46 protein-coding genes (2 of these 46 running past the window's edge) are annotated in these 57,671 nt (G+C 66.1%); 20 read left to right on the top strand and 26 right to left on the bottom strand.

What is annotated here, in order from left to right; translation table 11 throughout:
- The 4 genes from CH281_RS22545 to CH281_RS22560 all read right to left on the bottom strand — a co-directional run.
- A protein-coding gene (locus CH281_RS22545; RefSeq protein WP_094695773.1) for an FBP domain-containing protein crosses the window boundary here: on the bottom strand, positions 1-205 show its 5' portion. The gene continues 284 nt to the left of window position 1, outside the view; only the first 205 of its 489 coding nucleotides appear in the window; the start codon lies at positions 203-205; its stop codon lies off the left edge, out of view.
- Complete coding sequence (locus CH281_RS22550; protein ID WP_094651188.1) at positions 202-774, bottom strand: TetR/AcrR family transcriptional regulator; 573 nt, start codon at positions 772-774, stop codon at positions 202-204. Before CH281_RS22550 ends, CH281_RS22545 begins: the two co-directional genes overlap by 4 nt.
- A gap of 69 nt (positions 775-843) precedes the next feature.
- The gene (locus CH281_RS22555; RefSeq protein WP_094695553.1) at positions 844-2,592 is read right to left on the bottom strand and encodes an ABC transporter ATP-binding protein; all 1,749 of its coding nucleotides are present in this window, start codon (positions 2,590-2,592) and stop codon (positions 844-846) included.
- On the bottom strand, positions 2,589-4,337 hold the full coding sequence (locus tag CH281_RS22560; protein ID WP_179274258.1) for an ABC transporter ATP-binding protein: 1,749 nt from the start codon (positions 4,335-4,337) through the stop codon (positions 2,589-2,591). The genes CH281_RS22555 and CH281_RS22560 overlap by 4 nt, the downstream gene beginning before the upstream one ends.
- Before the next feature lie 105 nt (positions 4,338-4,442).
- Between CH281_RS22560 and CH281_RS26995 the strand changes: the two genes are divergently transcribed.
- The 3 genes from CH281_RS26995 to rsgA all read left to right on the top strand — a co-directional run bounded on the left by CH281_RS26995 (position 4,443) and on the right by rsgA (position 7,308).
- Complete coding sequence (locus CH281_RS26995; RefSeq protein WP_008710019.1) at positions 4,443-4,616, top strand: hypothetical protein; 174 nt, start codon at positions 4,443-4,445, stop codon at positions 4,614-4,616.
- 52 nt (positions 4,617-4,668) lie between these two features.
- Positions 4,669-6,117 carry an alpha,alpha-trehalose-phosphate synthase (UDP-forming) gene (locus tag CH281_RS22565; protein ID WP_027495664.1) on the top strand — a complete coding sequence of 483 codons (1,449 nt, stop codon included), beginning with the start codon at positions 4,669-4,671 and terminating at the stop codon, positions 6,115-6,117.
- A gap of 141 nt (positions 6,118-6,258) precedes the next feature.
- Positions 6,259-7,308: a ribosome small subunit-dependent GTPase A gene (gene rsgA, locus CH281_RS22570; RefSeq protein WP_094695554.1), complete on the top strand. Its 1,050-nt coding sequence runs from the start codon at positions 6,259-6,261 to the stop codon at positions 7,306-7,308.
- A 1-nt stretch (position 7,309) separates the two neighbouring features.
- Here rsgA and CH281_RS22575 read toward each other — a convergent pair whose 3' ends face one another.
- Positions 7,310-7,540 (bottom strand): hypothetical protein, encoded by a 231-nt coding sequence (locus tag CH281_RS22575; protein WP_027495662.1) that lies wholly within the window; start codon positions 7,538-7,540, stop codon positions 7,310-7,312.
- Positions 7,541-7,698: 158 nt separating this feature from the next.
- Between CH281_RS22575 and CH281_RS22580 the strand changes: the two genes are divergently transcribed.
- Both CH281_RS22580 and CH281_RS22585 read left to right on the top strand, forming a co-directional pair.
- Entirely contained in the window at positions 7,699-9,114 is a 1,416-nt protein-coding gene (locus CH281_RS22580; protein ID WP_094695775.1) for an MFS transporter, read from the top strand.
- Positions 9,111-9,512 (top strand): MarR family winged helix-turn-helix transcriptional regulator, encoded by a 402-nt coding sequence (locus tag CH281_RS22585; protein WP_032399228.1) that lies wholly within the window; start codon positions 9,111-9,113, stop codon positions 9,510-9,512. The genes CH281_RS22580 and CH281_RS22585 overlap by 4 nt, the downstream gene beginning before the upstream one ends.
- A gap of 41 nt (positions 9,513-9,553) precedes the next feature.
- Here the strand turns inward: CH281_RS22585 and CH281_RS22590 are convergent, their stop codons facing one another.
- The 6 genes from CH281_RS22590 to CH281_RS22615 all read right to left on the bottom strand — a co-directional run bounded on the left by CH281_RS22590 (position 9,554) and on the right by CH281_RS22615 (position 15,392).
- Entirely contained in the window at positions 9,554-10,300 is a 747-nt protein-coding gene (locus tag CH281_RS22590) for an FAD-binding oxidoreductase (protein WP_094695555.1), read from the bottom strand.
- Positions 10,301-10,475: 175 nt separating this feature from the next.
- Complete coding sequence (locus CH281_RS22595; RefSeq protein ID WP_045841157.1) at positions 10,476-10,892, bottom strand: heat shock protein transcriptional repressor HspR; 417 nt, start codon at positions 10,890-10,892, stop codon at positions 10,476-10,478.
- Positions 10,892-12,067, bottom strand: coding sequence for a molecular chaperone DnaJ (gene dnaJ, locus CH281_RS22600; RefSeq protein WP_027495657.1), 1,176 nt, complete (start codon positions 12,065-12,067; stop codon positions 10,892-10,894). The genes CH281_RS22595 and dnaJ overlap by 1 nt, the downstream gene beginning before the upstream one ends.
- A gap of 31 nt (positions 12,068-12,098) precedes the next feature.
- Positions 12,099-12,758 carry a nucleotide exchange factor GrpE gene (gene grpE / locus CH281_RS22605; RefSeq protein ID WP_027495656.1) on the bottom strand — a complete coding sequence of 220 codons (660 nt, stop codon included), beginning with the start codon at positions 12,756-12,758 and terminating at the stop codon, positions 12,099-12,101.
- Positions 12,755-14,599 (bottom strand): molecular chaperone DnaK, encoded by a 1,845-nt coding sequence (gene dnaK, locus CH281_RS22610; RefSeq protein ID WP_027495655.1) that lies wholly within the window; start codon positions 14,597-14,599, stop codon positions 12,755-12,757. The genes grpE and dnaK overlap by 4 nt, the downstream gene beginning before the upstream one ends.
- Positions 14,600-14,891: 292 nt before the next feature.
- On the bottom strand, positions 14,892-15,392 hold the full coding sequence (locus CH281_RS22615) for a hypothetical protein (RefSeq protein ID WP_032366878.1): 501 nt from the start codon (positions 15,390-15,392) through the stop codon (positions 14,892-14,894).
- A 316-nt stretch (positions 15,393-15,708) separates the two neighbouring features.
- Here CH281_RS22615 and treS point away from each other — a divergent pair, with 316 nt between their 5' ends.
- Entirely contained in the window at positions 15,709-17,889 is a 2,181-nt protein-coding gene (treS, locus tag CH281_RS22620; RefSeq protein WP_027495653.1) for a maltose alpha-D-glucosyltransferase, read from the top strand.
- Between the two features lie 16 nt (positions 17,890-17,905).
- On the opposite strand, the gene CH281_RS22625 is transcribed toward treS, so the two are convergent.
- A complete protein-coding gene (locus tag CH281_RS22625; RefSeq protein ID WP_094695556.1) occupies positions 17,906-18,298 on the bottom strand; it encodes a bleomycin resistance protein in 393 nt (130 codons plus the stop codon).
- 83 nt (positions 18,299-18,381) lie between these two features.
- Here CH281_RS22625 and CH281_RS22630 point away from each other — a divergent pair, with 83 nt between their 5' ends.
- Positions 18,382-18,945, top strand: coding sequence for a hypothetical protein (locus tag CH281_RS22630; RefSeq protein WP_094695557.1), 564 nt, complete (start codon positions 18,382-18,384; stop codon positions 18,943-18,945).
- On the opposite strand, the gene CH281_RS22635 is transcribed toward CH281_RS22630, so the two are convergent.
- The 3 genes from CH281_RS22635 to CH281_RS22645 form a co-directional block, all read right to left on the bottom strand.
- Complete coding sequence (locus tag CH281_RS22635) at positions 18,934-20,394, bottom strand: dynamin family protein (protein WP_094695558.1); 1,461 nt, start codon at positions 20,392-20,394, stop codon at positions 18,934-18,936. The genes CH281_RS22630 and CH281_RS22635 overlap by 12 nt on opposite strands.
- Positions 20,391-22,199, bottom strand: a complete 1,809-nt coding sequence (locus CH281_RS22640; RefSeq protein WP_027495650.1) for a dynamin family protein — start codon at positions 22,197-22,199, stop codon at positions 20,391-20,393. The genes CH281_RS22635 and CH281_RS22640 overlap by 4 nt, the downstream gene beginning before the upstream one ends.
- 152 nt (positions 22,200-22,351) lie before the next feature.
- Positions 22,352-25,006, bottom strand: a complete 2,655-nt coding sequence (locus tag CH281_RS22645; RefSeq protein ID WP_094695776.1) for an IniB N-terminal domain-containing protein — start codon at positions 25,004-25,006, stop codon at positions 22,352-22,354.
- A gap of 256 nt (positions 25,007-25,262) precedes the next feature.
- On the opposite strand from CH281_RS22645, the gene CH281_RS22650 reads away from it, so the two are divergent.
- The 6 genes from CH281_RS22650 (at position 25,263) to CH281_RS22675 (ending at position 34,983) form a co-directional block, all read left to right on the top strand.
- Entirely contained in the window at positions 25,263-27,008 is a 1,746-nt protein-coding gene (locus CH281_RS22650; protein WP_094695559.1) for an Hsp70 family protein, read from the top strand.
- A 6-nt stretch (positions 27,009-27,014) separates the two neighbouring features.
- Positions 27,015-29,486, top strand: a complete 2,472-nt coding sequence (locus tag CH281_RS22655) for a helix-turn-helix transcriptional regulator (RefSeq protein WP_094695560.1) — start codon at positions 27,015-27,017, stop codon at positions 29,484-29,486.
- A 121-nt stretch (positions 29,487-29,607) separates the two neighbouring features.
- The gene (locus tag CH281_RS22660) at positions 29,608-30,771 is read left to right on the top strand and encodes a hypothetical protein (RefSeq protein ID WP_094695561.1); all 1,164 of its coding nucleotides are present in this window, start codon (positions 29,608-29,610) and stop codon (positions 30,769-30,771) included.
- The gene (locus CH281_RS22665; protein ID WP_094695562.1) at positions 30,768-32,417 is read left to right on the top strand and encodes an Hsp70 family protein; all 1,650 of its coding nucleotides are present in this window, start codon (positions 30,768-30,770) and stop codon (positions 32,415-32,417) included. The genes CH281_RS22660 and CH281_RS22665 overlap by 4 nt, the downstream gene beginning before the upstream one ends.
- Before the next feature lie 75 nt (positions 32,418-32,492).
- Complete coding sequence (locus CH281_RS22670; protein WP_179274259.1) at positions 32,493-33,791, top strand: S1 family peptidase; 1,299 nt, start codon at positions 32,493-32,495, stop codon at positions 33,789-33,791.
- Between the two features lie 139 nt (positions 33,792-33,930).
- Complete coding sequence (locus tag CH281_RS22675; RefSeq protein WP_143544849.1) at positions 33,931-34,983, top strand: S1 family peptidase; 1,053 nt, start codon at positions 33,931-33,933, stop codon at positions 34,981-34,983.
- A gap of 12 nt (positions 34,984-34,995) precedes the next feature.
- Here the strand turns inward: CH281_RS22675 and CH281_RS22680 are convergent, their stop codons facing one another.
- The 5 genes from CH281_RS22680 to CH281_RS22695 form a co-directional block, all read right to left on the bottom strand.
- On the bottom strand, positions 34,996-35,889 hold the full coding sequence (locus tag CH281_RS22680; RefSeq protein WP_179274260.1) for a glycoside hydrolase family 16 protein: 894 nt from the start codon (positions 35,887-35,889) through the stop codon (positions 34,996-34,998).
- On the bottom strand, positions 35,886-36,113 hold the full coding sequence (locus CH281_RS27000) for a hypothetical protein (protein ID WP_027495644.1): 228 nt from the start codon (positions 36,111-36,113) through the stop codon (positions 35,886-35,888). The genes CH281_RS22680 and CH281_RS27000 overlap by 4 nt, the downstream gene beginning before the upstream one ends.
- Complete coding sequence (locus CH281_RS22685) at positions 36,110-38,335, bottom strand: serine/threonine protein kinase (RefSeq protein WP_094695565.1); 2,226 nt, start codon at positions 38,333-38,335, stop codon at positions 36,110-36,112. The genes CH281_RS27000 and CH281_RS22685 overlap by 4 nt, the downstream gene beginning before the upstream one ends.
- The gene (locus CH281_RS22690) at positions 38,332-39,486 is read right to left on the bottom strand and encodes a glycosyltransferase family 2 protein (RefSeq protein ID WP_179274261.1); all 1,155 of its coding nucleotides are present in this window, start codon (positions 39,484-39,486) and stop codon (positions 38,332-38,334) included. The genes CH281_RS22685 and CH281_RS22690 overlap by 4 nt, the downstream gene beginning before the upstream one ends.
- A gap of 99 nt (positions 39,487-39,585) precedes the next feature.
- On the bottom strand, positions 39,586-40,770 hold the full coding sequence (locus CH281_RS22695; protein ID WP_094695567.1) for a glycosyltransferase family 4 protein: 1,185 nt from the start codon (positions 40,768-40,770) through the stop codon (positions 39,586-39,588).
- A 141-nt stretch (positions 40,771-40,911) separates the two neighbouring features.
- Here CH281_RS22695 and CH281_RS22700 point away from each other — a divergent pair, with 141 nt between their 5' ends.
- Positions 40,912-42,270: a hypothetical protein gene (locus CH281_RS22700; RefSeq protein WP_094695568.1), complete on the top strand. Its 1,359-nt coding sequence runs from the start codon at positions 40,912-40,914 to the stop codon at positions 42,268-42,270.
- A gap of 61 nt (positions 42,271-42,331) precedes the next feature.
- Here CH281_RS22700 and CH281_RS22705 read toward each other — a convergent pair whose 3' ends face one another.
- A complete protein-coding gene (locus tag CH281_RS22705; protein ID WP_057473924.1) occupies positions 42,332-42,985 on the bottom strand; it encodes a hypothetical protein in 654 nt (217 codons plus the stop codon).
- A 540-nt stretch (positions 42,986-43,525) separates the two neighbouring features.
- Here CH281_RS22705 and CH281_RS22710 point away from each other — a divergent pair.
- Positions 43,526-46,918 carry a (Fe-S)-binding protein gene (locus CH281_RS22710; RefSeq protein ID WP_094695569.1) on the top strand — a complete coding sequence of 1,131 codons (3,393 nt, stop codon included), beginning with the start codon at positions 43,526-43,528 and terminating at the stop codon, positions 46,916-46,918.
- A gap of 168 nt (positions 46,919-47,086) precedes the next feature.
- Positions 47,087-47,356, top strand: coding sequence for a hypothetical protein (locus CH281_RS22715; RefSeq protein WP_027495639.1), 270 nt, complete (start codon positions 47,087-47,089; stop codon positions 47,354-47,356).
- Here the strand turns inward: CH281_RS22715 and CH281_RS22720 are convergent.
- Positions 47,349-49,262, bottom strand: a complete 1,914-nt coding sequence (locus tag CH281_RS22720) for a dipeptidyl-peptidase 5 (RefSeq protein WP_094695778.1) — start codon at positions 49,260-49,262, stop codon at positions 47,349-47,351. The two genes, CH281_RS22715 and CH281_RS22720, sit on opposite strands and share 8 nt — an antisense overlap.
- A 100-nt stretch (positions 49,263-49,362) precedes the next feature.
- Between CH281_RS22720 and CH281_RS22725 the strand changes: the two genes are divergently transcribed.
- Positions 49,363-49,599 (top strand): DUF3263 domain-containing protein, encoded by a 237-nt coding sequence (locus CH281_RS22725; protein WP_032392269.1) that lies wholly within the window; start codon positions 49,363-49,365, stop codon positions 49,597-49,599.
- Here CH281_RS22725 and CH281_RS22730 read toward each other — a convergent pair.
- Positions 49,596-50,300 carry an SOS response-associated peptidase gene (locus CH281_RS22730; protein ID WP_094695570.1) on the bottom strand — a complete coding sequence of 235 codons (705 nt, stop codon included), beginning with the start codon at positions 50,298-50,300 and terminating at the stop codon, positions 49,596-49,598. The two genes, CH281_RS22725 and CH281_RS22730, sit on opposite strands and share 4 nt — an antisense overlap.
- 105 nt (positions 50,301-50,405) lie before the next feature.
- Here CH281_RS22730 and CH281_RS22735 point away from each other — a divergent pair, with 105 nt between their 5' ends.
- Positions 50,406-51,656: a pyridoxal phosphate-dependent aminotransferase gene (locus CH281_RS22735; protein WP_027495635.1), complete on the top strand. Its 1,251-nt coding sequence runs from the start codon at positions 50,406-50,408 to the stop codon at positions 51,654-51,656.
- A gap of 245 nt (positions 51,657-51,901) precedes the next feature.
- Positions 51,902-53,248, top strand: a complete 1,347-nt coding sequence (locus tag CH281_RS22740) for a YibE/F family protein (protein ID WP_179274262.1) — start codon at positions 51,902-51,904, stop codon at positions 53,246-53,248.
- Positions 53,249-53,323: 75 nt separating this feature from the next.
- Here CH281_RS22740 and ald read toward each other — a convergent pair whose 3' ends face one another.
- Positions 53,324-54,406 (bottom strand): alanine dehydrogenase, encoded by a 1,083-nt coding sequence (ald, locus tag CH281_RS22745; protein WP_094695572.1) that lies wholly within the window; start codon positions 54,404-54,406, stop codon positions 53,324-53,326.
- Positions 54,407-54,518: 112 nt separating this feature from the next.
- Between ald and CH281_RS22750 the strand changes: the two genes are divergently transcribed.
- Complete coding sequence (locus CH281_RS22750) at positions 54,519-55,043, top strand: Lrp/AsnC family transcriptional regulator (RefSeq protein ID WP_027495632.1); 525 nt, start codon at positions 54,519-54,521, stop codon at positions 55,041-55,043.
- Between the two features lie 6 nt (positions 55,044-55,049).
- Here the strand turns inward: CH281_RS22750 and CH281_RS22755 are convergent, their stop codons facing one another.
- Positions 55,050-56,915 carry an Hsp70 family protein gene (locus CH281_RS22755; protein ID WP_094695779.1) on the bottom strand — a complete coding sequence of 622 codons (1,866 nt, stop codon included), beginning with the start codon at positions 56,913-56,915 and terminating at the stop codon, positions 55,050-55,052.
- Positions 56,916-57,014: 99 nt separating this feature from the next.
- Positions 57,015-57,671: the 3' portion of a hypothetical protein gene (locus tag CH281_RS22760; RefSeq protein WP_143544850.1), read on the bottom strand. Its footprint extends 699 nt past the window's final position; only the last 657 of its 1,356 coding nucleotides appear in the window; its start codon lies off the right edge, out of view — the gene reads right to left on this strand; its stop codon occupies positions 57,015-57,017.

A 57,671-nucleotide genomic window follows, 5' to 3' on the forward strand; every position in this document is an offset into this window, starting at 1 on the left:
ATCGCAACGTAATTCCACGAAGTCGATCCTCCTGCGGTACGACGATGTAGCTTCGTCCCGCCAGCTTCGGGTCGCCCCAGCCGAGGAAATCGAGATCCTCCCACGGCACTTCGTCGTACATATCGGGGAGGGAAAGCCGAGTGGCGTCACCCTTGGACGAGTTGACGAACGACGATCTGATGTCGCGTTCGGAGATCGGCTTCATGGTTCCTGCCTCCATTGCCGTAGGAGTGTGTCGATTCCGTCGAGGATTCGGGCCCACGACTCTTGTGAGTCGGGTGCACTGTGAGCGAACGAGCCGGCCGCTTCGAGGCTGGCGAAACCGTGAAAGACACTGCCCAACAATCGAACAGCGTGCACCTGATCGGCCTCGTTCAGGTGATACCCACGAAGAATTGCCTTCATCATCGCCGAGTGCCGCACCCCGGCACTGTTGATCGCCGTCTCGTGGTCGAGAGGAAATTGAGTGGCCGCGTACCGGCCGGGATGTTCGCGCGAATAGACCAGGTACGCGTCGGCCACTGCTACCAACGCGTCCTTGCCTGCCCTGCCCGCCAACGCTTCTGCCACCCGGTCGGCCAATTCCTCCAACGCCAGCAGAGCGATGCCGACATTGAGCTGATGCGCGCTCTTCAGATGCGAATACAGACTCGCCACTTTGACGTCGAAGCGTCGCGCCAACTCACTGGCAGTCACGCGATCGAAGCCGACCTCGTCGGCCAGATCCGCTCCTGCTGCCACGATGCGCTGCGCGGTCAATCCTGCGCGTGCCATGTCGGCCTCCTCCATCTTCCGAGGACACCGTAGCCAAAACTAATAGCTATAGGCAAATTGCTATAGCTATCAGCGACCCTGCCACGCCTCCCACAGCTCTGCGTAACGCCCACCGGCAGCGACCAACTCGTCGTGCGGACCTTGCTCCACGATTTTCCCGTGCTCGAGCACCACGACGCGGTCCGCTGCAGCGGCCTGGGTGAGGCGATGCGCCACGACCAATGTGCTGCGGCCTCTCGTCGCCGCCTCCGCAGCCAGTTCGAGCTCACGGGCACCGGAGCTGCCGGCCTCGGCGGTGGCCTCGTCCAACACCGCGACAGCCGGATCGGCGAGAACCAGCCGCGCCAGAGCCAATTGCTGCGATTGCGCCGCGGTCAACTGGTGACCGCCCTCGCCGACGGCGGTGTCGAGGCCGTTCTCGAGCGCCTCGACCCATCCCCAGGCCCCGACGGTCCGCAGTGCGGCTTCCACGTCGTCGCGGCCGGCGTCCGGTGCCGCGAGCAACACGTCGTCGATCAGTGGGCCGGCGAAGACGTGCACTTCCTGGCTGACGATCGCGACATGCCGGCGTAAACCCTGGTGGCCCAACGAGTCCAGCGACGCGCCGCCGACACGAACCGTGCCCGACGTCGACGCCATGGACCCGGCCGCAATGGCCGCGATCGTCGACTTCCCGGCACCGGTGGATCCCACGAGCGCGACCGTCTCACCTGCGTCCACACGCAGGTCGACCCCGTGCAGTACTTCGTGACCCCCGTCGTACGAGTGGCGCAGGTCGACGACATCGAGGGTGGCGTCGGCAGGCACGGAACCGTCGCCCACCGGCCGCTCGTCGGCAATGTCGACGACACCGACCAGTCGGGCCAGAGAAGCTCCGGCAGACTGGATGTCGTCGAACGTGAAGAGCAGGGTGCCGATCGGATTGAACAGGCGATGGAACAGCAGCGCCGCGGCCGTGGTCTCGCCGACGGTCACGTAATCGCCTCGTACCAGCAGGAATCCGGCCAGCAGGATCACCGACAGGCCGACACATTCGGCGCGGTTGCTGCGTGAGCCGAAGCGCGTGAACAGGCGGAAGACGTCGACGCCGATGTCGCGGGCTTTCGCCGACGCTCGATCCACCTCACCAAGGTGCTCCGCTTCGAGTCCGTAGGCGCGCACCGTCTTTGCGCCCTGCATGCTGCTGACGAAGGACTGGGCTCGCTCGCCCATAGCGACTCGTTCGGCCGCATACAGCGGAGCCGATCGGGGCAGATACCAGCGCAGTGCGAGGACATACATCGGCAATGCCACCAGACCGGCAAGCCCCAGACGCCAGTCGATTCCGAGCATCGTGATCATGCTCAGGCATACGAGCAGGAATGCTCCGACGAGCTGTGGAATCACTTCGCCGATCGACTTGGCCATCACTGCGACGTCGTCGCCGACGCGGGAGAGCAAGTCACCCTTGCCCACTCGCTCCAGCGTGGCCACCGGCAGACGGAGAGCGCGTCGAACGACCGCCTCACGCAGGGACGCCAGGATGCCCTCACCGAGGGTACTGATCAAGTAGCCGCTGAACCCGGTGACGACACCGCCGATGACCGCTGCCACCGCGATCACGACGACGACCCCGACGATGGTCGACGAGTCGGCCCCGTCGCGGACGCGGTCGACCAGGACGCCGAGCACGTAGACGGGCACCAGCGACATCCCCGCGGCAATTGCGCCGAGGAGCAGCGTCACTGCCGTTCGTGCCCGTCGTAGTTTCAGCTGTTCGAGCAGCCACTTCCCCGACCGGGCACCGGTGGCGATGGGAAGAAGTTCGGGGGCGGTCATCGCAGCACCGTCTCTTTGTACTGCGCGTCCGAGGACGCGAGATCGTGGTGGGTTCCTTCGGCGACGACGCGGCCGTCGTCGACCACGAGTACGCGATGCGTCACCGACAGCAGCGCAGGGCTGGTGGTGATCAGGATCGTGGTCTGCGCAGCGCTGCCGGTGTGTCGCAGCTCGGCGATACCGCGCGCGATCGTGTGCTCGGTGACGGCGTCGACCGCGGTGGTGGGGTCGTGCAGCACCAGCACCGGGGCGTCGACCGACAGGGCCCGCGCCAACGCGACTCGTTGACGTTGGCCACCGGAGAGGCTGGCACCGCGGTCGGTGACGGCGTGGTCGAGCCCGGCTTCGTGCAGTTCGACGACGTCGGTGGCCGCGGATGCCTCGAGCACGCGGGCGAGTTCGGCGTCGGGCTGCGCGCGACCTGCGGTGACGTTGCTGCGAACGGTGCCGGCGAACAGGTCGGTGATGTGCGGCTCGACGAGCACGGTCTCGCGGGCGCGTCGGAGATCGATGTCCCCTGTTGCGATGCCGCCGATCCTTACCGTTCCGGTGTAGTCGGACTCGGAGATCTGACCGGAGAGCACCTGGGCGAGTGCCTCCCCGTCCTGCGGCCGGTAAGCGACGATTCCGAGCATCTCGCCGGGTGCGGCCGAGAAGGTGAGGCCGTCGAGCGAACGGAACCCGACCTCGTCGACGGCGAGTTCGGTACCCGAGGGCACAGCGGAATCGGATTGCGGCAGAACGTGGTCGGCACCGAGTACGAGTGCGAGCCGATCGGCAGAGCCACGCACCATCGCCACCACGCCGGGGACCTTGGACAACCCGGTCAGCGGTTCGATGACGAATTGCGAGAGCCCGATGACGGTGATCAGTTCGCCGACCGAGATGCGACCCTGCAACGCGAACCAGCCTGCGGTACCGGCGATTCCGACGGCGAGCAACGCGTTGACCGCCGCCGCCAGGCCCTGATAGACGTTGTTGGCGCGGGCCAACCTCAGCGTGGCCGCCAGTGCCGTTCGGCTCGACGTCACGAACCGCTGGGTCGCGGCGTCCTCGGCTCCGATTCCGCGCAGCGGACGCACTCCACTGACCAGATCGGTGGCCATTCCCGAGACCCCGGCGATCTCGGCCTGCTGTGCGGTGGCCGCGCGGGTGAGCAACGGGGCGAGACGCTGGAGCGCGATCAGAATCACCGGAGTACCGATCACGACGGCCAGGCCGAGAGGAATGTCGATGATCAGCAATGCCACCGCGGACGCGACCACCGCCACTGCGGACGCGAAGACTCGCGCGATCAGGTCGAGAATCCACGATTCCTTCTCGGCATCGGACGTCGAGACCGTCAGCAATTCCCCGGCCGACAGATCGGTGCGCAGTCCGCGTGGGTCGAGAACGCGGCCGGCGACCTCCACCCGCACATCGTGGGCCTCACGCTCGATGGCGACGACGATGATGCGGGCACCGATGCGCCAGGCGTAGGACAGTGTGACGAACAGAGCCGCGAGACCGACCAACGAGACGATCATCGCCGTTACGTCGCCGGTGTCGATCGCCCGCGACACGATCAGACCGATCGCGACCGGAACCATCGTTTCGCATAGTTGATGCACCCCGAACAGCAGGGACGAGACGATCAAGCGGGTGCGACGACGTCGTACGGTGCGGCGCAGAATCGCGCCACCGGTGGCCGGGAAAGGTGCCTCCACCACGTTTCGAGCATGGTGAAGCGAGACAGAATCGGTCATTCGCTGCAGCCTATGGCATCGGGAAGTGGCGATGGGGTGTCACATTTACATAGAGTTGGCACCAGCGAACACCGAGTAAGTCCAGCAGAGAGTACGGAGATCACCATGCCTGCCAAGACATCGACCGACAACGACATCGCCGACGAAGACATCGTCCCACTCGAGTACGAGACCGCCAGTCAGGCCCAGCGCGTCGTCGCCGCCTATGCGACCGATGCAGACGAGTGCCGCATGTTGTTGTCGATGCTGGGTATAGACCCCGTAGCGAAGACCGACTGACAGGTTTTCGCAGGGCTGATTACCCAGGGATCAACAAGCGGATTGGACAGTTGTGGCTGACGCCTCGCAGGGTTCGGATTTCGTCGTCGTAGCCAACAGGTTGCCGGTCGATCTGGAGACACTTCCCGACGGAAGCACGCGATGGAAGCGCAGCCCCGGCGGGCTGGTCACTGCGCTCGAGCCCATCCTGCGCGCCAACAAGGGTGCCTGGGTGGGATGGGTCGGCGTATCCGACGTCGACGTGGAGCCGTTCGTCGAGGACGACCTGCACCTGCGTCCGGTGCCGATCAGCGAGAAGGAATACACCCAGTACTACGAGGGCTTCTCCAACGCCACGCTGTGGCCGCTGTACCACGACGTCATCGTCAAGCCCGAGTACGACCGCGACTGGTGGAACGCCTACGTCGAAGTCAACCGCCGCTTCGCGGAGAAGACGTCCGAGGCAGCCGCGCAGGGTGCGACGGTGTGGATTCAGGACTATCAGCTCCAGCTGGTGCCCAAGATGCTGCGGATGCTGCGGCCAGATCTGACCATCGGCTTCTTTCTGCACATCCCGTTCCCACCGATCGAGCTGTTCATGCAGATGCCGTGGCGCACCGAGATCGTCGAAGGACTGCTCGGAGCCGACCTGATCGGTTTCCATCTGTCCGGCGGTGCACAGAACTTCCTCTACCTTGCCCGACGCCTCGCCGGGGGAACCACCTCACGCGGAACCGTCGGTGTGCGATCCAAGCTCGGTGTCGTCCAGGTGGGGTTCCGGACCGTACGCGTCGGAGCGTTCCCGATCTCCATCGACTCCGGTGACCTCGACACCAAGTCGCGCACGAAGGCCGTCCGAGACCGCGCCAAGCAGCTGCGCAAAGACCTCGGCAATCCGAAACGGATCATGCTCGGCGTCGACCGACTGGATTACACCAAGGGAATCGACGTTAGGCTCAACGCATTTCGAGAGTTGCTCGAAGAAGGCCGAGTCGATCCGGCCGAGAACGTCATCGTGCAATTGGCGACGCCCAGCCGTGAACGCGTCGAGAGCTATGTCGCCATGCGCGGCGAGATCGAGCAGCAGGTGGGACGCATCAACGGCGAGTACGGCCAGGTGGGCCACCCGGTGGTCCACTACCTGCACCGTCCAATTCCCCGCGAGGACCTGCTCGCCTACTTCGTCGCTGCCGACGTCATGCTGGTCACTCCCCTACGCGACGGCATGAACCTCGTCGCCAAGGAGTACGTGGCCTGCCGCAGCGACCTCGGTGGCGCGCTGGTTCTCAGCGAATTCACCGGTGCTGCTGCAGAATTGCGCCAGGCGTACCTGTGCAACCCCCATGATCTGGACAGCGTGAAGGACGCCATCACCGGAGCGCTCGAACAGGAACCCGAGGCAGGTAAGCGTCACATGCGAGCCATGCGCCGGCAGGTTCTCGCCCATGACGTCGACCGTTGGGCTCGATCGTTCCTGTCCGCTCTGGCACAACCGGCCGAGGGCACCAACCTCGTCAGATAAATCGCTTTACCCCCACCGTCGACGGCTGCTAGTTTGCCGTCGACGGTTTTGTGCATGCGAGAAGTGAGGAGGTGGGCATCGTGGCCACCTGGACGAGAACACAGCCGAGCCCTCACACCTCCTCCACGAAGGACTTCTCGCATGTCTTCTCTACTCGAATACGGACTCGACCAACACTGGCGTGACGAGTTCGAACAGCATTCTCACAGCGCAATTCTCGCTCGCGTGGTTCGCGTCGACCGTGGTGAATTCGACGCCGTCACCGAGCACGGAATCGCGCGCGGCACCGGCAGTGTCAGCGGTCGTTCCGCAGGCTCCACTCCTGGCGGCCTCTGCACCGGGGACTGGGTGGCACTGGACGCGGAATCGTTCCGGCTGATCGACATCCTGCCCCGCCGGACGGCCATAGTTCGAGCCAGTGCCGGATCGACCTCGGCCGCACAGGTTCTCGGTGCCAACGTCGATACCGTCGTGGTCACCGTCGCGTCGGACACGGCCCTCGATCTCGGTCGCGTCGAGCGCTACCTCACGCTGGCGTGGGGCAGCGGCGGCGTACCCGTCGTCGCGATCACGAAGACCGACAGCGGACGCGTCACCGAAGAGTCGGTACTGGCCGCCGCGCCGGGTGTCACCGTCTGCAGCACCAGTGCGGTGTCGGCCGATGGAATCGACTCGCTGACAGCGCATCTGCACGGTACGGTCGCGCTGATCGGGCCGTCGGGATCGGGTAAATCGACTCTCGGCAACGCTCTGATCGGGAGCACCGCGTTCGCCACCGGCACCACTCGCGAGGCGGACGCCAAGGGCCGACACACGACGGTGCGTCGGGAATTGATTCCGGTACCACGGCTGGGACTGACCCTGCTCGATACTCCCGGATTGAGATCGGTGGGCGTACAAGGATCGGAAGACGCAGTGGCGAACGCTTTTTCGGATATCGACGAGCTGGCCGCACTGTGCCGTTTCGGCGACTGCGCGCACGCACACGAGCCCGGTTGCGCCGTTCTCGCCGCCGTCGAGGCAGGCGGACTCACCGAACGCCGGCTGGGTAACTACCGAAAGCTGTTGCGGGAGAACGCCTGGACCACGTCGCGCCACGATGCGCGAGCGCGCAGCGAGAAGTTGAGGGAATACAAGCAGATGACCAAGTCGCTACGGCAGAAGTACGCAGCCGACGGTGGGCGGCGCTAGGTCAGCTCTCGTCGAACAGCGAGGGGCTCTCGGACTCCGCCTCTTCCAGCGGAGCCGAGCCCTCGCGCGGCGACGCCTTGCGCACCACCTCGACCGTCGTCGTACGGACCGACAGCCGATGCCCGTCGTGATGCTCGAGCAACGCCAACCCCTGACGAATCTCGAGCACCTTCCACGGGCCTGCATGCCCGGACGCCTGAACCAGGTCGCCTGGTGCGATCTCGGAAGCCACTGTTGTTCTCCATTCACCGAGCAGGTATCGGGGGTCGAGCAAGCCTGTGACACACACCCTATCGGGCGCCGACCAGCCCGACGCCACTTGCTCGTCGAACAAGTTAGGAGTACTCATGTAATAGTTGTAGATGTACAAGCAAATATGCGGAGGTGCACGTGGCCGAGCTGACTCGACGACACCGATATCTCGTGCTCGGGATCTGCTGCCTCAGCCTGTTTCTCGTCAGCACCGACAACACGATCGTCAACGTCGCGCTGCCGTCGATGCGCGCAGATCTGAATGCATCGGTATCGGGTCTGCAATGGATCATCGATGCATACACGCTGGTCGTGGCATCTCTGCTGATGCTCGGCGGATCGATGGCCGACAAGTACGGCCGCAAACGCTTCTTCCTGATCGGCACCGGAACGTTCGTGCTCGGCTCGCTGCTGTGCAGCGTCGCACCGTCGCTGGGCTGGCTCATCGCCTTCCGGATGCTGCAGGCCATCGGCGGCTCGATGATGAATCCCGTCGCGATGTCGATCATCACCAACACCTTCACCGACCCCAAAGAACGCGCCGGCGCGATCGGCATGTGGGGTGCCGTCGTCGGAATCTCGATGTCCGCGGGACCGGCACTCGGCGGCGTGCTCGTCACCAGCGCCGGCTGGCAGTCCATCTTCTGGATCAACGTCCCCGTCGGGATCTTCGCTTTGGCGATGACACTGAAGTTCGTCCCGGAATCCAAGGCCGAGCACGCAAGGAAGTTCGATCCGGTAGGTCAGGTCCTCATCTTCGCGTTCCTCGCGTCCCTGGTCTTCACCATCATCGAAGGTCCCGCGAAGGGCTGGGGATCACCGCTGATCGTGTTCACGGGTGCCGTCGCGATCGGCTCTCTCCTCGGGCTGCTGGTGGTCGAATCGCGGATCGAGGAACCGCTGATCCAGCTGAAGTTCTTCCGCAGTGCACCGTTCAGTGGCGCTACGGTGATCGCCGTGTGCGCGTTCGCGTCCCTCGGCGGGTTCCTGTTCCTCAACACGCTGTACCTGCAGGACGTTCGCGGCTACTCACCTCTGCACGCCGGTCTCTACACTCTGCCGATGGCACTGATGACGCTGATTTTCGCGCCGATATCGGGACGCATCGTCGGCAGCCTCGGGGCTCGCATCCCCCTGCTCGTGGCCGGCCTCGGCTTCGTGATCTCGGCGCTGATGCTCACCAGAACGACGCCGACGACGTCCTTCACATGGCTGGCGACGGCATACGTGATCTTTGGAATCTCCTTCGGCATGGTCAACGCCCCGATCACCAACACCGCCGTCTCCGGGATGCCGCGGAGCCAAGCCGGCGTGGCCTCGGCCATCGCGTCGACCAGCAGGCAGGTGGGTCAGTCGCTCGGTGTGGCCGTCATGGGATCGATCGTCACCGCAAGCATCGTCGGAGAAATCTCCGACGGCTTCACCGCCGCCGCCGTGCCCGCCTGGTTCGTCATCGCCGGTGCCGGCGTGGTTGTCACCGTGCTCGCGCTGGTCACCACCGGCCGATGGGCACGATCGACCGCCGAACGTATCGACCAGCCGGTGCTCGTATGACGAGCGAAGCAGCGCAGACTTGGCGCGAGATGCGAGCGCTGATGCTCGAGGTACACGACACTCGACGGGCCGTCGCCGAGGCCACCGGGATGAGCTTCCTGCGGGCGAAACTGCTGATCAAGCTGTTGAGCGGCGATCGGTCGGTCACCGAACTCGCCGATCTGCTCGCCTCCGACGTGCCCTACGTATCTCTGAACGTGCGCGAACTCGAACAGCGAGACCTGGTGGTGCGCACCGAGGACCCCCACGATCGTCGACGACGCATCATCGGACTCACCGACACCGGACGCCGCCTCGCCGAGAAAGCCCGCACGATCGCCGACGCCCCTCCGCCGGAATTCACGGCACTACCGCCGGAGGACCTGGCACATCTGCGTCGAATACTGCGACTGCCCTGATGTGGTGGGGCGGCGGTTCTGCTTCGGCTTCTGCTTCGGCTTCAGCGGCGAATGTCTGGGAGCGGAGTTCCGATCTCGACGAGGGCGCGCACGGTCGCGGCCTCCATGCCGGGTGAACCACACACCAGGATCTGACTGTCGGGGAACGGCCCCTGCACCGCGACGACGTCGGCGATAGCACCCTCCCAGCAGTGCTCCGGCTCGAAAAATGATGTGCTGGAACCAATTTCCTCGTGAATGCGATCGTTCCAGCGGTCCGAGGCCCACGGCTCGTGCAGCTGATCGACGACGGGAACAACGGTCAGCCACGGCAACTCGGCCGCCATCAACCACAGCATGTCGCTTGCATAGAGATCGCGCGGCGACTTGCCGCCGAAGAACAGCGTCACATTCGGCGGCCGCTCCCAGCGTGTGAGATCGAGCAGAATCGCGCGCAACGGAGCGAGACCGGTACCGCCCGCGATCATGACGACGTCACGCCCGGAATCGTCGACGTGCAGACCGCCCTGCGGATCACTGATCTGCCAGACATGACCGGGCCGGGTCTCGTTGACGATCGACCCGCTCACCCACCCCGCGGGTACCGCGCGCACATGGAATTCGAGCTTGCCGTCCAGCGACGGCGGCAGGGCGGGCGAATATCGCCGCGTCAGAGCAGTGTTCTGAGGAACTGTCACAGACACCGACTGCCCGGCTCTGAAGGGAATGGCGTCGCCCTCGAGCCTGATCACCGCGAGGTCGTTCCGAAGGCGATGGTACTGAACGACTGTCGAATTCCACGCCTGCATGCGGACCAGGATAGGGGTCGATGCCGGGTGTCTCGCAAACGCGCGCGGGGTTCGCCACTGCCGATGCCGCAAACGCGCGCGCGTTTGCTGAACGCGCGCGGAATAGTGACCGAATCACTGGCAAATCTGCGCGCACCTGACAAACGCGCGCGCGTTTGCGGGGAAGGCGGTGAACCTAACGCTGGTGCTTCGGCTTCCAGACCACCAGGGCGTTGCGTTGGATCGGCACCAGGTCACGGCGATAGCTCGCGTGCACGTTCGCTACCTCCTGCGCCAGTTCCGAGACCCGGGCCTGCAGGGCCTCGACCTGGTTGGTGAGCTCGATGATGCGCTTGATGCCGGCGAGGTTGACGCCCTCGTCCTGCGAGAGTCGCTGCACCTCGCGGAGCAGTGCGACATCCCGCGGTGTGTAGCGTCGCCCACCGCCGGTGGTGCGGTGCGGGATGACCAGGCCCAGTCGGTCGTAGGTGCGCAGCGTCTGCGCATGCATGCCGGCCAGCTGAGCCGCGACGGAGATCACGAAGATCTGCGCGTCGGGATCACCTTGTGCCCCACCGGCTTTCGCGGAACCGCCCTCGGGAGGGACCGACATCACACACCTGCCCACCCGGCCCGCGGGTCGAATCCGCTGGCCTTCTCGGCTTCCAGATAGGTCTTCAGAGCGTCGGTAGCAGCATCGTCGAGTTTCTGCGGGACGGCAACTTTGACGGTCACCATCAGGTCGCCTGCGCCGGACTTCTTCGGGATGCCGCGTCCGCGCACCCGTAGCACTCGGCCGTCGACGGTGCCCGGTGGCACCTTGACGCCGACACGTCCTTCGAGGGTGGGCACCGACAGTGTGGTGCCGAGGACCAATTCGCCGTAGCTGACCGGCACGGTCACCGTGAGGTCGTCGCCGGTGCGGCCGAAGACCTTGTCGGGCTTGACTCGAACGGTGACGAACAGGTCGCCGGACGGTGCTCCGCGAAGCCCGGCCTCGCCTTGGCCTGCGAGTCGTACTTTCTGGCCGTCGCTGATGCCTGCGGGTACTCGCACGGTGATGGTGCGGGTGCGGTTCTGCACTCCGGTGCCGCGGCAATCGACGCACGGGTCGTCGATGATGGATCCGGTACCGCGGCAGTCGTCACAGGGCTCACTGAAGCCGAACGCGCCCTGGTTTCGATTGACGACGCCCTGGCCGTTGCACTTGGGGCAGACCCGCGGGCTCGTTCCGGGCTTCGCACCGCTGCCGTGACACGTGGTGCACGAGGACGGACTGGTCAACCGCAACGGGACCGTCACACCCTGCGCTGCTTCACGGAATTGCAGCGAGGTCTCGGTCTCGACATCGCTGCCGCGTCGGGGACGGTTGCTCTGCGGGCGCTGGGCTGCGCCGCGATTGAACAGACCTCCGAACAGATCGCCGATGCCGCCGTCGCCGCCACCGCCCTGGCCGAAGATGTCGCCCACGTCGAAGGTCTGGCCACCGCCACCGAATCCGCCTGCACCGGGCGAGAATCCGCCTCCACCGCGGCTACCGAAGCCACCGGACGCGAACAGCCGCCTGGCCTCGTCGTATTCCTTGCGTTTGGCCGGGTCGGCGAGTACGGCATGCGCCTCGCTGACCGCCTTGAACTTGTTCTCGGCCGCGGCGTTGCCGGGATTGGCGTCGGGATGGTTGTCCCGCGCCAACTTTCGGTACGCCTTCTTGATCTCTTCTGCAGTAGCGCTGGAGGAAACGCCCAGCTCCTTGTAGAAGTCCTTCTCGATCCACTCCCGCTGGCTCACCGGGCGTTTCCTCCTCTCGCGCTATTTCTTTTTACTGCTCGTCGGACGCGGGTGCGTCCGATTCTTCTGTTGCCGTGCCCTCGGAAGCACTGTCGACCACACCGACCATCGCGGTACGCAGCACGCGCTCGCCGAGCTTGTAGCCCGGACGCATCAGCGTGCCAACGACCGGATTGCTGCCGTCGCCCTCATGGGAGACGGCCTCGTGGATGGCCGGGTCGAAGGCGTCGCCCTCGGCCCCGAAGGTGCTCAGACCGATGTTCGAGAACACCCCCGCCAACTTGTCCGCCACGGACTTGAGCGGTCCGGTTTCGAGATCGCCGTGCTGGCGAGCTCGCTCCAGATCGTCGAGGACGGGGAGCAGCTGGGACACGACGGACGCTTTCGCGTTCTCCGCTCCCGTCTGCTTCTCCCGATCCGTGCGGCGACGGTAGTTGGCGTACTCGGCCGACACGCGCTGCAAATCGGCAGTGAGTTCGGCGACCTGAGTGTCGCGCGGATCTTCTGTGTCCTCCGCCTCGACCACGATCTCGCCTGTCCCTTCGTCCACCGAGCCGGGCTGGGGCGCAGTACCGGTGCCCGCGAGGGGCTCCGGAACTGCGTCACCTTCCCGTACTTCACCGGTCTCGGGATCGATCTTCCGCTTGTCCACGAAAGTGACCGGTTCTTGCTCGGAGTTACCCGACGTCACTTCTTGTCCGTGTCGTCGGCGGGCTCGTCGACAACCTCTGCGTCGACTACACCGTCGTCAGCGGCCTGCGCGCCACCCTCTGCGCCGCCCTGCTCCTTGGCCTGAGCCTCGTAGATGGCGGTGCCGAGAGCCTGCGACTCGCTCGACAGCTTCTCCACGGCGGTCTTCACTGCCGAGATGTCGCTGCCCGCGAGTGCCGTCTTGGCGTCGGCGATGGCGGTTTCGACGCGGCCCTTGAGCTCGGCGTCGACCTTGTCCTCGTTGTCCTTGACGAACTTCTCCGTCTGGTGGACGAGGGACTCGGCCTGGTTGCGGACCTCGGCCTCTTCGCGACGAGCCTTGTCCTCGTCTGCGTGAGCTTCGGCGTCGGCGACCATGCGGTCGATCTCTTCCTTGGACAGACCGGAGCCGTCCTGGATCTTGATCGTGTTCTCCTTGCCGGTGCCCTTGTCCTTGGCCGTGACGTGCACGATGCCGTTGGCGTCGATGTCGAAGGTGACCTCGATCTGGGGGACGCCGCGCGGAGCCGGGGGCAGATCCGTCAACTCGAACGAGCCGAGGAGCTTGTTGTGCGAGGCGATCTCGCGCTCACCCTGGAAGACCTGGATCTGCACCGAGGGCTGATTGTCGTCAGCGGTGGTGAAGGTCTCGGATCGCTTCGTCGGGATGGTGGTGTTGCGCTCGATGAGCTTGGTCATGACACCACCCTTGGTTTCGATACCGAGGGATAGCGGCGTGACGTCGAGGAGCAGAACGTCCTTGACCTCACCCTTGAGCACACCGGCCTGCAGTGCAGCACCGACGGCCACGACCTCGTCCGGGTTGACGCCCTTGTTGGGCTCGCGTCCACCGGAGAGTTCCTTGACCAGCTCGGAGACTGCGGGCATACGCGTCGATCCACCGACGAGCACGACGTGGTCGATGTCCTTGACGGCGATGCCGGAGTCCTTGACCACTGCCTGGAACGGCGCACGGGTGCGGTCGAGCAGGTCGGAGGTGATCTTCTGGAACTCCGAGCGGCTGAGCTGCTCGTCGAGGAAGAGCGGGTTCTTGTCCGCGTCGACCGTGATGTACGGGAGGTTGATCGAGGTGCTCTGCCCGGAGGACAGTTCGATCTTCGCCTTCTCGGCAGCCTCACGCAGACGCTGCAGGGCCATCTTGTCCTTGGTCAGATCGATGCCGTTCTGAGCCTTGAACTTGTCGACGAGCCAGGTCACGATGCGCTCGTCCCAGTCGTCGCCACCGAGGTGGTTGTCGCCGGACGTCGCGCGGACCTCGACGACGCCGTCGCCGATTTCGAGCAGCGAGACGTCGAACGTGCCGCCACCGAGGTCGAACACGAGAATGGTCTGCTCGCTGTCGCCCTTGTCCAGGCCGTATGCGAGAGCCGCCGCGGTGGGCTCGTTGACGATGCGCAGGACGTTGAGGCCGGCGATCTGGCCGGCTTCCTTCGTGGCCTGACGCTGTGCGTCCTCGAAGTACGCGGGAACGGTGATGACCGCGTCGGTGATTTCCTCACCCAGGTAGGCCTCGGCGTCGCGCTTGAGCTTCTGCAGCGTGCGCGCGGAGATTTCCTGAGGGGTGTATTTCTTACCGTCGATCTCCACGGTCCAGTCCGTGCCGACGTGGCGCTTCACGGAACGAATCGTGCGGTCGACGTTGGTGACCGCCTGGTTCTTCGCGGGCTGGCCGACCAGCACTTCACCGTTCTTGGCGAAAGCGACGATCGACGGGGTGGTGCGTGATCCCTCGGAGTTGGCGACGACAACCGGTTCGCCGCCCTCGAGGACGGACACGACCGAGTTGGTGGTCCCGAGGTCGATACCGACCGCACGAGCCATAATGTTTCCTCCTGTTGTTGCGTGGGTTCCAGTCCCTGGGTGAGCGAACTCCGCTCAAGTTTGCACAACGCGATCTATCGCGTCAACTTCCAACTTGAGCCTCATCCACTCAAGGCTGCTGACCTGCACAACGGAGGGTGTGGCGAATTTGTTCCCGAGGGAGCGGCTGCGCCGCATGTGAGTGAAAACTCGGTCCCTGCTACGAAGTTCCACGCACATGGGGACAGCAGTACGCCGCGACGATCAGCGGGGATCGTCGCGGCGCAGCGGGAGAGAAAGTACAGAACGAAAATTACTCGGCAGGCTCGGTGGCGGGTGCGGGGATGCAGCTGTAGCTGAGCAGTCCGCCGGTGATGTTGTTCATGAAGTCGGCATCGAGTGCGCTGGCGAAGGCTGCTGCGCCGGCGGGGCGAGCGACCCATTCGCGATCGGCCGACGGCACGGTGTAGGTCATTGCCTCGCCTGCCTTGATGGTCTTCTCGGTGTTCTGACCCTGCAGACCCGGCAGTGCGCCGTAGTTGACGTTGACGTTCGACGCGTCGTCGGCACCCTTGTTCTCGACCTTGACCTGCAGTGCGACGACGCCGCCCTCGGGGGCCTTCTCGACTGCGGTGTCGCAGACAGTGGCCATCGAGACCACCAGGTCGGGGCTTTCGAGAACTGCGGAGCCGAGTGGCATCGCTGGCTCGGTCTCGGGCTCGGCCGAGGCCATGGGTACGAGGACGACCGCACCGATGCCGGCGGCCAGGGCGGCCGTCGAGGCCAGGATCGATGTGCGGGCAAGACGTCGCATGGACAACTCCTGTGGCTGAGGGGATGTGACCCGTGAGTCTGATGTGACTGAAGGGACAGTTGGTACTTCCTCACTATGGCCTATCCGATTCAGACATTCCACACCAGGCGGTCTCGATTCGATGACGTTCGCATATCGAACAAAACCGGTCGGGCCGAATGACATTCGTGTGATTCGGCCGACGCTCACCGATCGACGGGCCGGGCCCGGCGCGCCCACTCGCTAGGTTTCGCTGGTCGAAGAAGAGGGGAACCACAACCCTGCGGATCGGCCGCGCCCTACGTAGGGTTGAGGAAAAGCGAGGCTACGGAGGCACATGGATCCCGAAGTGCAGCACGAACCGAGCGAGATCACCTACGACGAGAAGTTCTACCCGGCTCGGCCGAAACCGCTTCGTCCGTCCGTGCGTCGTGCGAACCGAAGTAGTGGTCCCACACCGGACAGCGAGCCGGTCGCGTCCAATCCCGAGTACGTGGACTGGCTCACCGAACAGTCGATGCTGCGAGATGCCAAGCTCATTGCCGAACAGCTGTCGGGCAAGGGCAGCATGTGGCAGAACCCGTATGCCGATCCCGACCCGCGTGCTGCCGTCGAGCGAGCACCCGTCTGGTTCACCGCCTACCCCATCTCGGTGATCAACGCTCCGCAGACCAGCTTCCTGAGCACCCTCGGTGACGAGAAGTTGTGGCAGGCGTTCTCCGAGATCGGCGTCACCGCCGTGCACACCGGACCGGTGAAAGTGGCGGGCGGCATCCACGGGTGGCGTCCCACCCCGTCCGTCGACGGCCACTTCGACCGCATCGGTATGCAGATCGACCCCGCCTTCGGATCGGAAGAAGAGTTCCGACGCCTGTGCGTCGTGGCCTCCGCGTACGACGGCATCGTCATCGACGACATCGTTCCCGGCCACACCGGTAAGGGTGCGGACTTTCGGCTGGCCGAGATGGCCGTCGCTGACTACCCCGGCATCTACCACATGGTGGAGATCGAGCCGCAGGACTGGCACCTGCTCCCCCGCGTGCGCGCCGGTGCGGACTCGCAGAACATCGACGCCGAGGCCGAGGCCAATCTCGCTCGCGCCGGCTACATCATCGGCCAGCTGCAGCGAGTGATCTTCTACGAGCTCGGCGTCAAGGAAACCAACTGGAGCGCAACACCTCCCGTCGTCGGCATCGACGGCGTCGAGCGGCGTTGGGTGTACCTGCACTACTTCAAGGCCGGTCAGCCGTCCATCAACTGGCTCGATCCATCGTTCGCAGGAATGCGTCTCGTCATCGGCGACGCCTGCCATTCGATCGCCGATCTCGGTGCCGGTGCCCTGCGCCTGGACGCCAACGGTTTCCTCGGCGTCGAACGTCGCGCGGAGGGTCCGGGTTGGTCCGAGGGACACCCACTCTCGGAGGCCGCGAATCACCTGATCGCCAGTGTGGTGCGCAAGATGGGCGGGTTCACCTTCCAGGAGTTGAACCTGACGATCGACGACATCAAGGCGATGGGCACCAACGGCGCCGATCTGTCGTACGACTTCATCAACCGCCCGGCCTACCAGCATGCGTTGGTCATGGGGAACACCGAATTCCTCAGGCTCACCATGACTCTGGCTCGCGATCACGGTGTGGACACCGCGTCGCTGGTGCACGCGCTGCAGAACCACGACGAGATGACGTTCGAGCTCATCCACTTCGCGACACTGCACGCAGAGGACGAGTTCGCCTACGGCGGCGAGTCGGTCAAGGGCTGCGATCTGGGCGATCGCATTCGCGGCGAACTCACCGATCGACTCACCGGCCGCTGGGCACCGTACAACCGAACGTTCACCACCAACGGAATCGCCTGCACCACAGCAAGTGTGATCACCGCGTCGCTCGGCATCCGCGATCTCGATCGGATGGACGAGCAGGACATCGAGACCGTGAAGCGGGCGCACCTGCTGCTCGCCATGTACAACGCACTGCAGCCCGGCGTGTTCGCACTGTCCGGCTGGGACTTGCTGGGCATTCTTCCGATCGCCGCCGACGAGGTCGAGGATCTCATCAAGGAGGGCGACACTCGCTGGCTCAACCGCGGCGCACACGACCTGATGGGGTATTTCCCCGACGCCGTGCGTTCGGAGTCGGGCATTCCCCGTGGACGCAGCCTGTACGGGTCGCTACCGGAGCAGTTGGCCGACCCCCAGTCGTTCGCTCGGCAGCTGGCTCGAATCATCGAGCTGCGCAACAAGTACGGAATTGCCACGGCGCAGCAGATCGACATTCCGACGGTCTCGCACAAGAGCCTGCTGGTGATGGTGCACGAACTCGGCCAGGGCACCATCCAGGCCACGGTGCTGAACTTCTCGTCCGACGAGATCAGCGCAACCATTCAGTCCAAGCACCTGGTGCCCGGCACCTGCGCCATCGATGTGTTCGACGACAACGAGATCGCGACGGTCGACGAACTGCACAGTTTCCCGATGAACCTCGGTCCGTACGAGGGCGTCGCGGTGGTGCTGCGGTGAGAGAACCTGCGAGCGGCTAGCCGGAGTCGGTCGCCGTGGGCGGCGCGTCGAGGTTCTCGATCAGATTCAGCTGGGTCCCATCGGGATCCACGAGAAATCCGACGCGCTGCCCCCAAGGCCGGCGCAGCACAGGATGCAGTCGAGGGCGACCGACGGGCTTCTCCACGACGCCTGCATTCGCGATCTGTCGATACAGTTCGTCGACATCGTCCACACGGACGCTGCACATGCACGAACTGTCGTCGGGCACCAGATCGGGAAACCGGAAGAACTCCAACCGAAGCGCTCCGCGCTCGATGATCAGCCAACCATCGTCACGGTAGGCCGACACGAACCCGAATCCGCCGTAGAAGGCGAGCGTGGCATCGAAGTCACGAGACGGCAGGTTCGGTACAGCGTGATCGGCCACAGCGTCCCACCGTACGACCTTTCGATGAACTTCGCAGCCGCACTGCCGGTGACTGGGCAGCTCCCCCGATAGACTCCTGCACCGTGGCCGAAGAACCGAACGATCCGACAGCGCACAGGCCTCGGCCTGCCCGACCGCAACCACCGCGGCCGGAGCTGTCCGTCGAACCTCTTCGGCCACGACAGGAATCCACCGCAGACTCCCGTCTGCCGAAGATCGCGACCGGACTGTGGGCGGCGACCGCCGCATTGATCCTGGCGCTGGCCGCCGTCATTGCGCTGAACTGGAACGTCGTTCTGTCGGGCGTCGAAAGCGCCGTGGCTCAGCAGGATTCGACGGCAAGCGCCGCAGACGTCCGGAACACGGCGTCGGCAACCCTCGTCTCGAGCGGTGCTGCCGCCGCCGTGCTGGTACTACTCGGGTTCGTCTCGTTGAACCTGCTCCGCGGTGCGGCCACGTCGTCCAAGGTCCTGATGGGCGCGGTGGGAATTCTGACCGTCGGGGCGGCCGTCACGTTCTCGACCTTCGTCTCCGACGCCTCGGCCCTGCTCGGCGGCGTGCTGCAATGGGGTCCGTTCGTCGTGGCAGGCGCTGCCGCAGCCGCCACGGTCGTCGCGCTGCTACCTCGACGCCCCTCACGTCAGTGAGGCGAGAATCCCTTCGGCACTGCGCGCGGCGAGGGCACACGAATTCGACGTGAACCGGTCCAGGAGCGGATGCTCCGAGAGGGATCGCCACTTGCGAACCGCAGCCAATGCCGTGTCGCGCTGCTGAGTGTGCCCCGCATCGGGCGGCAGATCGAGGCGCTCGGTGGCGGCGATACCGAAGCCGCCGATGATGCGCTGCAGATCGATCAGTCCGCCGTCGGGCAATGTCGGTGTGACCGAACGCAATCGGCCGAGCAATCGTAGTTCGGCAAACCCGTGCACGTCGGCGAGCATCCGGCCGGCTTCGGTACGCAGCGCATGCGACTCCGGCCGGAACTCCAGAATTCGTTGTAGCGCAACCAGAGCCGAGTGCAGCTTCAGCTGATCCGCACGCTGGCCGAATTGCACGTCGATCACCGAGCGAAGTTCGGACAGTCCACTGCGCTCGACCAGGTCGGCCGCCAGTGTCGGCGAATCACGCACACCGAGCCGAATCAGCGTCACGGCCATCCGAATCCCGAACAGGCCGAAGCGGTCGACGATGCTGGCGCGCAGGGCGGCATCGACGGGCAGAGTGCTCTCCGCCCGCACGAACCGATCGGCCGAGAGCATCGCCAATTGCAGATCCTCGGTCGGTACCGTCGCGAGCATCTGGAATGCGGCGAACTCGCTCTGCCGCAACGTCTCTGCTCCCAACGCCAACAGCCCTGCCACCGGGACGACGGCCTGGCACAGTCCGGTGGCTTCGAGCTCGGACGCGAACCGGGCCGCGACCTCCTTGGCCGACATCATCGCGTCCATGCGGCCCGAGCCGACCTCGTCCGCCCGGGAGACCACCCCGATTACCCCCAGTGGCCCGGAATCACCTCCGACGTGTGCCCCGATCTGCCCGAGAAACGAGACGTCCGTGGCATTGAGGGTGCGCAGCAGGTAGACCACCGCGTCGGCCCCCGACGACGAATTCTCGGGGGTCAGCATCGCCAACGTGCGCGCCGAGACATCGCGAGAGAGCGACGAGGTGCCGGGTGTGTCGATGATCGTCGTCTGCGCCAAAGTACTTGCCGGCCATTCGACGTCGAGGCGATCGACCTGCGCCGCCGTCAACGCACCGAGATCGAACGTCAGCCGCCCGTCGCGTCGTTGCACCGGAACGTTCGCCGCCCGATCGCCGTCGTACCAGGCCGTCACACTGGGTGAGACGCCATTGCGATACCACGTGACGACCTTGGTGCATTCGGTGGCGTCGGTCGGCGCAATATCTTGCCCGACAAGCGAATTGAGCAGAGTGGACTTGCCGGCCTTGAGCGATCCCGCGAGCGCGACGCGAAGCGGCTCGTCCAAACGGTAGAGACATTCGTCGAGCATCCAGGACGCCTCGGCGTCGCCGGCGTACGTCGACCGCGCTGCCGAGATCAGATCGCGCGCTCGGGCCAGTGCCGTCACGCTCATACCGCGACGTCCTTCACCAGACGCGTTGCGCGAGCATTCAATTCCGAGACAAGCCGCATGTCGTTCTCCAGCCGCGCGATCCGGGCGGTGCGGTCGGTGTTGTCGGCGGCAGCGGCTTCCTGCGCTGAGCGCAACGACTCGTTGAGCGAACGCAATGTCTGCTCGGCGATCGAGGTGAAGTGATCTCGCAGCACCCGCTGGATCTGACGCAGCCGATCCTTCGACTCCTTGCCCACCTGGAAGCTGACGTCGTCGGTGAAGCGGCGAATCGCCATCTTGGCCTCGGAACGACGAGCCTTGACGCGATTCTCCTTGTCTTCTTTGTACGCCTTGGTGCCGAGCAGTACGCCTGCTCCGATCGAGATCGGATTGAGCAGACTCAGCCCGACGAACGTGGTGATCAGACCGAACATCAGTACGCCGCCGTAGGATCCACGCATTCCGACGAGCACTTTCTGCGTGATACCCACCCGACCCGACTCCAGATCGGCCAGTGACGTCACGGGCTCGAGCACATTGTCGAGATCGCCGAGATCGAGATCGGGCAGGGCCGCCGCGCCGGACGACGCGAAGTGCTCGGCCACCAACTCCGACAACCACAGAGCCCGCTCGTGCGCCCACACGAAATTGTCGCCCACCGACGCAGCGATCTGCTCTTCGAGCCATTCGCCCAGTTGCGGCCAGTCCTTCCCCGGATCCCCCTCGTCGACGGTTTCCTCGGCCTCCCGGGTGACGCGTCGCAGTCGGTCGCGCAGGTCGTGATCGATGTCCGACGCGAGATCTGCGATTCCGTCACCGAGCGTCTGTTGCCACTGCGAGGACCTCTTGTGCAGTTCCTCGGCGGCGGACTTGGCACGCTGGAGCCCGGCGACCGCGGCGGCCGCGCGCTCCGGATCCTTCAGCGCCGCAAGCTCACTGCCGAACGACAGTGTCAGGTGCTCGGTCACCGAGCGGACATCGAGGGATACCGATGCGCGAGCCAGCACGTCGGCTCGTGCCACCACGTCGTCGCGCAGAAACGCGTACAGCTGCTGGAAGCCGGATTCGGCATTGAGTTCCTCGTCGTTCAAACGCACTGCGTGCGAACGCAACAACGACGACACCGGCAGCATCTGCACGGTGATGCCTGCACGGTCCAGATGTCCACGGTTGGCCTCGACGATCTGTCGCCAATGGGGATACAGATCGATCTTGGTGATCAGCACCGCCACCGCCGGGCACAGACCCTGCACCTGCCGCAGGAACGCCAATTCCGGCTCGGTGAATTCACGAGAGGCATCGGACACGACGAGCACGGCATCGGCCGACGGAATCAGACCCAATGTCCCTGCCGCATGGGGGTTTCCGTGGCCACCGACTCCCGGCGTGTCGACCAGCACCAGGCCGTCGGCGAGCAGTGGGCTCGGTACCGCGATGTCCAGCCGCAGCACCTCCCGGCCCTGAGCCCGGGGACTCGCCGGAGTGACCGTGGTGATCTCTTCGAGCGGTACGTCGACCCGAATCGGTTCGTCACCGGGATTCGCAAGCACCAGCTGCGCGGAGAAGCTGTCCGCGTTGGACACCACCGTCGGAATCGCGGTGGTCTCGTCGTCGCCCACCGAGCACACCGTCAGATTCAGCAGCGAATTCACGAACTGGCTCTTGCCCTGTTTGAGGGGTCCGACCACGATGATGCGACGGCGAGGGTCGAGCACACGCGACTTCGCTGCCTCGACTCGATCGACCAGATCGGATCGTCCCGCCGATGTCGCTACCTCCGCGGTGCGATCGAGCAGCTCGGCCAGTTCCGTAGATTGCCCGTCCATACCTGTGTCTCCACAACCCATCTCGTCGACTCCCGCGAACCCAACTCGTCCCGCAGGCCGCATTCCCAAACTCTAGCGACGACTCGGCCCCGAGTGTCGTTGAACACTCGGGGCCGACTCGTCACTTCGTCACCTGATCACAGGCAACTCGATCAGGGGTTCAGCGGGTCGATGTCGTGGTCGACGGTCAGCGAGTGGCCCAGTGAATCTGCTGCCGAATCGACCGATCCGTGCAGGTTGCCGCCGGTCTCGCCGAACAGGTCCGTGCTGCTCTCGCTCTGTCCGAAGACGTCGGAGTCGACGCTCGACCAGCCCGTGCCCGATGCGTTCGCGCTGGAATCGAAGGAGCTCGCAGACTCGAAAGATCCCTCGGCTCCGGACTGCACTGCACCGGTGACCTGGCCACCGAGCTGCGCGGCGGAGTCAAACCCGCCGGCCACGGAACCCGCAGCGTCCGCACCAGCATCCAAACCCCCGGTCACCGTGGAGGCCAGTCCGCCGCCGATCGAGCCGCCGGCATCCAGTCCGCCGCCGATGTTCGACGCGATCTCGCCGCCCACCGAGGTTCCCGCGTCGACGACGCCGCCCACGGTGCCCTCGAGTCCTCCGGTGACGTTTCCGGCCAGGTCACCCGCGGCGGAACCGGCGAGGTCACCTGCCGATTCGAGTCCTGCACCGACCTGGGTACCGGCGTCGATTCCGCCGTTCACAGCGCCGGTCAGAGTGCCTTCCAGACCCGCACCGACCTGCGTACCGGCGTCGATTCCGCCGTTCACAGCGCCGGTCAAAGTGCCTTCCAGTCCTGCGCCGGCCTGCGCTGCCGCGTCGATTCCGCCGTCGACGGCACCGGTCAGGGTGCCTTCCAGACCCGCACCGGCCTGCGCTGCCGCGTCGATACCGGTCGAGACACCGCCTTCGACTCCACCTGCAACACCGCCTGCGATTCCGCCGCCGAGGCTGCCGAGTCCGGCCAGTCCGCCGGTCAGGCTCGTGCCCGCGTCGACGAGCCCGTTCAGTCCACCGGCCACGTCGCCGCCGACGTTGCCGACCGCCGCCAGGCCGCCGGTCACATCTGCTCCTGCGCTGCCGACGGCCGCGAGGCCACCGGTGATGCCTGCGCCGACGCTGCCGACTCCGGCGAGGCCGCCTGTCAGGCCGCCGCCGAGGCCACCGAGTCCGGCCAGACCGCCGGTGAGGTCTCCGCCGACGTTGCCGAGTCCGGCGAGACCGCCGGTCAGGCCGCCGCCGAGGCCACCGAGTCCGGAGAGGGTGCCTTCCACGGTGCCGGTGAGATCGGCACCTGCGGACACGGCCGTGTCGACCGCACCGGCCAGCTGAGCGCTGAGATCTGCACTCGCGCCGAGTGCTGCTCCGAGGTCGAGTGTGGCTCCGGCGTCGACGATCGCTTCGACGGCCGTGCCGAGCTGTGCGCCTGCAGCGCCGCCCACACCGAACGCGGTTCCGAGAATTCCTTCGAGGCTGCCCGTCACTCCGCCGGTCAGCGCGCCGGTGATTCCGCCGGTCAGCTCACCCGTCAGCTCACCCGCCAGTTCGCCGGTGATGCTGCCACCGATGCCCAGACCGGCACCGAGGGTTCCCTCGATGGCGGTGTCGATGGCCGTGGCCAGGTTTCCGACGACTCCGGCGTCGAGATCGAGGACGCCGCCCAGGGCGCCGCTGACGACCGTGCCGATGTTGCCGCCGGCGGCGAGGAGTGCGTCGACGTCGATGTCAGCGAGGGCACCGGCGTCGAGTACTGCACCGAGTGCGGTTCCGATGGATCCTGCGATGGCACCGTCGACGGCGAAGAGTCCGCCGAGGCTGCCACCGATGCCACCGGCGATGTCGCCGACGAGCGCGGCTCCGGCTTCGGCGGATCCGCTCAGGGCTGCCGAGATGTCTGCGGTGAGGTCGGCACCGACCGTTCCGAGTCCGGCGAGAGCGCCGCCGATGCCTGCGGTCAGCGCGGTGCCGAGGCCGCCGACGATGTCCAGTCCGGCTCCGGCGTCGAGCACGGATTCGAAGACGCCACCGACGGCAGCGCCCAGTTCGGCTCCGACGGTTCCGCCGACTGCGAAGAGGGCACCGAGCGCGCCGGACAGTCCGCCCTGGATGTCGGCCAGCGCGGCGAGGTCGACTGCGCCGGTGGCACCGATCGCGGCGTCGAGGGCTGCCTGCAGCTGCGCTGCCAGGTCGGCGCTGATCTCGCCGCCGATGCCTGCGCCTGCTCCGATGAGTCCGGTGAGCGCAGCGCCGAGTCCGACCGTGCCGCCGAGAAGGCCGTCGAGGTCCAGATCGATTCCGCCACCGAGTCCGCCGCCGATGCCCGCACCGGCACCGATGAGTGCGTCGAGAGCGCCACCGAATGCGGTGCCGAGTTCGAGGCCGATCTGGCCACCGACGGCCAGAGCTGCAGCGAGAGCTGCCTGGAGCGACGCTTCGATCTCGCCCGCCACGTCGATTCCACCTGTCAGCGCGCCACCTGCGGCGAGCCCGCCGCCGGCTACCGCTCCTGCGGCAATACCGAGTCCGGCCGACAGTCCGCCGCCGAGGCTCGCGCCTCCGGCGAGTGCGCCGTCGAGGCCTGCGGATCCGCCTGCACCCAGGATGGCGGAGAGCTGGCTGCCTGCACCGGCGAACAGTCCCGACTCGGCGACCAACGGGGCCACCGCGACGATGTCCGCGTGGGTGACGCCGCCGAGGCCGGCAGCGGCCAACGTCGTCTCGGGGTTGGCGCAGTAGGCAGCAGCGGCGTTGTCGTCGCGCAGCAGGCCGAGAATGAAATCGAGTACGGCGTTGGTAGCCATGTGAGTCTCCTTGACGAGTGATGCTTCGTGGTTGATCACAAAGCTATGGTCCGCAGAGCCCCCGCCCAACGGGGACGATCCCCCTACTCCCCCGGGGGCCGCCAGGGGACTTGCATTAGGGGATCTGAGCGCTTTAGGGGATTTACCTCGTTGCACGCTCTAACCTGCTGTGAGACGTAACGAATCGGGGCACCGAGCCGACAGTGCGGGTAACGGCGGTGGGAACCAGGGCAGTGCGACAAGAAGGTGGCGGCAGATGAACGCAGGGCTCGGCTTACGGATCGGAACTGTGACGGCTGTCGCCGCCCTGGATACCGACCCGGTGACCTCGGTGGTCAAGCGTTCGGCCCTCGATCTTCGTCCCGGTGCGGCCCCGAGTCTCGCCGACCTGTGGGACCGCTCGACGCGCCATCTCATCAGTGGATTCGCCGATCGCGTCGGTGACCCCGTCGAACTGATCGACGACGACGGCCGCAGTCACCGCGCCGAAGACCTGTACGCCACCGCCACTCGTGCCCTCGTCGCCGACGTCTCCGCCGGTGTCGACTCCTCCCCCTCCGTGGTGGTCACCCACCCCACACGCTGGACCGCCTACACCGTCGAGGTGCTCGGCGACGCGCTCGATCGCGCAGGCCTGACCGACGTCACGCTCGTTCCCGAGTCGGTCGCCACGATGCGCTGGCTCGAAGTCACCCGTGGAACCCAGTCCGACGGTCTCGCGGTCGTCTACGACCTCGGCGCGACGGCTCTCGACGTCACGCTGATGCGGACCGGGTCCGACGCAGGCATCGTCGGAACAGGCGTTCATTCGCAGGAGTTCGGCGGCGCTCAGTTCGACCACGAGATCATGCAGTACGTACTCGACACCGTCTCGGGCAGTCAGTCGTTCGAGTTCGATCCCTTCGATCCCGACACCGTCGGTGCTTTGGTCGAATTGCGCGCCCGCTGCGGCGAGGCCAAGGAACAGCTGTCCTACGACACCTCCACATCGCTGACTGTCGACCTGCCGGGGCTGCACACCGAAGTACGACTGGTCCGCTCGGAGATCGAAGACCTCGTTCGCGCATCGCTGCTGGCCTCCATCGGCGTCGTGCGTGACGCGGTCGCGGCCGCAGGCCTCGAGGTCACCGACATCGATCAGGTGGTGCTGACCGGCGGCAGCTCGGCCATCCCGCTCGTCGCCGAACTCGTCTCGACCGAACTGCGAGTACCGGTCGTGGCCGGGCCGCGCCCCGAACTGACCGTCGCGATCGGAGCCGCGATCCTCGGCAGCGACATCGCCGACGCCACCGCCGCGGACGACGCAGCAGCATTGGCTGCGGTTCCCGCCGCGACCGCCGTTGCCGCGCCGATGCCCCGTCCTACCCCGCGTCCCGCCCCGACCCCGACGGCAGTGGCGTCGGAATCGGGAATGTCCGGACGGAAGAAGGCCGGCCTGGTCGCCGGATCCGTCGTCGTGCTGGCCCTTCTCGCCGGCGGCGGACTGTCGGTCGGAACGGCCCTCACCTCGGACAACACCACTCCGGCCGAATCCAACGCCGAGATCTCGAGCACCGAGACTCCCGGCAGCACGGCCGCTGTGGCAGAAGTCGGGTCCACGACCGGGCCGACCGGTTCTGCAGCAGTCGGCTCCACGGGTGCACCCACCACGGTGGTCAACGCCGACGGCAGTGTCACCCAGATCGATCCGGCCACCGGGGCTCCTGTTGCCGGGGCACCCGTCGCCGGAGCGCCGGCCGCGGTCCCCGGCCGGAACGGGGCCGCCACCGTGCCGACCATCCCGTCGATCGCCGCACCGACGGTGCCCAACTACCAGCCCCCGGCCGTGCAGGTCCCGCAGGCACCGCAGTTCACGCCACAACCGCTACCGACGTACCAGGGCCCGACCCTCGGCGACGTCGGGCAGGGCGTCGGGCAGGGCCTCGGCGGTGTCGTCGGAGGTGTGGGTCAGGGCTTGGGTGACGGACTCGGTGGGGTCGTCGGCGGCTTGACGGGTCAGTAGGCCGCCGTGGCCAACAGCCCATCCGCTCTCGTCGGCGTCGAGCGCGCCGATCGATTCGTTCGTGACGCGTCGTCGAGCACCGGTGTGCATGTTGTCGTCGGGGTGAACGGCTCCGGTCGATCCGCGGTGCTCGGTGCGGTCGCGGCCGCCGCGACGACGGTGCATGCGGGCAGTGTCACCGACGCGCCGTCGGGTGCGACGGTTCTGGTCGACGACGCCCATCTGTTGCCGGATCACCGCGTGGACGAGATCGCCGCTGCGGCAACCCGTTCGGACATCACGCTGGTTCTTGCCACAGCCCCGCGCCGATACGATTCCCGGATCGAGAAGCTCGTCGCATCCGCCGGTGCCGCTCGCCTGACGCTGGTACCGTTGGACAAGACGTCGATCGCAACGCGGGCAGCCGCAGTCGCTCGGCCGATCTCCGCGTCGCTGGCGAGCGCGATCGCGAAGTCCACCGGAGGGCTTCTCGTCGCCGTCGACGCGGCACTGGCCGCGCTCGGGGGCGAACGGTCCGACCCCACTCCGCTGCGTGCGGTCACCGAATCCGTTGCCGAGCAGCATCGCCGACTGCTCGTCGATACCACCGACGACACCCGCGCCGTGCTGCTCGCGGCTCGCTTCGGCGTCGTCCCGGACCCGGTCACGGCGGCGCAGCTCGTAACACGGGCGGCCGACGCGGAGACGGTCGTTGATATCGCCTGCAGCTCCGGTCTTCTCGACGCCACGGGCGCGTTGGTCCCGTCCGCCGAAGGTCCCCTGACCGAGATGATCGGGGAGCGTCGATGCCGGGTGCTGCTCGACCGCATTGCCGACGTTGCCGCGCAATCCGGTCTGCTCGACGCCTCGGCCGCGCGAGCGTTGGCGACGCACGGGGTCGTACGCGCCGACCTTGCTGACTTCCTTGCTGGACAAGGCGATTCGACTTCCGTAGAGTCCGCTGGCCAGCTGTACGACGCGGCAGCAGCGGCGGGATTCGACCCGTCGGCGCTCGCGGCCCGCCGGGCGGAGGTGGCCGCCGCGACCGGACACCTCGACGAGGCAGGCCGTCGTGCCGACGAGATCCTCGATGCGGCCACCGATCACACGCAGGCCGATCTACGCACTGCGGTCAGGGTCTCGGCGTCGATCGCCGCGCAGCGCGGAATGGTCTCGCGCAGTGCGCAATTGTTCGCCTGGCTCGGGACGGATCGACTCGGGACCGATGCGGTGTGGGCTGCCTTGTCGGCCGCTGCCGCCGGCGACCGCCCTGCTGCCGACCGCGCACTGAGTGTCGTGGCATCGCTGGCACCGACGTCGAGTACGGCGTCGGGTGCGTTGCTCGTCGACGGGGTCCTCGGTTCGATCGACTCACGCAGCGCTGCGGCGTCGAGTGCGGCGGCGAACTCGCTGATGCGCGCGGTCACGTTGACGGCCGCGCCGTCCGATCGTTGGTGCGCTCCGGATTCGGCGGCCGCGGTGGCCGCTCTGCACGCGGTGCACTGCGGTGATCTCGCCCGCGTCGACTCCGTCATCGCTCGTGCCCTACCCGAGCTGCGGCCGGGATCCGAGGCCCACACGCGGCTCGTTCTCATCGGCGGCTGGGCGGCCATGCTGCGAGGAGACGCCGCGCAGGCCTGCCACCTGGTCGACCCGCTCGAGATCCCCGACTCGCACGTGCGCAATCACCTGTTCCTGCACGGCATTCGAGTGGGGTTGGCCCGCAGGTCCGGGGACGCCGGATCTCTCGTCACGGCGTGGACCCAGGCGCAGAACGTCGTCGCCGCGTACTCGATCGACCTGTTCTCGCTCTTGCCCCTCGGCGAATTGGTGCTGGCCGCAACACGAGTGGGCCAGTTCGATCGCGTCGAGCACCTCGTGTCGCAGGCCACGACGCTGCTCGCCGCGTTGGGCGATCCGCCGGTCTGGGCCTCGGCGCTGCATTGGTATCAGGTGCAGGCCGCCATCGTGGCGCAGACGCCCGAAGCCCTGGTGCCGCACGCGAAGGCCCTCGCGTCCGCCGCTCCGACGCACCCGTACAGCTCCGCACTCGCTGCGGCGGGGCGGGCGTGGCTCGGTGTTCTACAGGGCAGGCCCGACGCCGCCGAGGTGGAACTCTCGGCGCGCACCCTCACCGCGTTCGGCCTGCCGTGGGACGGTGCCCGGTTGGCGAGCGAAGCCGCACTGACCGTCGCCGACACCGCTACGGCCACCTCGTTACTGCACATCGCCCGGTCGTTGCGTCAGCCCAGCTCGCATCAGCGGGAGACCGACGGGACGACGCCGCAGCCGTCGGGATCTCTGAGCGAACGCGAGGCCGAGGTGGCCGAACTACTGGTTCTCGGCGTCACGTACCGCGAGGTGGGCAGCCGGCTCTACATCTCCCCGAAAACCGTCGAACATCATGTGGCTCGCATTCGCCGCAGGCTCGGAGCCGGGTCGCGCTCGGAATTGATCTCGATGCTGCGGGCGATGGGCTACGGAACATCGACCACCTGACCTCGGCACGCTGATGCCCCCTACTGCGGGTGTAACTGTGTGAGGATCCGAAGCGACATAACGACCGAACATCGACTCCGAGCCCAGGACAGGTAGATATCCCCATGACCGAGCAGCCCGCATGACCGAGCAGCCCGGCGGGGCGAGTATCGGCGCACCGGACGTCGGCCTCTATCTGGACGACGAGCAGGCCGTCGCGGCCGTGTCGCACCCCATCGCGCCCGGCCCCTCCCTGCATCTGGCGTCCCTGCACTCGACCGTGCTCAACACTCACCCCGACGGCACCGTCTCACTCGGTGACGCCACCGCCAATGACTCCGAGGCGTACACGCGCTTCCTCGACGCGCTCGGTGGCGGTGTCACCGGTAGCCGGGGCACCGTCTTCCCCGCCGAACAGCTGACGTCGATGGCACTGCTGTGCCTGCTCACCGAGGTGGCGTCGTCGATCGATCTGCGCCCCGGCGATCTCGCTGCGGCCGCCACCTACCCGGCCCGCTGGACCGCCGAGCAGGTGTTCGCCCTGCGTGCGGCCATGAACGGGCACGGGTTGGCGCACGTTGCGCTCGTATCGGAAGAGGAGGCGCTGGACGCCTGGAACTCGTCGATGCGAGCAACCATGGAGAAGAAGGACACTGCCGTCGCCGCGGCTCGTGGTGCAGCGCTTCTGGCTGCCCGGTACCCGGTCGACGCCGTCACCGAACGCCTCGCCGTCGTCGGCGCACCGACCCGCGCCGACCGTCGCCCCCTGTTCACCGCCCCACTGTTCGCCGCGGCGTTCGCAGCGGCGCTGACGGTCGGTGCCGGTGTGATCGCATTGCAGCTCGGCACATCCGCCGACACCCCGGTGCCCACCATCGAGAACGCTCAGGTGGCACCCCCGACGACGACGTCGGGAATCCGGCCGGGTGGGCCGATCGACTTCCCCACTGCCGTCGTCGAACCGGCAGCCGAACTCGTGCCCGCCGTCTCGCCTGCACCGATCATCACGCCGGAGACCACCACCACGGCTACGGATCCGACCCGAGAGCGACGCTCCGAACGCGACGCGGCCGACGTCGACACGCGACCCGCCGTCGACCTTCCGGAGGCCACCGAGACCGAGGACCCCACCACGACGCCGCCGACCGACGACGAACCAGTCGGACCCGAGCTGCCCGACGACGAACCCGCCGAGGACCCGCCGAAGCCCACCCCCGACGAGAACGCCGACGACAACACCCAGGCCGGACGTCTCGCTCCGCAGGACCGAGCTCCGGCCGGAGCCACGACGGGCGGCACTCCATGAGCGGTGCCGGGCATCTCGGAATCACAATCGGCAACACCAGGTCCGTTGCGGTGTATCGCGACTCGACCGCGTTCGAACCCACCGTCGTCGTACTGCCGACGACACTGAGGTTCGACGACGACGGCCGCGCCCATCTCGGAGAGTCCGTCGACACCGCGCCGTTCACTCGCTTCGTCGATCTGGTCGGCAAGCAAGAAGATCTCGAACCCGATGCCGACGCGTATCGCGCCGAGGATCTGATGGCCAACGCCGCCAACTGCCTCGTGAGCATGTTCTCCGAGACGTCCGAATCAGCGTCCACGCCCGTCACGACGATGACGTACCCGACGCGATGGCCCCGCGAGAACATCGCTCTGCTGCGCGACGCCCTCGATCACACCGGTCTCACCGACGTCGCACTGGTTCCCGAGTCCAAGGCCGCGAGCGCGTTCGCTCAGCCGAGCCCGGGGGCTGCCGTCACGGTCATCGACATCGGGGCCACCGGCACCGACATCTCGACGTATCCGGGCGGCGGCACCGAGCGAACCACCGCGGTCAGCGGTGACGTGTTCACCGATGCCCTGTTCGATCACGTGGTGACCGATCGCGAACACCTCGACCTGTCCGACGCCGCAGTTCTGGCTTCTCTCACCGGTGTCGTCGCGTCCTGCGAGCAGGCGAAACACACGTTGAGCAACGCGGACGTGGCCACGATCGCGGTGGAGCTGCCCGGCGTCTCGGATACGACGACGGTCACCCGCGCCGAGTTCGCAGACCTGATCGCGCCGACGTTGGGCTTGCTCGACGTGCCGTCGACCGGCACGGTCGTGCTCACCGGCGGCAGTGCCGCCCTACCTTCGGTGGTCGCCGACATCGGCGAGCGCACCGCAGGCGCGCTGCTCGTCGAGCCGCTCGCTGCGGCTCGCGGCGCACTGAACATCGCCGAGATCGAGGACGTCGACGGCAACTCGTTGGTGACCGGCGCAGCGCCGGTGGTCACTCGCAACGACGGCACGGACTCGCTCGATACCGACGCGATCCCGGTGGTCGCTCCGCCGCCGCCCCTCGCGTTCTCCGAGGCGATACCGGCGGTGGCACCGGTGTTCGGCCCGTCCCAGCTGCGCTCGGAGCCCATCGTTCCGGCCGGAGATCCCGATGGTTCCGACACGGCGACCCAGCAGTACGCCGCAACCGCGTTCGCCGGTGCGGCGACCGAGAACAAGAAGGAACGCAGCGAGCGCTCGCGTACCGTCACCACGATCATCGCCGGTGCCGGTGCGGGCGTGGTCATCGTTCTCGTCATCGCAGCCCTGAGTGGGGTGTTCAGCAGCGGACCCGCCACGACACCGCCCACCGTCACCGACGCCGGATCACCGGTCACCACCTCCGCGCGGGTGCCCTCGACCGCACCGACCACGACGACCGTGCCCGCGGCTGCTCCCGAGGTGGTGCAAGAGCCGACGGCCGAGGAGTACACCCCGCCCCAACCGGCTCCCCTGCCTGCGCCGCCGCCTGCTCCGGAACCGACACCGGCACCGCCTCCGGTGGTCACGACACCGCCCGTCGCGGTGACCACCCCTCCGGAAACCACGACGCCGGCGGAAACGACGACTTCCGCCACGACAACGACCACGACGACCACCACAACGACCGCTGAAGTTCCCTGACCAGGGCGAACACTGGTTCGGTGGCGCATGCCCTAGGGTGGGGCGCTGATGCCAAGCACCCGATGAAGGGATTTCATGCGTAACACCGGGGCTCTGCGTACTGCAGTGCTGTGCTCGACGGCTTTCGTACTTCTTGCTTCGTTCTCCGGAACAGCGGCGGCCGAACCTGTGGTTCAGTCGCCCGCCGATCAGCTTCCGCGAGAGCTCGTCGAAGCCGTGCAGCGAGATCTGAAGATCTCCCCGCAGGAGTACCTCGATCGTGCCGCACGTGCGCAGGAGCTGTCGGCCTACGCCTCGGACTTCCGGGCGAGCCGACCCGCCGATTTCGCCGGTGCCTGGATCGGGCCCGACGGTAATGCCGTCGTTGCCGTCACCTCTCCCGCAGCCGCGCAGGCCGTCGCCAAGGACGGCTATGCCACCGCGCAGTCGCCGGTGTCCGCGGACGGGCTGGAGAAGTCGCTGGCAGATCTGAACACGTGGATCGCCGGCCTCCCGCGTGAGATCTCGGAGCAGATCAACGGCACAGCCATCGACTTCATCGACAACCAGATCGTGCTGAATGTGGCGAACAGTCCGATCGGCAAGGCCCTGAACCTGCCGACCCTGCTGGCCAACATCAAGGTGATGCTCTCCCCCGGTGGCAACAAGCCGGCCGACCCGGCACCGATGGGCGGCGACACGTACGTCACCACCGCCGGGCCGATCGCCGACGCACCGCCGACCGAGATCAGCATCTGCTCGTTCGGCTTCAATGCCGTCGACGCCGACGGCAGCGCCGTCAATCTGACTGCGGGACACTGCAATCCGAACAAGGCCACGGGCGCCGGCGGAGCACCGGTGTACCTGCCCGATCCGGCCGACATCGCGCGCAGCTCCCAGATCGGCTCGTTCGATCGCTCGAGCCTGGGAGCACCGGACGGCCTCGACTGGTCGGTCATCGGCCTCGACGCCGCCGGACAGCAGGCCGGGCTGGACCGTCCCACCGTTCGCGGGGCCAACGGCAGCACCGTCACCGTCACCGGAACGGCATCCCCCGTCATCGGCGCACCCGTCTGCAAATCCGGGCAGTCGTCGTCGTTCACGTGTGGAGTGGTGGCTGCCGATCGCGTCGAGACGCAGCTCTTCATGGAGGACGGCACGTCGCGCACCGTGCGCGGCTTCGCCAGCACCGCATGCACATTGGCCGGTGACAGCGGCGGGGCCATCGTCACCGGCACGCTGGCACTGGGCATCACCAGCGGATCCAACAGCGGTGGAGCACCCGACTGCACCGAGGCGAACCTCGCGCTGGCGCAGTTCGGCGGCACCGCCAGCCTGGGCATTCCCATCGATCAGGTCACGAGCGCGACCGGAGCTACTGTCCGAACCGGGTAAAGCGGTACGCGCGAGGCCTCCGACCCCCTATAGTTCGTGTGCGAAGTGAACGGCATCACATCGTTCGATGCCCGGGGGGAAGGTCGTTATGCGTCGCCGTGCGTGTGCACTATCGGTCACTGCTGTCTCGTTGCTCTTCATGACGGTGGTATCTATACCCGCTGCCGTTGCGGCACCGCCCGAACCGGCGTCACTGGCCGACGCTGTGGCACGCGATCTCGGGCTCAGCCCTCAGCAGTTTCTCGACCGCGCCGACGCAGCGCGCCGGTTGGCCGAGTTCACAACCGCCGTCGGCCCGGCGGTCCGTGGTCATCTCGACGCGGCCGGGCTGCCGGTCGTTGCGGTCGCCGACGGACCGTCCCACGCGGATGTGGTCGACGCGGCGACGACGGCCGGATTCGTGATCGACCCGGCTGTATTCGACATCCCGGCCCCCGTCCTCGATGCATTCGGTCCGCTCCTCGACCGGGTGCCGTTCGATCCCTCGCTCACCGCAGGGCCCATTCGCGCCAGTTCGTATCTCGGCGGTGACAGCTTTCTCGCCGGCACCCCGGCCGGGGCCGGTCTGCGTTGCTCACTGGGCTTCAATGCAGTCGATCCGACGCGTGGTGCCGTCAACATCACTGCAGGACACTGTGATCCGGGCGAGTCGAGCACCGGTTCCGCCGTCACGACGGGCGCGTACCCCATGTACGGCAGCCTCGTCGGCTCCAAGTTCGGCTCGTTCTATCGAACCAGCCGGGCGCACAAAGACTATGCGCTCATCGACATCGACGACGGCAACACCGGGGAATTCGAGAGCAACGCGATGCGAGTTCCCGGGTCCGGCCCACTGCTGATCACCGGCACGGTGGATCCGGTCGTCGGCGCGCCGGTCTGCAAATCCGGAGCCACCACCGGATTCAGTTGCGGCACAATCCTGTCGACGGGCCAGCACGTCACCATGGGCGGCAATGTCCTGGACCGCAGCTTCTCCACGTCGATCTGCGCGCTGCGCGGCGACAGCGGTGGCCCCATCGTCAGTGGCACGCTCGCCGTGGGCATCGCGAACGCGTCGAACGTGGGCGATCAACCCTCGTGCGAGATCGCGACCGTCGTCAGCATGCTGCAGGGTCAGCGTCCGGAACTGTTCGCGACGCCGATCAACGACATTCTCGCCGAGAACCCGGGCCTGACGGTTCGTACGTCGTAGGTCGGCTTCGGGTCAGTTCTGTTGTTCCAGCAGAACCGATCCCGACGCCGTGTCCTCCACGGCGGACGGTGTCCCGTCCGATTCGTACACCGACACCCAGTCCACATCCACGTTCGCGACGTCGGGTGTTCCCGCCCGGCCGCATTCTCCGACACCCCAGGATTCGAGCTTGGTGCAGGCGCCCGCTTGGGCCTGGATGCCCAACCACATCGGCTTGTCCGGGATGGATGCTCCCAGTGGTGTTCGCGCCCAGACCTTTCCGTTGACCAGATACCTGATCTGCTCGGGGTCCCATTCCACTCCGACGGTCTGCCAGTCGTTGGTGTCCAACTGCAGATTCGCCTGTGAGAAGTGACGGTCTCCTTCTGCACCGCTCCAGTGCAGGAACGACGACATCGTCTGTCTGGTCCCGTCGGCGCTCTCGGCGATGTCGATCTCCGGCGGCCACACCTCGTCGGCGGGCCACAGCAGAATGTGGTAGCTGATCTCGTCGGATCGGTCCGCACGCAGCCGCACGTCCCACTTGCCGTACCTCTGTGACACAGGCGAATTCGAGACGCCGCCGGTCACCCAGCGGCCGTCCTTCTGCTCGGCGCGCAGCCGGAGTGCGCCACCGGTGACCGAGGCCTGTTCGTACTCCCACCAGCTGGCCGGGTCGCCTCCGGGTTGGCCGTAGTACGCACCCCAGTCGTCACCGAGATCGCACCGGTCGAAATCGTCGACGAAGGTCTGCCGCCAGCCCGGCAGATCCTCCCGGGGCACGGCTTCACCCGACATGACGTCGTCGGCCATGGGGTCGCACCGTTCGCTGCTGACCAACTCGGGTCCGGGTCCGGTCGACTGCGCACAGGACACCGTCGTCGCCACGACCAGCAGGGCCACCGACAGGCCGCGTCCGATTCTCACTCCCAGATCGCGATCTGCTGGAACCGCACGATCACGACGACTGCGGCCAGGAGCAACAGCACGATCAGTGTCGCGGAGAGCACCACTGCGCGGTTGATGCGTCCGCTGCCGCCGCGCCCGATCGCTCCGTCGGAGGGCACCTCGCGTTCGCGCAGTACCGACGAGACGATCAGCGCCGCGAACAGGGCACCGAATGCGAGGAAGCCGAGCCACAGATCTGTCATTTGAGCACCACCGGTGGGGTGGACGCATTCTGCAGAATGGTCAGGTCGGCGGTTTCGACAACCACGCGATACTCGTCGGATCCGACCAACATGCCCAGCTGTTGGTCGACGACCGATTGCGAATATCCGTACTGCAGGTAGATCTGCGCCGACGATTGTCGAGTGGTGAACACGAAGTCGGGGTTCTCCTTTCGGACGCACCCGCTGAGATCGTCGAGGCACTCGAACGATTCCATGGTCGCCACTCTGACGTCGTCGAAGTAGCGTGCGGACACCAGCCCGGCCGCCGTTCCGATGACCATGATTTCCGAGCCCTGCGGAACCGACCGCATCAATGCGTCTCCGTATCGGATCTGATCCTCGTCGGTGTGCTCGAACGAGGTGTTCAACCCGCGAGTTGCCGTCAGTATCAAGGCAATTCCGAGGATTGCCGCGGTCGCGGCGACGGTGCGCGACCAGTGCCGAGGCTGGGCCGATCGACCCGTGTACCGTCGAATGATCGCGAAGGTGCGCACCAACGCGTCCGCGGCGTAGGGCGCGATGAACGGCGACGCCAGCACGAAGCACCGGATCACCACCTCACCGCCGTAGCTCTGCACCAGCACCAGACCGAAGGGCACCATGCAGAGCAAGCCGCCGATGAGCCACGTCTTGCGTCGGCGGTAGGTCAGCCAACCGGCGAACGCGAACACCAGCAGCGCGCCCGACGCCGCCAACCGCAGATATTGCATCTTCTGGTAGAGCGGATCGGCACCGATCCGGTCGCTGACGCCGCCCTGTACCGCGCCCGACACCTGTCCCACATCGCCGAGCACGTACGCGAGGTGGCCCTTCCAGTAGTCGACGGCTCCGTAACTGAACCAGGCCACGAACAGCGCGACCGCGAACAGCCACAGCAGTCGGTACCGCGTGGTTCCGGTGAGTGAGAACAGGAACAGCGCCGCGATCAACACGATGGGCGTCAGCTGGTGAGTGATGACGATCGCCGCGATCAGGACGATCATCAGCGCCTCGATCGCGAGGGTGCGGCCGGCACCGACACCGGGGACCGTGCCCAGAGTTCGCCGCGGCACCGTGACGATCCACCGACGCCACGACCGCGGGGCCGACGGCAGGGGCGCACTGCGCAACTGCCACAGCAGCAAGGCGCAGATGGTCAGGTACAGCATGGTCGCCGTCGGCTGCGGCGCGAAGTAGTCCTGCTGGTACCAGTTGAACGACAGGTAGAGGATCACCGCGATCCACGCCACGCGCCTGCGCCCGGTCAGCGACAACGCGATCGAGTACAGCGGCAACATGGTCACGCCGCCGTAGAAGAGCGGAGCCCACAGCAGCATCGGAGACAGGTCCGACAGTGCGCCGGCACCCGACATATGAGCTCCGGCAGAGAAGAACCCGGCCCAACTGAATCGCGCGTCCGACGGCGGCGGCAGACCCTGCAATGACGCGATGATGTCGATCAGCCCGCGATGGGTGTACGCCGTCGGGATCGAGGTGACGCCGTCGGCCAACGACACGTACATCGTGGTGAACATGATCAACGCGAGACCGGCCGCACCGAGTACCACCGGGTCGAGTCGGGCCCGCGAGAGCGCCACGGCGATGACCGCGGCCACGATGACCAGCGCGACGAGGTAGCTGAACCCGATGTGGGTGATGACGCCCAGCGCCCCGGACGCCTGCGGCCTGAGCACCTTCGTCGCGTGAGCGAACAGCACGACGGCGACGGCCACCGCGCCGAGCAGTACGTACCGGGTCACCACCGCGGCCCGGTTCGGACGCGGTCGAGGCAGCGCAGGCACCAAGGTTCGCGACGCCCACAGGATCAGTGCCGCGGACACCGCGCAGATATAGAGCTGCACCGTCACCGGACGCAGATTCCCGGTGACGACCTCGGCCTGCGCGATGATGAGCATCGTCGCGAACGAGATCGAGACCGTCACCGAGCCGACCAGTGCCGGCTGTCGGAGGCGCAGCAGCACCGCGATGGGTGCCCCGGGCAACAGCGTCACGGCGGCGACGACCACGGCGACCCGCAGCCCGTTGGGTACCGCACCCGCGTGATCGGATCCGGCGAGGATGGCCAGCACCGTCGACGCGATGGCGACCGCTGCGGCAGCGAACAGCAGCGCTTGCGCCCCGCGGTAGCTCGAGTCGGGACGCGTCGGATCGGCTCGACCTACTGCGTCCTCGGGTGCGTCGGTGGTGTCGGTGATCGTCACGAATTGATCCCGGTGCCGCGAACCGTGATGGCCTTGACGTACAGGAACGGCCCGCACAGGTAGCCGTAGAGCTCGGTGAGCTTGAGGTCGCGAGGCATCGGCGGAGCCCCGTCCGCGAAGCGGTTCTCCTCGGGCGCGAGAAGCATGCGGAATGCGGTCGGGAGCCGGCCGAGCAGTGCGCGGGCCGGAGCTCCGCCGTCGAGAAAGAGTTTGGTGACGATGGCGGCCATTCCGCTTCCGTACCCGAACATCTGCTCGCGCAACGCTTCGTGATCGGCTCGATGATGATGGCCGACGACGGCCGTCGGGTCGTAGACGATCGTTCCCCCGCGCAGCACTGCACGTCGGAACAGCTCGAGATCCTCACCGCCTTTGGTTGGCGTGCCCGGGCCGATCCGTTCGTCGAATCCCGCGAGTGAGTCGAAGGCAGTCTTTCGGAACGACATGTTGTTGCCGCTGCCCATCTCCCCGGCCGTATAGGGGAACAGCGCTGCGGTGCCGCGTGCACCCAGTTCTTCGTCGATCGATCCGGTCGGCGCGAGGGTCCAGACCGTGCGCGTCGATCCCTTCTCGAACAGCCCCGATTCCTCGAACCACCGCTGCTGATCGGTCTCGACCGCCAGTCCGACGACCCGTCCGGTCACCCCGGCCACCACACCGTCTCGATCTGCCGAGTACACCTGCGCCACGGAAGCGAGCCACTGCGAATCCGGTTCGGCGTCGTCGTCGGTGAAGGCGATCACGCGGCCCGACGCGTGCCGGGCACCTGTGTTTCTGGCTCGCGAGACCCCGCGGCGCGGCTCACGGACGACGATGCAGCGGGGATCGTCGATCGACCTCAACGCGTCGTCCACCCGTCCCGACGTGGGTGCGTTGTCCACCACCACGATCTCCACGGCCGGGTAGGACTGCGCGAGCACGGCCTCGACCGTGCCATGCAGCGACGGCCTGCCCACGGTTCCCACGACGACGGTGATGAGGTCGCCGTCGACGAACCGCTCTGCTGCGCGCAGCGGTTCTGGCGACCGCCTGGGTGCGAGGACCCAGCCGGCCCCGGCCAGGGTCGCGGTCGCAGTCGCGGCAAGAACGGCAACGCCGACCCGCTGCGGGGTGCGGCGGCGCGGGACGCCGGGGGCCATGTGGTCGAGCATCAAGAACTCCGATTCGGTACGAGCGTGTGCGTGCGGATGCCCCGACATCCGCACGGCTGGGTTGCGTCGTCGGCTCCGCTGCAGAGCCGATGCGTCACGTCATGTGATGCGCTTCTTCCCGATTGCTGAACTGTAGATGTCGGCGAAACGCTTCGCGCGATGTCGGGAATCGAACTGTCCGACGGCTTGCCCTCGCGCGGCTTCGGCGAGGGTGGCGGCCAGGCCGCGATCGGTCAGCATCCTGCACAACTGCGTGGCCAGCGAGTCGACGTCGCCGGTTCGGGCAACGAGGCCGGTGCGCTCGTGCGAGACGAAATCGACCAGGCCCCCGGTGTCGCTCACCACGACCGGCACCGCACAGGCCTGTGCCTCGAGGGCGATGAGCCCGAAGGGCTCGTCCTGTGACGGGCAGGCCAACACATCCACGGCACGCAACGTCGACGCCACCACGTCTGTGCGGCCCAGAAAACGATGCGCGCCGGGCAGCAACCGTTCCGCGGCCTGCTGCAACTCGACGAGGTAGCCACCGTCGTCCTCGCTGGGCGCGCCGACGATCGCCAGATGCGCGTCGACTCCGGACCGACGCACCCGTGCCACGGCGTCGATCAGTACGTCGAGCTTCTTCTCGCGATCGATCCGGCCGACGGCTGCGATCAGTGGTGCATCGGGGTCGGCGGTCATGCCGGCCCGCAGAGCCGGGTCACCGGCACCCGGTGCGAAGGCCGTGGTGTCGATTCCTTGGTGCACCACGCTCACCCGTCCACGGGCACACGACGCGAGTTGCTGTGCTGCGGCCGTGCTGACGGCCACCGTGTGGGTTGCCGTCGCCGCGATCGCGGCGAGCAGTGTGCGCCCCGGTCCGGCGGGGACGATGTCGTGAAATTCGACGACGACCGGGGTGCGTGCGAGTCGGGACGCGAGCACCGCGTCGGGGTGCAGCAGCAGATGGTTGGAATGCACGACGTCGAAGTCGCGGGCAGCTCGCCGAAGTATCGACACCGTGCGTGCGCTCTTCGGCACCTGCGCCGCGAGCCCGCCGAGGGGATGCAAAGACTTCTCGCCCTGACGATGGATTCCGATGCGTTGCGGCAGGTCGAGTGGCAGGAACGACAGGCCGGCTGCTCGCCACCACTGTTCGGTGTCGCTGCCACCGGGCGCACCCAGAGTGACGGTCACGCCCAGGGGCTGTAATGCCAGCGCCACGTTTCGCAGACTGTGATCGGTTCCGCCCACCGATGTCGACAGCGAGACCGCGAGTACTTGCACTTCGCTGACTCCGTCCACAACTCCCGTTTCCTGTCCAATAGTTTGTTTGACTCCATTACATCGTACTCAGAGTTGGCTGGAATACGCATTTGAGTTCATACTGCTTCTGAGGCTTTCATAAACAAGAAGTAAAGCCGTCTATCGGAAGGGACCTACGCGATGAACGTGGTCTTTCCCTCGCACGTCACGGTTCACGAGACCGATGTCGCGCTTGCGGGCAACTGGACCGTGGTGGCTTTCGGTCCTGTCGATCATGGTGGCGTCGACGGCATCCGCCGGGCGCTACGCACGACAATGAGCGTCGGCCCGGCCGCGCGAGTGGGCCTACGTCCCGATTCCGGCACCCGTCGCTGGCGATACGATCCCGATGCTCCACTGCACGCCGTCCGGGAAGACTCCGCGATCACCGAGGACGACTACGACACCGCGATGTCGCAGCTAATGGCCACGCACGACCCCGCCGAGCCACTGTCCATCACGGTGCGCGGCGACCACGTGGTGTTCTACATGGATCACGGGCTCGGCGACGGTCAGATGATCATCAACCTCTCCCACACACTCGCTGATGCCGACGCTCGCAACGGCATAGTGCCCCGCTGGGCGACATCAGCGCAGACGCATCACCCGCTCGCCGTAGCCGCGATGCGCTGTTTCGGAACCGATCCCGGGCGAGTTGCGCAGCTGCTGCGCTCACGCATTCACCCGAGTATCGGAGTGTGCGGACGTAAACATGCAGGTGGCGGGTCGGCCGGTCACGGGTCCACACAGACGGCATCTACGCAGACGGCATCTACACAGGCGTCACCGACCGCCGCAGGCTCACCCGTCGAGGTGGTGGCCGCGGCCGCCACGATCGAGTGCACCCGAGAACTGGCGAGGTGGCGAGACGACCACCGACCCGGACAGTCGATCTCGATCCTGTTCTTCGCCGCCCTCGATGCCGCACTGCGCGCCGAAGGACTGGCCGTCGACGATGTCGCCAAAGTGCTGTTCGACGTTCGCCGGTACCTACCACCCGAGCTGACCACCCTTGCGAACCTGTCGGCCGGTATCGACGTCTACCTCCCCGACACGACCGACACCGTTCTCCTGTCCCGCCAATGGCGCCGAATCATCGACTGCGGGCACCCGATCGCAAACCTGATGCTGGTCGCACTTCGCTCGAAACTGGCCAGGTTGCGCTCCGCCCGCGCGACCGACACCCCGCCGCCCACCGCACCCGACACCATCCGTCTGGCCTTGTCCGACATGGGCCGGCATGCCCGATTGAACGACATCGCCTTCGTCGGCGAGACACAGGGCTCGTACCGAGTCATGGTGGCACCCGCGAGCCACGGACACATCACCCTGACGACCGCACGGCTACGCGACTCCATTCGCGTCGCCGCGTCGTTCCACTCGCACGTCGTCGATGCCGACACCATCCGACGGGCACTGCGCGCCGCCTGCTCGACGCCCATCGCATTCCTCGAAGCCGACGCATCGACCGCAGCCGTCGCCACCAATCCTGCTGCCTGACAACACAAAAGAACCCACGACCTCGACGAGATCGTGGGTTCTTTCGAAGAATGCGCTGTGACTACTTGGCCCAGACCGACGTTCCGGGAGCAGCGTTCAACGTGTTCAGCAGATCGATTCCGGCAACGACCAAGCCGGGCCCGCCGACAGCGATGGTGCCGATGATTCCACCTGCTCCCGCACCGGTCACCAAGCCGGGGATGCAGCCTGCGGGGAGAGTCACAATGCAACCGATCACCGCACCGATTGCGGAACCGGTCAGGGTTCCAATCGCGGTAGCAATTCCGAGCTGCGACGAGAAGTTCTGTTGCGCCTTGAGGTTTTCCTCGGGCGAGGCAACGGTCGTCGCGCCGATGCTGCGCGAGTTGGCCGAGGCCTTGGAGAGGTCGAGCTGCGGCACCAGACGCAGGGTCTTACCGTTGTCGTCGACGTTCTGCTCGTACGGGAAGTTCAGTCCGCCGAGGTTGAACGACAGCGGGAGGGTGACGAGTGTGTTGTCGGCGGCGTCGAGCACGTCGACGGTCTTGCCGTCGTCGGCAACCTTGAAGACGCCCGCATCGATGGTGGTGACGATGGTGCGGTCTTCGAGCTCGACGGAGTAGTTCGTGTCGGGGGTCGTGGCGCTGGTGTCGGGCTGCGCGTAGGCGGTTCCGCTGGCCAGACCCGTAGCAACTGCTACGAGAGCCGAGGTGACGACCAGTTTGCTGAGTTTCATGTGGTGTTGTGTTCCGTTTCTGTGCATGTGCTGCAGTGCTTTTGGCGGCAAACCGTCGAACGCGACATCACCCCGAATGACGTCCTCGCACCTCTGGTCCACAGGCAGTGTAAACCATCAATCAGACCGGTCGTTGTGCTACCGACCCTTTACCGTGTCCGAAAAGTTATGAACAATCACAACGCCCGAATCGGACAGAAAGACCGCACTTTCGTTCGGTTTAATCGGCCTTTTTCTTCCACGCCGCAGCCGTTGGTAAACCTCGGACATCGGGCCGATTCGGCCGGGTTAGGTCTGCCTTCTCGCAGGAGTCACAAGCCCGTACGCCTAACGTGATGCGGGCGACAACCTACTGACGAGTTCAGCCCACCCGTCGGACGGTCTCGTGCGCACAACCACCAGCGTCGCTCCAGGCGATTCTGACCTAAGTTACCCGTCGGTAGATTTCGCGATCTACTGGCAGGTAACATCGCTGTATTCCTCTCGACGGGCTGGACCCGCGGTAGCTGCTCCAGCTGCCACTGAACGAAAGGCCGCGACATGAACGCCCTGACGATCACGTTGGGCACAGTCGGTGCTCTGCTCAGCCTCGTGTGTTGGTACGCCTTCATTCGTGGCGCCCTGCGCATGTTCAACATCGTGAGGCTGGGTCAGCCGGCACCCGACCGTTGGCGACCGATCGTCCCCCGCTTCAAGCAGATGATCATCGAGTTCGCCGCGCACACCAAGATGGTCAAGTTCCGCACCGTCGGCTGGGCGCACTGGCTGGTGATGATCGGCTTCATGGTCGGGTCCGTGTTCTGGTTCGAGGCCTACGGTCAGACGTTCAACCCCGAGTTCCACTGGCCCATCGTCGGCGACACCGCCGTCTACCACCTGATGGACGAGATTCTCGGGCTCGGCACCGTCATCGGCATCACCACGCTGATCATCATTCGCCAGCTCAACCACCCGCGTAAGCCCGAGCGTCAGTCACGCTTCGCCGGCTCCGGGTTCAAGGCCGCCTACTTCGTCGAGGCCGTTGTCCTCATCGAGGGCCTGGGCATGGTGTTCGTCAAGGCGGGCAAGATCGCCACCTACGGACACGCGAACCCCTACACCGACTTCTTCACGATGCGCCTCGCCGAGCTGTTGCCGGCCAACTCCAACATGGTGTCGATCTTTGCTCTGATCAAGCTGATGTCCGGCATGATCTGGCTCTACATCGTGGGCACCCGCATCAACTGGGGCGTCGCCTGGCACCGCTTCACGGCCTTCCCCAACATCTACTTCAAGCGTATGGACGACGGCACCGTCGCCCTCGGTGCCGCCAAGCCGATGATGTCCGGCGGCAAGGTCCTCGAGATGGAAGAGGCCGATCCCGACGTCGACGCGTTCGGTGCAGGCAAGATCGAGGACTTCAGCTGGAAGGGCTGGCTCGACTTCACCACGTGCACCGAGTGCGGCCGCTGCCAGTCGCAGTGCCCCGCCTGGAACACCGGCAAGCCCCTCTCCCCCAAGCTGCTGATCATGTCGCTGCGCGATCACAGCCACGCCAAGGCCCCGTACCTGCTGGCCGGCGGCAAGAAGGACATGGCCGGCGACGAGGTCGGACTCGTCGATGCCGAGGGCAACGTCGACCAGAAGGCCCTCGACGCCATTCCGCAGAACGCTCGTGACGAAGCCGATCGCAAGCTCGTCGCCGACGCCATCGAAGGCGGCATCATCGATCCCGAGGTGCTGTGGAGCTGCACCACCTGCGGTGCGTGCGTCGAGCAGTGCCCGGTGGACATCGAACACGTCGACCACATCATCGACATGCGTCGCTACCAGGTGCTGATCGAGTCCGAGTTCCCGTCCGAGCTCGCCGGCTTGTTCAAGAACCTGGAGAACAAGGGCAACCCGTGGGGCCAGAACTCCAAGGACCGCCTCAACTGGATCAACGAGATGGACTTCGACATCCCGGTCTTCGGCCAGGACGCCGATTCGTTCCAGGACTACGAGTACCTCTTCTGGGTCGGCTGCGCCGGAGCCTACGAGGACCGCGCCAAGAAGACCACCAAGGCCGTCGCCGAACTGCTCGCCACCGCAGGCGTGAAGTTCATGGTGCTGGGCGCGGACGAGACCTGCACCGGCGACTCCGCCCGCCGCGCAGGGAACGAGTTCCTGTTCCAGCAGCTCGCGATGCAGAACATCGAAACACTGAACAACGTGTTCGACGGCGTCGAGCAGAGCAAGCGCAAGATCGTCGTCACCTGCGCCCACTGCTTCAACGCACTCGGCAACGAGTACCCGCAGGTCGGCGGTGACTACGAGGTGGTCCACCACACGCAGCTGCTCAACCGTCTCGTGCGGCAGAAGAAGCTGATCCCGGTGGCCTCGGTCAGCCAGGACATCACGTATCACGATCCGTGCTACCTCGGCCGTCACAACAAGGTGTACGACGCCCCGCGTGAGCTCATGGCCGCGTCGGGCTCCAACCTCAAGGAGATGCCGCGTCACGGTGAGCGGTCCATGTGCTGTGGTGCCGGTGGCGCTCGTATGTGGATGGAAGAGAACATCGGCAAGCGCATCAACATCGACCGGGTCGACGAGGCGCTAGCGACCAACCCGAAGAAGATCGCCACGGGCTGCCCGTTCTGCCGCGTCATGCTCACCGACGGTGTCACCGCACGGCAGGAAGGCGGCGCACACGAGGGCGTCGAGGTTGTCGACGTCGCGCAGCTGATGCTCGAATCGATCACCCGCGTCGAGTCCTCGGTATTGGCCGAGAACATCAAGGTCATCCCCCGCGAGCAGACTCCCGAAGAGAAGCTGGCCACCGAAAAGGTCGCAGCCGTCGAGGAGAAGGGGCGCGTCGAGGAGATCGAGGTCGCAGCCGAAGGCGGCGATCCCGAAGCCGAGACGAAGAAGGCGCAGCCGGCCAAGGCTGCTGGCGGCCTGAAGATGAAGGGACTTGCGAAAGCTCCCGGAGCCAAGGCACCCGGTTCTGCGCCCGCCAACGCCGAAGCCGACAAGACGTCGGGGAACTCGGCCGATACTGCCGCGGACGCATCGAAGCCAAAGGGCCTCGGTTTGGCCGGTGGCAAGGCACCCGGTGGCAAGGGTCTGCAGATGAAGGGCAAGGCACCCGGCGCGAAGGCGGCTGCCCCGGCACCTGCCGACACTCCCTCGACAACCGAAGCACCTGCTCCCGCAGAGGCCTCCGAGTCGACTCCAACCGTCAAACCCAAGGGTCTGGCCGTCAAGTCCGGATTCAAGAAGCCCGGCGCGAAGGCACCCGGCAAGCCCGCCGACAGTGCTCCTGCGGCGTCGACACCCGCCCCGGAAGCGGCCGATGATGCAGCGGAATCACCTTCTGCTGCAACTGAATCCGTAGCCACAGAATCCAAGCCGACCGTCCAGCCCAAGGGTCTGGCCGTGAAGTCCGGATTCAAGAAGCCGGGAGCCAAGGCACCGGGCAAGCCTGCCACCGAAGCCCCTGCGTCCGAGGCTCCTACTGCTGCTGAGGCACCTACTGCTGAAGCACCGGCTGCCGAGGCAACGGCGTCCGAGGCACCCGCCACCGAAGCTGCTGCAACCGAATCCGTAGCAGCAGAGTCCAAGCCGACCGTCCAGCCCAAGGGTCTGGCCGTGAAGTCCGGATTCAAGAAGCCCGGTGCGCGGACACCGGGTGCGGCCGCCGCTGCACCTGCGGCGACACCAGCCGAGCCGGCTGCAGCAGAGCCCGAAAAGGCCGAGCCGACACCGGAAGCAGAGGCACCGGTCACGGAAGCACCGATCACCGAAGCCCCAGAGGCCGAGGTACCGGAAGCAGAGGCTCCGAAGGCAGAAGCGTCGGACACTGCGGCCGAGACCACATCCAACGGTTCGGATGATCGCACTCCGCCCAAGCCGAAGGCCGGCGGACTCGGATTCGCTCCGGGTGCAAAGGTTCCGGGTCGCCGGAAGTAACCTCACACCCTTTTTTACCGACTGCGCGCCCCTGCTCACTTCAGAGCAGGGGCGCGCAGTCGTCGGTACGGGTGTGAAGTCCCTGCTGGACCCCCGCGGCGGTGGACGAATCGGACATCGTGAGTATGGTCGGAACCGAACTGCATACCCGAAGAAGTAGGAGCAGGCATGACCGACGACGCGGACAAGCTCTTTCGCCGCTACGACGAGTGGTGGACGGCGCTCTCGCCCGACGATCGAGCGCATGTCGAGAAGTGCTGCGAGTCCGGCCGCACCGACGAGCGCCTCTGTGCATTGGTGATCGAGCACAACGGCCCGTCGAAGGCGGCGTTCGAGGCGGGCAGCAAACTGTCCGTCGGCAACAGCAAGTACTGCGCGATCCCCAGCGCGCTGCTCGAATTTCTCGAGGCGAAGCGCGCACACCCACCACTCAGCTAGACGGGCGCCACAGCTCCAGTTCGGGGATTCCGGGTGGGGTGAATCCCATGACCTGCCCGTAGAACGACAGTTCCGATTCTCGGGCGTTCACCTGTGTTTCGAGTTTGCGGAATCCGTGGGACTCACCGGCGTACGTGAGGTAGGCGTGCGGTATCCCCTTCTCCACCATGGCGTCTCGGAATCGTTCGGCCTGCGAGGGCGGCACGATGGGATCGTCGAGACCCTGCAGCAGCAGTACCGGGCACGAGAGTCCGTCGACGTTGTTCACCGGCGCGCGGGTGCGATACAGATCGAGGGCCTCGGGCAGCGGCCCGATGAGCCCGTCGATGTAGCGGGACTCGAAATCGTGCGTCTCGGCGACGAACATCTCCAGTTCGGCGACGCCGAAGTACGAGGCACCGCAGGCGAATACGTCGGACGACGTGAGCGCGGCCAACACAGTCCAGCCACCTGCCGAACCACCTTCGACGGCCAGCCGGTTCGGGTCGGCGAGGCCGGCGTCGGCCAATCCACGGACCGCGGCGATGGTGTCTTCGACGTCGACCACGCCCCACTGCCCACGCAACCGGTTACGGTATTCGCGCCCGTAACCACTGGACCCGCCGTAGTTCACATCGACGACGCCGATGCCGCGGCTGGTGAAGTACGCGAACACCGGGTTCAACGCCGGTGCCACATGAGCCGTCGGACCGCCGTGCACGAACGCGACGTACGGCGGTAGTTCGCCGTCCAAACCCTCGTAGGACGGGTTACGTGGTGCGTACGCGATGGCATGCACTTCGCGATCCGGTCCCTGGAAGGTGACCTGACGCCCCGCGGGCAGGTATTCGACATCCGGTATCGACTCGAAACTCGAACGCACACTGCGTAATTCGCGGGTGGCCAGGTCGACTGCGAACAGTCCCGACGGCACCTGAGCGCCGCCGCCCCGGAGCAGAACTGTTGATCCGAGCCGTCCCCCGAGCCCCACCGAAGTCACTCCGTCGAGTTCGATGTCGTCGAGGGTGCCGGTGGCGGGGTCGAGAACGGCGAGCGTATCGGTCCCGACGGTGCGAACGGTCAGCAGCCTGCCGTCGTCGAGAACGTCGTACCAGCGGGCTCCGAGTTGCCAGAGCGGGGCACCTAAGTCTGCATCGAGGGTCGACACCGGCGTCGCTGCGCCGTCCAGCGTGACCGAATACAGGTTCCACCAACCACTTCGGTCGCTGATGACGTACAGCGACTCGTCGTCGATCCATTCCGGCTGCAACACCGATTCCTCGGTCGAACCCGCCAATACAGTCCACGACGACGGATCCGCCAGCGATGCGACCCGCAGTTCTGTTCCGTCCCAGGGCATCTGCGGATGGTTCCAGGCGATCCACGCGATGCGGCTGCCGTCGGGTGAAAGCCTGGGGTAGGCAAGGAAATTCGATCCCGAGACCAGTGAGCGCACTCCGCCGCCGCCGAGGTCGATCGCAACGATGTCTCGGGTGACAGCTCCGGCGTCGTGCGTCTCGCGGACGGCGATCACGTCGGTACCGGCCACCGACAGCTCCCCGTACCGAATGCTCGACGCCATAGCCGGGGCCGGGGTGAGCGGTCGCGGTGCGTCGCCGGGGGTGAGTCGGTAGATGCGTTGATCGGAGAATTCGGCGAACACCAGATCGCCGTTCGGCGTTGCCGTCCATGCGCCGCCGCCGTATTCGTGAACGCGGGTGCGGGCATTGAACGGTGCCGGCAGGATTGCCTCGACCTGTCCGTCGACGTGGCGGCAGATCGCGGTTCGGCCCTGTTCGGTGGGCCGCACCTCGGACCACCAGATCTCGTGTCCGACGAATCGTCCACCTTCGACGGGGTGGCCGGCCGACGACAGGTCGGCTGCGGTGATGGGCGAGGGCCAGGATCCGTACGCGAGAGCGGTCACCTGCTCCACCCTAGTGAACTCCACACGCACGTAACGCGCTGTTCATCGCACCTTCAACCGCGACACAGATGATGGTGGGACGCAGCACGAGGGAGAGATCATGCGCCGGACCACCACCCACTCCGTCGACCACGAGATTCTGACCTTCGGTCGTACCTGGCACGGGTACGGCGGCGGCAGTGCCGAGGACATCTACGTGGCGTTCGGGGTCGATGCGTCCACCTACTTCCGGCGACTCGAGCGCATCCTCGATTCCCCGGTGGCCGACGACCTGACTGCGAGCGAACGAGCCGCGATGATCGACATCTGCCGGCACCGCACCGACGGTCAGGGCTAGACCGGAGTCAACAGCTCGGGGCTGTTGTTCTTCACACTGTTCACCGCGGTACTCACCTCGTAGGGCTCGAGCCGTGGCTCCGGTATCGCGGCCAGCAGCTCGGACACGTCGCTCAGGTCCGTCAGCGTCGGATCGAGCCAGCTCGCCCGTAGCTCCGGGGGCAGCACAACAGGTGAGCGATCGTGGATGTGCCCGAGGGCGTCCGCAGCAGGCGAGGTGAGCACGGTGGCCGACCACACCCAGCGGTCCTCGTCGTCGTCGGCCTTGGTGGGGTCTCGCCACAGTTCGTACAGACCCGCCATCGCCAGCACGCCCTGCTCGTGCAGGAAATACGGCACTTTGGCACCGTCGCGCTTTTCCCACTCGTAGTACCCGTCGGCCGGAATGATGCAGCGCCGACGGCTTGCGGCCTTCTTGAACGACGGCTTCTCGGTGATCGTCTCGGACCTGGCGTTGATGAGCCGGGACCCGATCTTCGCGTCCTTCGCCCACGACGGAATCAATCCCCATCGCACCGAACGCAATTGGCGCACGGCGTCGGACTCGGGTTCGTCCTTGGGCGCGCGTTCGAGCACCGTCCTGATGGTCTGGGTGGGGGCGACGTTGTACGACGGCGGCACCTCGTCGCCCACTGTCTCGGCGATCTCGAAGACCGCCTGCAGGTCGCTGTCACTCCGGGTACTGGCATACCGTCCGCACATGGAACGAGATTGTTCCACCTGCCACCGACACGGCCCAGTGAAACAGCGGTGCCCGAACGACAACCTCGTGGATTCCCACGGCACTCACCTGGCACGATGTGACGGGTGAGCACTCCGCAGATCCACCCACAGCCGCGTTATCGCACGTTGCAGCAGTCGACCAAGCTGCAGAACGTGCTGTACGAGATCCGCGGACCGGTACACGCGCATGCGGCCAGGCTCGAGGCCGAGGGCCATCGCATCCTGAAGCTCAACATCGGTAATCCGGCTCCGTTCGGGTTCGAGGCTCCGGACGTGATCGTACGAGACATGATCGCGGCGCTACCGGTGGCTCAGGGCTACTCGGAGTCGAAGGGAATCCTGTCGGCTCGACGTGCCATCGTGACGCGCTACGAGCTCGAACCGGGCTTCCCCGATCTCGACGTCGACGACATCTACCTCGGTAACGGCGTCTCCGAGCTCATCACGATGACGATGCAGGCGCTGCTGGACGACGGCGACGAGGTCTTGATTCCGGCCCCGGACTACCCGTTGTGGACGGCGATGACGACGCTGTCCGGCGGCAAGGCGGTGCACTACATGTGTGACGAGGAGAACGGGTGGAATCCCGATCTCGCCGACATCGAGTCGAAGATCACTCCGAAGACCGTCGCGCTGCTGGTGATCAATCCCAACAATCCAACGGGTGCGGTGTACTCCAAGGAGGTCCTGCAGGGCATCGTCGATCTGGCGCGCAAGCATCAGCTGCTGTTGCTCGCCGACGAGATCTACGACCGCATTCTCTACGACGACGCCGAGCACACCTCGCTGGCGAGCCTGGCTCCGGATCTGCTGTGCCTGACGTACAACGGTCTGTCCAAGGCGTATCGCGTGGCCGGCTACCGTGCCGGATGGCTCGCGATCACCGGCCCGAAGAAGCACGCCGCGGGGTTCATCGAGGGTATCGACCTGCTCGCGTCGACGCGTCTGTGTCCCAATGTGCCTGCCCAACACGCCATTCAGGTTGCTCTGGGTGGGTATCAGAGCATCGAAGATCTGATCCTGCCCGGCGGGCGGCTGCTCGAGCAGCGAGATGTCGCGTGGGAGAAGCTCAACGCCATTCACGGGGTCTCGTGCGTCAAGCCGCGCGGTGCGCTGTACGCATTCCCGCGACTCGATCCCGAGGTGCACGAGATCTACGACGACGAGAAGCTCGTACAGGACCTGCTGCTGCAGGAGAAGATCCTGGTGGTGCAGGGCACCGGATTCAACTGGCCCGGTCATGATCACGTGCGGATCGTGACACTGCCGTGGGCGCGCGATCTGGCCGTTGCGATCGAGAGGTTCGGCAACTTCCTGTCCTCGTACAAACAGTGAGGCTCGAAGTTACCGACAAGTAGTTGAAAGTGATGGACAAAACACCGGGGTGATCCCGCCTCCGCCGCGATTCATCTGTACATTGGCGGACGGCACTTCGGTGCCCGCGAGCCCTGTTCGTACCCATCCCCCCCGGGTCGATCAGGTGGTGGCGGGGGACGCCCCCCCTGCTCCCCGCCACCGAGCTCCTCGCATCGGCCGAGTACCCGGCCGGTAACGATCCGGCCCCGTACTAGCCTTGCACCGTGGAACCACACGGCACGCAACCCTCGGACGGCATCTCGCCGGGCTCCACTTCTCATGTGGGTCACGGTCACGGCCACAGCGACTCCCCCGTGCCGTTGGGACCGGTGGCAGCCAAGGTCGTCGTCGGATTGCTGATCGCTATTGCCATAGCCGTCATCGCCGGGGCCTTCGCGCTCTGGCCCAGCAAACAGAGCATCGACATCCCGCTGCCGTTCCAGACCTCGGGTGGCGGTGCAGTGTCCACCGAGGCGGGCACCATCACCTCGCAGAGCATCGGGCCCTGCGGGAGTCCCGACGCAGGTCGAGCATTCACCGGCAACCCGACCCCTGCGGTCAACGACTCGTACGAATGTCAGCGCAGCATCGTCGACATCACCACCGGTGAGGACGCAGGCAAAAGGACGGTACTCGAGATCGCACCGGGTCCCGGCCAACCGACTCTGAGCGCCGGTGAGGACATCCGGCTGGTTCTGCAGACAGACCCCTCCGGTGGAGTCCGATACTCCTTCAACGACTATTCCCGCGGGCTTCCGCTCGGGTTGATCGTCGGCGTGTTCGCCGTGGTCATCTGCGTCGTGGCCCGCTGGCGAGGATTCCGCGCGCTGGTGGGCCTGCTCATCGCGTTCGCCGTGCTGGTGGTGTTCATGCTGCCGGCTCTGCTCGACGGCGCTCCGGCCATTCCGGTCGCGCTGGTCGCCGGCGCGATCATTCTCTACGCCGTGCTGTATCTGGCACACGGCGTCAACCTGCGGACCAGCTCGGCGCTCCTGGGCACTCTGACCTCGATGGGCGTTGCCGCAGTGCTGTCCTACGTCGCGATTCGGATGACGCACCTCACCGGGTTGTCGGAGGAACAGAACACCGCGGTGCAGACGTACATCGGCAATGTCAGCGTCACCGGTCTGCTGTTGGCCGGCTTCATCATCGGCTCGCTCGGTGTGCTCAACGACGTGACGATCACCCAGGCCTCGGCGGCCTTCGAGTTGGCATCGGTGGACGAGACGGCGTCGCGGCGCGAGATCTTCACCGCCGCGATGCGGGTGGGGCGCGATCACATCGCCAGTACCGTCTACACCCTGGTACTCGCGTACGCCGGTGGTGCGCTGCCGCTGCTCCTGCTCTTCAGCGTCGCCGACCGGTCGATCCAGGACGTGTTGACCGGCGACGCCGTGGCGATCGAAATCGTGCGGTCGTCCGTCGGTGGCGTCGCGCTGGCCCTGTCGGTACCGCTCACCACCGCCATCGCCGTCCTGCTGGCTCGGCCGCTCACCTCGTCGCGGATGCCCTCTTCGCCGCGGCAGGCCAAGCCCACACGATCGCGGGGCTCGGGCCGCCACAGCGCGTAGAGCGGCTTCGCCGCACGTGAGTGGAAACTCGTAGCAGGCACCGATCTTTCGTGCACGTGCGGCGAAGCCGCTCGGTCAGGCGAACGCAGCCGCAACGGTCGCGGACAGCAGCTCACCCTCATTGGTGCTCAGGCCCGCTTTCAGACCGGGGTCCGCGGCGCAGGCGGCTTCCCAACCCTTATCGGCCAGGGCAACCACGTAGGGCAGGGTGGCATTGGTGAGCGCGTACGTCGAGGTACGTGGCACGGCTCCGGGCATGTTGGCCACGCAGTAGAAAACGGATTCGTGCACCTTGTAGGTGGGATCGGCGTGGGTGGTGGCCACCGAGTCCTCGAAGCAGCCGCCCTGATCGATGGCGATGTCGACCAGAACCGATCCCGGCTTCATGCGCTGAACCAGGCTGTTCGACACCAGCTTCGGCGCTTTCGCTCCGGGGACGAGTACGGCTCCGATGACCAGATCGGCAGCCAGCACGGCCTGTTCGAGTTCGTATGCGTTCGACACCACTGTCTTGACGGCACCGCGATACTGATCGTCGATCGCGCGCAGCGCTCGGACATCGAGATCCAGTACGGTGACGTCGGCGTGCATACCGAAAGCGATTGCGGTGGCGTTCTTTCCGGAGACGCCGGCTCCGATCACGACGACGTTGGCGGGACGCACTCCCGGTACGCCACCCATCAGTACGCCGCGGCCACCTTCACTCGACATCAGGTGGTAGGCACCGGCCTGCGGTGCCAGACGGCCGGCAACTTCGCTCATCGGCGCGAGCAGGGGCAGCGATCCGTCTGCGGCAGTGACGGTTTCGTAGGCAATGGACGTGGTGCCCGACGCCAGCAACGCGTCGGTGCAGGCCTTTGACGCCGCAAGATGCAGGTAGGTGAACAGCACCTGACCCTTGCGCAGGCGTGAATACTCCTCGGCGATGGGTTCTTTGACCTTGAGCAGGAGATCGGCCGCGTCCCAGACGGCAACCGCGTCGGTGAAAATTTGCGCGCCTGCGGCTTTGTAATCGGTATCGGTGAACGACGAACCGGCGCCGGCTTCGGTTTCGATGATCACTTCGTGTCCTCGCGAGACAAGTTCGTGCACGCCTGCCGGGGTGATGGCCACCCGGTATTCGTGGTTCTTGATCTCGCGTGGAATTCCGATTTTCATGACGTCCTCCTGCAGTGGCGGTGACCGAAGCGACGCTCCGTGGGTACGCCAACTATGAATTATGTGCGGAATTGCTGCAATGGATGTGAACAAAATTCTGTATCGTCGGGCCATGGATGCAGATAGTTCATTTCAGCCGGTCGATGAGGGGGCTCGATCGAATGATGTTCGGTCCGTCGCCCTGGACCGAATCGACCACATTCTGCTCGACGAACTGCGTCGAGACGCACGCACACCGAACAATGCGCTGGCGGCCGCAGCAGGGATCGCGCCGTCCACTGCCCTCACCCGAGTTCGGGCGCTTGTCGAACGCGGCGTCATCCGCGGCTTCCACGCCGACATCGACCCCGAGGCCCTCGGGCAGGGCATTCAGGCCATGATCTCGGTTCGGCTGCAAGCGGATGCTCGACGGCGGATCAGCGAATTCGGTTCGAAGATCGCGTCCCGAAAGGAAACGCTGAACATCTACTTCATTGCCGGGGCCGACGACTTCCTGGTGCATGTGGCAACCGTCGACACGGCCACCCTGCGCGATTTCGTCGTCGAGAATCTCAGTGCCGACCCTGCCGTTGCGGCGACCGAGACCATCTTGATCTTCGAGCACATCAGGCCGCGAAACACGAACGCGGACAAGTAGAACCGATCAGGGTGCCGGCGGCACAATCGGCGGGAAGCCCGGCAACGTGAAGTCCGGGAAGCCCGGAATCAGCGGCGGCGGTTGCTGCGTCGTGACGGGCGGAACGGACTCGACCGGTGCCGGCGGCGGCTCGACCGTCGTGGTCTCGGTGGTCGTGACCGGCTGTTCCCACGTGGTTTCCGGCTGCTCGGTCGTCGGCTCCACAGTGGTGGTCGGTTCCGGCGCAGGCGGTGGCGGCAACAGGACGGGAGCAGGCGTCGTCGTCGGCACCGTCGTGACCACCGGAGTATCGGTTTGGTCGCGACTGACCGAGGTGTCCACTACCTGCGGAGAGTTCTGGTGGGTGAACATGAAGCCGGACACGGCGACCACCGCTGCCGCGCAGAACGCGAGCACTCCGCCGGTCCGCAGCCTGCGCCGTGCGCGAGTGCGATCGTCTTCACCGTCGTCGTCGTCGTAATCGGCGTCGAGCCAGTAGATGTTCTTCAGCTGGAACGGAACAGGCTTACCGTCCTCGACGGTGTCGGCGGCAGCATCGGTGGCGGACGTATGCGACACCGGCTGTACTGCAGACGCTTCCACGGCGACGGCAGAGACCTCACCCACTCCGTTCTCGGAAATCTCGTGCACCGCAGTCGATTCCGACGAAGGCTGAGCCTCCACGGTCGACGGCTCGGGAATATCGGCGGGCGCGTCGGCGAATTTCGAGGATTCAAAACCGGTTGCTGCAGAAGCCGATTCGGTCACCGATGCGGCGGCAATCCACGGACGTGCGGGCACGGGACGAGTCGAGCTCGGCGTCGCCACCAGCGGTGCGGCATGCTGCGACTCCGAACGCGCAGGCATCATCGGCTCGGGCGCAGGTGGCACCACAGGCACCGGCGGTGCCACCGGAGCCGGCGGGACAACAGCGGCGCTGTCCGTGTGTCGACGTCTCGGCACGCTTGCCTGCGCGTCGCGCGCGGTACGGTCCGGAGCGGTTCTGGTGCGCGAATTCGGCCGCGCGGCCAATGCTGCTCCGCGTGCGGCCACCGTCTCGGGCTCGGTCGGGACAATCGAGGGCAGTTCGAGCAGTGGGCCCACGCGCTGCTGGACGATGGGCATGCGGGCACCACCACCGATCAACACGACCGCGTCGATCGGCACGTTGGCACCGATCATGACCTCGCGGGCGAACTCGATCGCCTCGTCGAGCAGGTCTGTGATCAGCAGTTCGAAATTCTCCCGAGACAGCAGGATCATCCCGCTCGCGTCGGGCAGGCACACGGCGTCCTGGGTGGACAGGCGTTCCTTGGCGATGCGGCAGCGCTTCTCGAACAGCGCAATGTCGGGGTCGGTCGCCGGCTTACCGAGGCGCTGGAGCTGATTGTTGCGCACGTAGGCGTCGATCAGATCACCGCTGTAGGAGCCGGAGCGCTGAGATGCAGTCACCGTGCGCGCTGTCAGGTCGACGACGCTGACCGTCAATCCGGAACTACCGAGGTCGAACAGGGCGACAGAGCCGGCACCTCGCGCCTCACCGGTGACGGCGAGGTATTCGATGACGGCCTCGACCTCGGGGACCAGGTGGTAGTTGTTCAGGTGAGCACCGGCGAAGGCGGCGCGCAGCGCATCGGCCTGACGCGGATCCCGGTAGGCGATGCCGGTGGACAGTTCGGGTTCGACCTCGGCAGCGGCACCGATCGATTCGGCGGCCAGGTGCGGGAGGTCCCCGGTGGCACTGTCGATCAGTTCGTTGCGGAAGAACAGTGGCCGCTCGACGTCGGCGACCAGGGCGGACGAGGTGTCGCCGGAGGCTCCGAACTGGTCTGCTCTGGGCTGCGCCGTACGCACGGCTCGGGTCCCCATGGACACCCCAAGCAGCACAGTCACGATCGTCGGCCTCACTTCGTTCGGCGGTTTCGGTGAACGCCCCATCGGGAGTCCACCCGCACACGGTACCGTCTCGCGGCGAGCTGCACTAAAGGGTGCCTACGGGCCTGCTTGTTCGGCTTCGGTGTCGATGAAGCCGAAACCGATGTCGGACGCCTCACCGGGAGGCTGGTACATCTCACCGGTGTACGAATATTGCTCGACGTAGAGCTGCTCGTACGTCAGAGTGGTCGGTCCCGCCGCCGCCGGTTGGTCGGGTGGAGGTGTGTCGGTGACCGGGGGTGCGATCTCGGCGAGAGTTGCCTCGAAACCGGGGTCGGTATTGATCACGGATCTGGGCGCATTGTCGAAATCGGCGAAGACCGCGAACATCAGCGCGACAACCACGACTCCGACCGACACCGCCACGGCGCCGATCTTGAGTACCGCCTGCCGAGTCCACTGGCGGTCCGACAGAGTCGACAGGTACGACAACGGAATCGCAGCGACCCCGCGGCGACCGACACCACGGGCTTTGTGTGGCGATGGGTCTTCCCGAGCGAGTTCCGGTTCCGCTTCGGGTTGCGTCGTCGACTCGACCTCGGACGGCGACTCCGATTCCACTACCTCCGCTACAGGCGAGGGTTCCACTACCGGATCGGGGGCCTGCTTCGAGCCGATTTCAGCCCTGATCAGCGCGCCCTCGGCAACCGGCGACACCGAGTCGTGGACGGTGAGCGGCACCGGCCAGGTGGCGCGAACTCGCCGCTGGACGAG

It is taken from the genome of Rhodococcus sp. 06-221-2 (genome assembly GCF_002258365.1).
Taxonomy (GTDB): domain Bacteria; phylum Actinomycetota; class Actinomycetes; order Mycobacteriales; family Mycobacteriaceae; genus Rhodococcoides; species Rhodococcoides fascians.

Coding starts and splice junctions, on each gene's coding strand:
- CH281_RS22550 (WP_094651188.1), bottom strand. CDS start 774: ATGGCACGCGCAGGATTGACCGCGCAGCGCATCGTGGCAGCAGGAGCG.
- CH281_RS22555 (WP_094695553.1), bottom strand. CDS start 2,592: ATGACCGCCCCCGAACTTCTTCCCATCGCCACCGGTGCCCGGTCGGGG.
- CH281_RS22560 (WP_179274258.1), bottom strand. CDS start 4,337: ATGACCGATTCTGTCTCGCTTCACCATGCTCGAAACGTGGTGGAGGCA.
- CH281_RS26995 (WP_008710019.1), top strand. CDS start 4,443: ATGCCTGCCAAGACATCGACCGACAACGACATCGCCGACGAAGACATC.
- rsgA (WP_094695554.1), top strand. CDS start 6,259: ATGTCTTCTCTACTCGAATACGGACTCGACCAACACTGGCGTGACGAG.
- CH281_RS22585 (WP_032399228.1), top strand. CDS start 9,111: ATGACGAGCGAAGCAGCGCAGACTTGGCGCGAGATGCGAGCGCTGATG.
- CH281_RS22590 (WP_094695555.1), bottom strand. CDS start 10,300: ATGCAGGCGTGGAATTCGACAGTCGTTCAGTACCATCGCCTTCGGAAC.
- CH281_RS22595 (WP_045841157.1), bottom strand. CDS start 10,892: ATGTCGGTCCCTCCCGAGGGCGGTTCCGCGAAAGCCGGTGGGGCACAA.
- dnaK (WP_027495655.1), bottom strand. CDS start 14,599: ATGGCTCGTGCGGTCGGTATCGACCTCGGGACCACCAACTCGGTCGTG.
- CH281_RS22615 (WP_032366878.1), bottom strand. CDS start 15,392: ATGCGACGTCTTGCCCGCACATCGATCCTGGCCTCGACGGCCGCCCTG.
- treS (WP_027495653.1), top strand. CDS start 15,709: ATGGATCCCGAAGTGCAGCACGAACCGAGCGAGATCACCTACGACGAG.
- CH281_RS22635 (WP_094695558.1), bottom strand. CDS start 20,394: ATGAGCGTGACGGCACTGGCCCGAGCGCGCGATCTGATCTCGGCAGCG.
- CH281_RS22640 (WP_027495650.1), bottom strand. CDS start 22,199: ATGGACGGGCAATCTACGGAACTGGCCGAGCTGCTCGATCGCACCGCG.
- CH281_RS22645 (WP_094695776.1), bottom strand. CDS start 25,006: ATGGCTACCAACGCCGTACTCGATTTCATTCTCGGCCTGCTGCGCGAC.
- CH281_RS22650 (WP_094695559.1), top strand. CDS start 25,263: ATGAACGCAGGGCTCGGCTTACGGATCGGAACTGTGACGGCTGTCGCC.
- CH281_RS22660 (WP_094695561.1), top strand. CDS start 29,608: ATGACCGAGCAGCCCGGCGGGGCGAGTATCGGCGCACCGGACGTCGGC.
- CH281_RS22665 (WP_094695562.1), top strand. CDS start 30,768: ATGAGCGGTGCCGGGCATCTCGGAATCACAATCGGCAACACCAGGTCC.
- CH281_RS22670 (WP_179274259.1), top strand. CDS start 32,493: ATGCGTAACACCGGGGCTCTGCGTACTGCAGTGCTGTGCTCGACGGCT.
- CH281_RS22675 (WP_143544849.1), top strand. CDS start 33,931: ATGACGGTGGTATCTATACCCGCTGCCGTTGCGGCACCGCCCGAACCG.
- CH281_RS27000 (WP_027495644.1), bottom strand. CDS start 36,113: ATGACAGATCTGTGGCTCGGCTTCCTCGCATTCGGTGCCCTGTTCGCG.
- CH281_RS22690 (WP_179274261.1), bottom strand. CDS start 39,486: ATGCTCGACCACATGGCCCCCGGCGTCCCGCGCCGCCGCACCCCGCAG.
- CH281_RS22700 (WP_094695568.1), top strand. CDS start 40,912: ATGAACGTGGTCTTTCCCTCGCACGTCACGGTTCACGAGACCGATGTC.
- CH281_RS22705 (WP_057473924.1), bottom strand. CDS start 42,985: ATGAAACTCAGCAAACTGGTCGTCACCTCGGCTCTCGTAGCAGTTGCT.
- CH281_RS22710 (WP_094695569.1), top strand. CDS start 43,526: ATGAACGCCCTGACGATCACGTTGGGCACAGTCGGTGCTCTGCTCAGC.
- CH281_RS22715 (WP_027495639.1), top strand. CDS start 47,087: ATGACCGACGACGCGGACAAGCTCTTTCGCCGCTACGACGAGTGGTGG.
- CH281_RS22725 (WP_032392269.1), top strand. CDS start 49,363: ATGCGCCGGACCACCACCCACTCCGTCGACCACGAGATTCTGACCTTC.
- CH281_RS22730 (WP_094695570.1), bottom strand. CDS start 50,300: ATGTGCGGACGGTATGCCAGTACCCGGAGTGACAGCGACCTGCAGGCG.
- ald (WP_094695572.1), bottom strand. CDS start 54,406: ATGAAAATCGGAATTCCACGCGAGATCAAGAACCACGAATACCGGGTG.
- CH281_RS22750 (WP_027495632.1), top strand. CDS start 54,519: ATGGATGCAGATAGTTCATTTCAGCCGGTCGATGAGGGGGCTCGATCG.